Origin of the sequence: Rhodococcus sp. 05-2254-6 (genome assembly GCF_002258565.1) — a bacterium.
In the GTDB taxonomy this organism is placed as follows: domain Bacteria; phylum Actinomycetota; class Actinomycetes; order Mycobacteriales; family Mycobacteriaceae; genus Rhodococcoides.
Map to the genome: position 1 here is coordinate 1 of NZ_NOZF01000019.1, position 52,094 is coordinate 52,094.

The 52,094-nt window shown below is 65.2% G+C and carries 51 protein-coding genes; 28 read left to right on the forward strand and 23 right to left on the reverse strand.

Annotated features, from left to right (window positions below; all coding sequences use genetic code 11):
- Window positions 1-2,344: SbcC/MukB-like Walker B domain-containing protein (locus CH256_RS02505; RefSeq protein WP_143536504.1), on the forward strand; the 2,344-nt coding region annotated here is incomplete at its 5' end.
- Here the strand turns inward: CH256_RS02505 and CH256_RS02510 are convergent.
- The 6 genes from CH256_RS02510 to CH256_RS02535 form a co-directional block, all read right to left on the reverse strand.
- Complete coding sequence (locus tag CH256_RS02510; protein ID WP_094668784.1) at window positions 2,326-3,606, reverse strand: AI-2E family transporter; 1,281 nt, start codon at window positions 3,604-3,606, stop codon at window positions 2,326-2,328. The genes CH256_RS02505 and CH256_RS02510 overlap by 19 nt on opposite strands.
- 51 nt (window positions 3,607-3,657) lie before the next feature.
- Window positions 3,658-4,155, reverse strand: a complete 498-nt coding sequence (locus tag CH256_RS02515; protein WP_094668785.1) for a methylated-DNA--[protein]-cysteine S-methyltransferase — start codon at window positions 4,153-4,155, stop codon at window positions 3,658-3,660.
- Entirely contained in the window at window positions 4,152-5,618 is a 1,467-nt protein-coding gene (locus CH256_RS02520) for a DNA-3-methyladenine glycosylase 2 family protein (RefSeq protein ID WP_094668786.1), read from the reverse strand. Before CH256_RS02520 ends, CH256_RS02515 begins: the two co-directional genes overlap by 4 nt.
- A gap of 57 nt (window positions 5,619-5,675) precedes the next feature.
- Window positions 5,676-5,846, reverse strand: coding sequence for a YbdD/YjiX family protein (locus CH256_RS02525; protein ID WP_094641195.1), 171 nt, complete (start codon window positions 5,844-5,846; stop codon window positions 5,676-5,678).
- Complete coding sequence (locus CH256_RS02530; RefSeq protein WP_094668824.1) at window positions 5,847-8,120, reverse strand: carbon starvation CstA family protein; 2,274 nt, start codon at window positions 8,118-8,120, stop codon at window positions 5,847-5,849. It abuts the gene before it with no gap.
- A gap of 141 nt (window positions 8,121-8,261) precedes the next feature.
- The gene (locus CH256_RS02535; RefSeq protein WP_094641197.1) at window positions 8,262-9,443 is read right to left on the reverse strand and encodes an ROK family transcriptional regulator; all 1,182 of its coding nucleotides are present in this window, start codon (window positions 9,441-9,443) and stop codon (window positions 8,262-8,264) included.
- 142 nt (window positions 9,444-9,585) lie between these two features.
- On the opposite strand from CH256_RS02535, the gene edd reads away from it, so the two are divergent.
- Together edd and eda are read left to right on the forward strand one after the other, a co-directional pair.
- Window positions 9,586-11,409, forward strand: a complete 1,824-nt coding sequence (gene edd, locus CH256_RS02540; protein WP_094668787.1) for a phosphogluconate dehydratase — start codon at window positions 9,586-9,588, stop codon at window positions 11,407-11,409.
- A 29-nt stretch (window positions 11,410-11,438) separates the two neighbouring features.
- Window positions 11,439-12,068, forward strand: a complete 630-nt coding sequence (gene eda / locus CH256_RS02545; protein ID WP_094668788.1) for a bifunctional 4-hydroxy-2-oxoglutarate aldolase/2-dehydro-3-deoxy-phosphogluconate aldolase — start codon at window positions 11,439-11,441, stop codon at window positions 12,066-12,068.
- A 19-nt stretch (window positions 12,069-12,087) separates the two neighbouring features.
- Here the strand turns inward: eda and CH256_RS02550 are convergent, their stop codons facing one another.
- On the reverse strand, window positions 12,088-12,858 hold the full coding sequence (locus CH256_RS02550) for an SDR family NAD(P)-dependent oxidoreductase (protein ID WP_094668789.1): 771 nt from the start codon (window positions 12,856-12,858) through the stop codon (window positions 12,088-12,090).
- A 102-nt stretch (window positions 12,859-12,960) separates the two neighbouring features.
- Here CH256_RS02550 and CH256_RS02555 point away from each other — a divergent pair, with 102 nt between their 5' ends.
- The 5 genes from CH256_RS02555 to CH256_RS02575 all read left to right on the forward strand — a co-directional run bounded on the left by CH256_RS02555 (window position 12,961) and on the right by CH256_RS02575 (window position 16,824).
- Window positions 12,961-13,797: a helix-turn-helix domain-containing protein gene (locus tag CH256_RS02555; RefSeq protein ID WP_094668825.1), complete on the forward strand. Its 837-nt coding sequence runs from the start codon at window positions 12,961-12,963 to the stop codon at window positions 13,795-13,797.
- A gap of 88 nt (window positions 13,798-13,885) precedes the next feature.
- A complete protein-coding gene (locus tag CH256_RS02560) occupies window positions 13,886-14,206 on the forward strand; it encodes a CD225/dispanin family protein (protein WP_082898947.1) in 321 nt (106 codons plus the stop codon).
- A gap of 177 nt (window positions 14,207-14,383) precedes the next feature.
- A complete protein-coding gene (gene ychF / locus CH256_RS02565) occupies window positions 14,384-15,463 on the forward strand; it encodes a redox-regulated ATPase YchF (protein ID WP_032386277.1) in 1,080 nt (359 codons plus the stop codon).
- Between the two features lie 216 nt (window positions 15,464-15,679).
- Window positions 15,680-16,033 carry a DUF1801 domain-containing protein gene (locus tag CH256_RS02570; RefSeq protein ID WP_068052898.1) on the forward strand — a complete coding sequence of 118 codons (354 nt, stop codon included), beginning with the start codon at window positions 15,680-15,682 and terminating at the stop codon, window positions 16,031-16,033.
- A 173-nt stretch (window positions 16,034-16,206) separates the two neighbouring features.
- Window positions 16,207-16,824: a class I SAM-dependent methyltransferase gene (locus CH256_RS02575; RefSeq protein WP_094668790.1), complete on the forward strand. Its 618-nt coding sequence runs from the start codon at window positions 16,207-16,209 to the stop codon at window positions 16,822-16,824.
- A 24-nt stretch (window positions 16,825-16,848) separates the two neighbouring features.
- Here the strand turns inward: CH256_RS02575 and CH256_RS02580 are convergent, their stop codons facing one another.
- The 4 genes from CH256_RS02580 to CH256_RS02595 form a co-directional block, all read right to left on the reverse strand.
- Window positions 16,849-17,856, reverse strand: coding sequence for a polysaccharide pyruvyl transferase family protein (locus tag CH256_RS02580; RefSeq protein ID WP_094668791.1), 1,008 nt, complete (start codon window positions 17,854-17,856; stop codon window positions 16,849-16,851).
- A complete protein-coding gene (locus CH256_RS02585; RefSeq protein ID WP_094668792.1) occupies window positions 17,853-18,755 on the reverse strand; it encodes a glycosyltransferase family 2 protein in 903 nt (300 codons plus the stop codon). Before CH256_RS02585 ends, CH256_RS02580 begins: the two co-directional genes overlap by 4 nt.
- Window positions 18,756-18,821: 66 nt before the next feature.
- Entirely contained in the window at window positions 18,822-19,994 is a 1,173-nt protein-coding gene (locus CH256_RS02590; RefSeq protein ID WP_094668793.1) for a winged helix DNA-binding domain-containing protein, read from the reverse strand.
- Between the two features lie 4 nt (window positions 19,995-19,998).
- Window positions 19,999-20,766, reverse strand: coding sequence for a metallophosphoesterase family protein (locus CH256_RS02595; RefSeq protein ID WP_094668826.1), 768 nt, complete (start codon window positions 20,764-20,766; stop codon window positions 19,999-20,001).
- A gap of 147 nt (window positions 20,767-20,913) precedes the next feature.
- On the opposite strand from CH256_RS02595, the gene CH256_RS02600 reads away from it, so the two are divergent.
- Window positions 20,914-21,243 carry a hypothetical protein gene (locus tag CH256_RS02600; protein WP_068052945.1) on the forward strand — a complete coding sequence of 110 codons (330 nt, stop codon included), beginning with the start codon at window positions 20,914-20,916 and terminating at the stop codon, window positions 21,241-21,243.
- A 5-nt stretch (window positions 21,244-21,248) separates the two neighbouring features.
- Here CH256_RS02600 and CH256_RS02605 read toward each other — a convergent pair whose 3' ends face one another.
- On the reverse strand, window positions 21,249-22,622 hold the full coding sequence (locus CH256_RS02605; RefSeq protein ID WP_094668794.1) for an FAD-binding oxidoreductase: 1,374 nt from the start codon (window positions 22,620-22,622) through the stop codon (window positions 21,249-21,251).
- A gap of 40 nt (window positions 22,623-22,662) precedes the next feature.
- On the opposite strand from CH256_RS02605, the gene CH256_RS02610 reads away from it, so the two are divergent.
- A complete protein-coding gene (locus CH256_RS02610; protein ID WP_094668795.1) occupies window positions 22,663-23,202 on the forward strand; it encodes a hypothetical protein in 540 nt (179 codons plus the stop codon).
- Window positions 23,203-23,208: 6 nt separating this feature from the next.
- On the opposite strand, the gene CH256_RS02615 is transcribed toward CH256_RS02610, so the two are convergent.
- The gene (locus tag CH256_RS02615; RefSeq protein ID WP_094668796.1) at window positions 23,209-24,168 is read right to left on the reverse strand and encodes an SDR family NAD(P)-dependent oxidoreductase; all 960 of its coding nucleotides are present in this window, start codon (window positions 24,166-24,168) and stop codon (window positions 23,209-23,211) included.
- 71 nt (window positions 24,169-24,239) lie between these two features.
- Between CH256_RS02615 and CH256_RS02620 the strand changes: the two genes are divergently transcribed.
- The 4 genes from CH256_RS02620 (at window position 24,240) to CH256_RS02635 (ending at window position 28,045) form a co-directional block, all read left to right on the forward strand.
- On the forward strand, window positions 24,240-26,153 hold the full coding sequence (locus CH256_RS02620; protein WP_094668797.1) for an alpha-amylase family protein: 1,914 nt from the start codon (window positions 24,240-24,242) through the stop codon (window positions 26,151-26,153).
- Window positions 26,154-26,227: 74 nt separating this feature from the next.
- The gene (locus CH256_RS02625) at window positions 26,228-27,184 is read left to right on the forward strand and encodes an alpha/beta hydrolase (RefSeq protein ID WP_094668827.1); all 957 of its coding nucleotides are present in this window, start codon (window positions 26,228-26,230) and stop codon (window positions 27,182-27,184) included.
- Between the two features lie 17 nt (window positions 27,185-27,201).
- Window positions 27,202-27,561, forward strand: a complete 360-nt coding sequence (locus CH256_RS02630) for a VOC family protein (protein WP_068283804.1) — start codon at window positions 27,202-27,204, stop codon at window positions 27,559-27,561.
- A 10-nt stretch (window positions 27,562-27,571) separates the two neighbouring features.
- Window positions 27,572-28,045 (forward strand): SRPBCC family protein, encoded by a 474-nt coding sequence (locus CH256_RS02635; protein WP_094641229.1) that lies wholly within the window; start codon window positions 27,572-27,574, stop codon window positions 28,043-28,045.
- Here the strand turns inward: CH256_RS02635 and CH256_RS02640 are convergent.
- A complete protein-coding gene (locus tag CH256_RS02640) occupies window positions 28,011-28,892 on the reverse strand; it encodes a PE-PPE domain-containing protein (protein ID WP_094668798.1) in 882 nt (293 codons plus the stop codon). The genes CH256_RS02635 and CH256_RS02640 overlap by 35 nt on opposite strands.
- Before the next feature lie 75 nt (window positions 28,893-28,967).
- Window positions 28,968-30,335, reverse strand: coding sequence for a WS/DGAT domain-containing protein (locus CH256_RS02645; protein ID WP_094668799.1), 1,368 nt, complete (start codon window positions 30,333-30,335; stop codon window positions 28,968-28,970).
- Window positions 30,336-30,531: 196 nt separating this feature from the next.
- Here CH256_RS02645 and CH256_RS02650 point away from each other — a divergent pair, with 196 nt between their 5' ends.
- The gene (locus CH256_RS02650) at window positions 30,532-31,884 is read left to right on the forward strand and encodes a sialidase family protein (RefSeq protein ID WP_143536505.1); all 1,353 of its coding nucleotides are present in this window, start codon (window positions 30,532-30,534) and stop codon (window positions 31,882-31,884) included.
- Window positions 31,885-31,938: 54 nt separating this feature from the next.
- Here CH256_RS02650 and CH256_RS02655 read toward each other — a convergent pair whose 3' ends face one another.
- Window positions 31,939-32,760 (reverse strand): hypothetical protein, encoded by an 822-nt coding sequence (locus CH256_RS02655; protein ID WP_094668800.1) that lies wholly within the window; start codon window positions 32,758-32,760, stop codon window positions 31,939-31,941.
- Between the two features lie 134 nt (window positions 32,761-32,894).
- Window positions 32,895-33,473: a TerD family protein gene (locus CH256_RS02660; RefSeq protein ID WP_068052993.1), complete on the reverse strand. Its 579-nt coding sequence runs from the start codon at window positions 33,471-33,473 to the stop codon at window positions 32,895-32,897.
- 226 nt (window positions 33,474-33,699) lie between these two features.
- On the opposite strand from CH256_RS02660, the gene CH256_RS02665 reads away from it, so the two are divergent.
- On the forward strand, window positions 33,700-34,449 hold the full coding sequence (locus CH256_RS02665) for a DUF1906 domain-containing protein (protein ID WP_068052959.1): 750 nt from the start codon (window positions 33,700-33,702) through the stop codon (window positions 34,447-34,449).
- A gap of 155 nt (window positions 34,450-34,604) precedes the next feature.
- Here CH256_RS02665 and CH256_RS02670 read toward each other — a convergent pair whose 3' ends face one another.
- Window positions 34,605-35,465: an Rv1157c family protein gene (locus CH256_RS02670; RefSeq protein ID WP_068052996.1), complete on the reverse strand. Its 861-nt coding sequence runs from the start codon at window positions 35,463-35,465 to the stop codon at window positions 34,605-34,607.
- A 303-nt stretch (window positions 35,466-35,768) separates the two neighbouring features.
- Here CH256_RS02670 and CH256_RS02675 point away from each other — a divergent pair, with 303 nt between their 5' ends.
- Window positions 35,769-36,986 (forward strand): mannosyltransferase, encoded by a 1,218-nt coding sequence (locus CH256_RS02675; protein ID WP_094668801.1) that lies wholly within the window; start codon window positions 35,769-35,771, stop codon window positions 36,984-36,986.
- Here CH256_RS02675 and CH256_RS02680 read toward each other — a convergent pair.
- Complete coding sequence (locus CH256_RS02680; protein ID WP_068052965.1) at window positions 36,931-37,248, reverse strand: 4a-hydroxytetrahydrobiopterin dehydratase; 318 nt, start codon at window positions 37,246-37,248, stop codon at window positions 36,931-36,933. The two genes, CH256_RS02675 and CH256_RS02680, sit on opposite strands and share 56 nt — an antisense overlap.
- Before the next feature lie 14 nt (window positions 37,249-37,262).
- Here CH256_RS02680 and CH256_RS02685 point away from each other — a divergent pair, with 14 nt between their 5' ends.
- Entirely contained in the window at window positions 37,263-37,688 is a 426-nt protein-coding gene (locus tag CH256_RS02685; RefSeq protein WP_068052968.1) for a (deoxy)nucleoside triphosphate pyrophosphohydrolase, read from the forward strand.
- On the opposite strand, the gene CH256_RS27905 is transcribed toward CH256_RS02685, so the two are convergent.
- Window positions 37,654-37,830: a hypothetical protein gene (locus CH256_RS27905; RefSeq protein ID WP_094609726.1), complete on the reverse strand. Its 177-nt coding sequence runs from the start codon at window positions 37,828-37,830 to the stop codon at window positions 37,654-37,656. The genes CH256_RS02685 and CH256_RS27905 overlap by 35 nt on opposite strands.
- Window positions 37,831-38,005: 175 nt before the next feature.
- On the opposite strand from CH256_RS27905, the gene typA reads away from it, so the two are divergent.
- From typA to CH256_RS02715, 6 genes are all read left to right on the forward strand, one after another.
- Window positions 38,006-39,943, forward strand: a complete 1,938-nt coding sequence (typA, locus tag CH256_RS02695; protein ID WP_094668802.1) for a translational GTPase TypA — start codon at window positions 38,006-38,008, stop codon at window positions 39,941-39,943.
- Between the two features lie 106 nt (window positions 39,944-40,049).
- Window positions 40,050-41,831, forward strand: coding sequence for an ABC transporter family substrate-binding protein (locus tag CH256_RS02700; RefSeq protein ID WP_094668803.1), 1,782 nt, complete (start codon window positions 40,050-40,052; stop codon window positions 41,829-41,831).
- Window positions 41,828-42,508, forward strand: coding sequence for a haloacid dehalogenase type II (locus CH256_RS02705; RefSeq protein WP_068053003.1), 681 nt, complete (start codon window positions 41,828-41,830; stop codon window positions 42,506-42,508). Before CH256_RS02700 ends, CH256_RS02705 begins: the two co-directional genes overlap by 4 nt.
- 91 nt (window positions 42,509-42,599) lie before the next feature.
- Window positions 42,600-43,493: an N-acetyl-1-D-myo-inositol-2-amino-2-deoxy-alpha-D-glucopyranoside deacetylase gene (gene mshB, locus CH256_RS02710; protein ID WP_094641538.1), complete on the forward strand. Its 894-nt coding sequence runs from the start codon at window positions 42,600-42,602 to the stop codon at window positions 43,491-43,493.
- Between the two features lie 43 nt (window positions 43,494-43,536).
- The gene (locus CH256_RS27910; RefSeq protein ID WP_008714214.1) at window positions 43,537-43,695 is read left to right on the forward strand and encodes a hypothetical protein; all 159 of its coding nucleotides are present in this window, start codon (window positions 43,537-43,539) and stop codon (window positions 43,693-43,695) included.
- 45 nt (window positions 43,696-43,740) lie between these two features.
- Window positions 43,741-44,193, forward strand: a complete 453-nt coding sequence (locus tag CH256_RS02715) for a hypothetical protein (RefSeq protein WP_068052980.1) — start codon at window positions 43,741-43,743, stop codon at window positions 44,191-44,193.
- Here CH256_RS02715 and CH256_RS02720 read toward each other — a convergent pair.
- The 3 genes from CH256_RS02720 to CH256_RS02730 all read right to left on the reverse strand — a co-directional run bounded on the left by CH256_RS02720 (window position 44,120) and on the right by CH256_RS02730 (window position 46,822).
- Complete coding sequence (locus tag CH256_RS02720; protein ID WP_068052983.1) at window positions 44,120-44,815, reverse strand: uracil-DNA glycosylase; 696 nt, start codon at window positions 44,813-44,815, stop codon at window positions 44,120-44,122. The two genes, CH256_RS02715 and CH256_RS02720, sit on opposite strands and share 74 nt — an antisense overlap.
- Window position 44,816: 1 nt before the next feature.
- Complete coding sequence (locus CH256_RS02725) at window positions 44,817-46,265, reverse strand: PH domain-containing protein (RefSeq protein WP_256980878.1); 1,449 nt, start codon at window positions 46,263-46,265, stop codon at window positions 44,817-44,819.
- 77 nt (window positions 46,266-46,342) lie between these two features.
- Window positions 46,343-46,822: a PH domain-containing protein gene (locus tag CH256_RS02730; RefSeq protein WP_094668805.1), complete on the reverse strand. Its 480-nt coding sequence runs from the start codon at window positions 46,820-46,822 to the stop codon at window positions 46,343-46,345.
- A 220-nt stretch (window positions 46,823-47,042) separates the two neighbouring features.
- On the opposite strand from CH256_RS02730, the gene CH256_RS02735 reads away from it, so the two are divergent.
- The 4 genes from CH256_RS02735 (at window position 47,043) to dapC (ending at window position 51,923) form a co-directional block, all read left to right on the forward strand.
- Complete coding sequence (locus CH256_RS02735) at window positions 47,043-49,583, forward strand: bifunctional FO biosynthesis protein CofGH (RefSeq protein ID WP_256980871.1); 2,541 nt, start codon at window positions 47,043-47,045, stop codon at window positions 49,581-49,583.
- Between the two features lie 36 nt (window positions 49,584-49,619).
- Window positions 49,620-50,378: a hypothetical protein gene (locus tag CH256_RS02740; RefSeq protein WP_094668806.1), complete on the forward strand. Its 759-nt coding sequence runs from the start codon at window positions 49,620-49,622 to the stop codon at window positions 50,376-50,378.
- Window positions 50,379-50,491: 113 nt separating this feature from the next.
- Entirely contained in the window at window positions 50,492-50,815 is a 324-nt protein-coding gene (gene fdxA, locus CH256_RS02745; RefSeq protein ID WP_008714223.1) for a ferredoxin, read from the forward strand.
- Window positions 50,816-50,819: 4 nt separating this feature from the next.
- Window positions 50,820-51,923 carry a succinyldiaminopimelate transaminase gene (gene dapC / locus CH256_RS02750; RefSeq protein ID WP_094668807.1) on the forward strand — a complete coding sequence of 368 codons (1,104 nt, stop codon included), beginning with the start codon at window positions 50,820-50,822 and terminating at the stop codon, window positions 51,921-51,923.
- Window positions 51,924-52,094 lie beyond the last annotated feature (171 nt).

Below are 52,094 nucleotides of genomic sequence, written 5' to 3' on the forward strand. Positions count from 1 at the left end.
CGCGGGCGAGGACGGCGAGCAGCCGGACCCGCTCGAGTGGGCGGCCGACGTCCTGGCCGATGCCCGGCAGAATCGGACTCTCGCGCAAGGTCGGGCGGTGCTGATCGATGCGGCAGCTCGGCGTGCGTCGACAGCTCTGACGAAGGCCACCACCGTTCTCGATCTGCAGCGTCGTCGGGCTCTCGCCGAGGCGCAGCTCGTGCAGTATCGGGAGGGCGAGACGGAGGTCTGCGGCAGTGGCCGCGATCGGTCCGGCGGCCGCGGAATCGGCGAGCTCGGTTCTGCGCGCAGCTCGCGCCGTCTCGCCCTCCCGATACTGCACGAGCTGCGCCTCGGCGAGAGCCCGACGACGCTGCAGATCGAGAACGGTGGTGGCCTTCGTCAGAGCTGTCGACGCACGCCGAGCTGCCGCATCGATCAGCACCGCCCGACCTTGCGCGAGAGTCCGATTCTGCCGGGCATCGGCCAGGACGTCGGCCGCCCACTCGAGCGGGTCCGGCTGCTCGCCGTCCTCGCCCGCGAGGCCGACCGACTCGACGGCACCCTCGTCGAATATCGTGCGCAACAACGCACTACCGCAGCGGCAATCGAACGCACCGTGCAATCGCAGGCCTCGATGCCCGAGAAGATCGCAGCGGTCGAATCGCGGATGGCACGAGCCGCCTCGGCTGTGGCGGAGTTGCCGGGCCTCGAGGAGCGCTGCAGTCGGGCCCGCGCGGCAGCCGAGTCGGCTCTCGAACTGGTACGCACACGTGCGACTCTGGCCGAGGCCGAACGTGCCCGCGACAGCGCCCGGACAGCGCACAACACCGCCCGGGAGCACCTCCTCGATCTCCGTGAGCGACGCCTCGACGGGATGGCCGCCGAGCTGGCGGCTCGTCTCGAGGCGGGCGAGCCGTGCGTCGTGTGCGGATCGGAGGTGCACCCGTATCCCGCTGCAGCGTCGACGTCGACGGTGACCAAGGCACAGGAAGACAAGGCCGCTGCCGCAGAACGCAAGGCCGCTGCCGTGCTCGATCAGGCGGTGGCGGTTGTCGCTCGAGCTCAACGGGACGTGGATCTGCTGCACGACCGCACCGGTGGGGCATCCGCTGCGGAGTCGGCCCAGACGCTCGATGCCGCGACCACCGCAGTGCAGGACGCGCGTGCGCGTGCCGCCGATGTCGAACCGGCAACCGCTGAGCTCGATCGCCTGCGGAGCGAGTCGGACGCGCTGACGGTCACGCTCCACGACCTGGTTGCCTCGCGGAGTGCCGTGGACGAGCGCATCGCGGCCACCGAGGAATCGCTGACGCAGATGCGTGCGTCGGTGGCCGAGGAAGTGGACGAGGGCGCGTCGCTGGCAGACCGAATCGCGGAGCGAGAAGCGCTGATCGACGGTGCCCGGCGAATTCAGGAAGCGCGTATCGCCTGGCTCGACGCCACTGCGCGGGCCAATGCGCTGGCAGCAGAACTGGACCGTCGGGTGGAGGCGTCGAACTTCGAGTCCGTCGACGCCGCGGCCGGGGCAGTGCTGACCGCAGACCGCGTCGAGCAGATCGAGACCGAGCTGCGTACCGCCGAGGAGACGCGTGCGCATGCCGAGCACGTGCTGCGCGAGCCCACCATCGTGGACGTGGCCGGTCGGCCGCCGGTGGATCTGGCCCCGTTGGAGCAGGCGTGCGCCGAGCTGGACGACGAGGTCAGGGCCGCTGCTGCGTTGGTGGCCGAATGCCGAAGGCGCGCAGACGATCTGGAACGGTTGATCGCCGAATTGTTCACCGCGGCCCAGGCCATCGCGCCGCAACGTGCGGAATTCGACGAGCTCGCCAACCTGGCGGACGTGGTGGCAGGCCGGGGACAGAATGCACGCAAGATGTCGTTGCGCTCGTACGTCCTCGCGTCTCGACTCGAGGATGTCGCCGAGTCCGCATCCGCGCGGCTGCGTCGAATGTCCTCGGGACGATACGAATTCGTGCACTCCGACGAGGCAGGCGTCCGCGGCAAACGGGGCGGTCTCGGACTGGACATCAGGGACGACTACACCGGTGTGGTGCGCTCGGCCAAGACACTGTCGGGCGGTGAGGCATTTCTCGCGTCGCTCTCGCTCGCGTTGGGCCTCGCCGATGTCGTGGCTGCCGAATCCGGTGGTGTCGTCCTCGACACCATGTTCATCGACGAAGGATTCGGCACGCTCGACGCCGACACCCTCGAGTCGGTGATGGCGGTTCTCGACGAACTACGTGCGGGCGGACGCGTCGTCGGCGTCGTCAGTCACGTCGACGAGATGCGTCAGCGCATTCCCAGTCGCCTCTACGTCAAGCGGGAGCGCACCGGATCCACGCTTCAGGTAGTGGCTTCCTGACCCGAGTCCTTCTTGTCGGAGTTCTTCTCCTCGTCGAGGCCGGCCTGCTCCTCGGTCAACCCGTCGGGCGGCGGGATTTTGTCCTCGAGCTCGTCCTGGTCCGGTTCGTTCGAGCGCGCATCGATCTGCTCGGACAGGTACCGGATCATCACGGCCGCAACCGCCGCAGCCGGGACGGCCAGGAACGCGCCGATGATGCCGAACAGTGAGCTGCCTGCCGTCACGGCGAGCAGCACGATCGCCGGATGCAGGTTCATGCTGCGGCTCTGCAGGATCGGCTGCAGCACATTGCCTTCCAACTGCTGTACCGCGACGATGATGGCGAGCACGATCAGTGCAGTGGTCAGCCCGTTCGCAACCAGGGCCACCAGCACAGCGAGTGCGCCGGCAACGAACGCTCCGACGATCGGAATGAAGCCACCGATGAACGTCAGGGTCGCCAGCACCAGCGCCAGCGGAACGCCGAGAATGACCAGTCCGAGACCGATGAAGAATGCATCGATGAAACTGACGATGGCCTGAGTTCGGATGAATCCGCCGAGGGTCGCCCACATCCGTGAGAGCACCTCGCCCAGATGGGTTCCGGCGCGGCCACCGGAGAACCCGTGCAACCACGGCAGAAACTTCGGTCCGTCCTTGACGAAGAAGAACGTCAACACCAACACCAACGCCAGAGTGACCAACAGCGAGCCGGCGGCGGATACGCCGGTGAACACGCCGGTGGCGATGACCTCCCCGCTGTCCTGTAGCCGCGACACGATCGCCGACACGGCCGAGTCGATCTGGTCGTCGCCGATGTTCAGCGGCGGCCCCTTCAACCAGTCCTGTACCTGTGCGATACCGCCCGATGCCTGGTCTACCAGCTCCGGTGCCTGCTCGGCGACCGACGGAACGATCAGAGTGATGATGCCGCCGATGACGACGAAGAACACCACGAGCGATACCGACGCGGCGAGGGCGGGAGGAAATCCCAGACGCATCATCAGTTTGGCCGGCGGCCACAGCACCGTCGCGACGATGACGGCGAGCAGGACCGGCAGCAGGATCACCCAGAACTGCCCGATCAGCCAGCCCAACACCCACGCCCCGGCTGCGATCGCAATGAGGATCAGCGACCACTTGGCCAGCCACATACCGCCGACCCCGATGAGGTCACCACGATCACTGCCGGACGTCGTGGACTTCGACGGACTGCCGGGCACTGCCGATTCGGTCACTGTGGCTTCCTCACATTCGGCGGATGGCGGATCGTGAAGAACCATAACGTCTCGGTAGGCCCAGCTGTATGTCACCGCCGTCCAAGGCGAGGCCTTTCAGGCCGCCTCGTGTGCCAACAGCCATTCCTTGACGGGCAGGCCCCAGCGAAAACCGCCGAGGGCCCCGCCGATTCGAACCACCCGATGGCACGGCACGAACAGTGCAGCCGCATTGCGCGCGCATGCCGACGCAGCACCACGGATGGCTGCCGGTCTACCCGACAGTTCTGCGAACTCGGAGTAGGTCACCGGCGCACCGGGTTCGACAGTGCGCAGAACTCCCCAGGCGTGCATGAGAAATTCGCCGGATCGTTGCGCGACGGCAACGGAGTCGATGGCGGTCAGCTCTCCGCGGTGATAGTTCTCGACGGCGCGCGTCACATCGCCGAGATGGGCCGCCGTGCGCACGCTGTCGGGGCGCATCGTCGGGTGGATCAGGACGCGGAGTTCTTCGACATCGGCGGTCCACCCGGATGCCAGGACGCGCTGATCGGCGTCGACGATGGTGGTGAACGGGCCTATCGGGGTGTCCTGGGTGGCGGCGGTGGCAGTCATTGCTGTCTTCTTTCCAATGCGGTGATCCACAGGTGCATCGAGACGTACGAACGCCACGGTGCCCAGCGCTGCGAATTCTTCAACGAAACGTCCAAAGCCTCTGCGCCTTGGCGGACGACGAGATCGGTATCGAGCAGAACATCGGGATCGCCGAGCAGCCGCATCACGACGTATCGGGCGGTCCAGGGTCCGATTCCTTTGAGCGCGAGCAGTTCTCGCTCCAGTTCCGGCCCTTCTCGCGCAGGATGGAGCACGACGGTTCCCGACGCGATGGCGTCGGCGACGCGGATGACGGTCTGGACCCGGGCGGCAGGTCCGGTGAGTACCTCGTGGCCTCTTTCGGCGATGACGGCAGGTTCGGGAAACAGTCTTGTGACGGTGTCGTTGCCGAGATCGAGTGGTGCACCGAGAGCGTCGACGAGTCGGGCGGTGTGGGTGGCCGCGGCCTTCAATGAGATCTGTTGTCCGATCACTGTGCGCAGCAACATCTCTGCGCCGTCGACCACTCCCAGGGCGCGGATGCCCGGGTGGGCGTCGACGCTCGGTGCCAACTGAGGGTCTGCGCTCAGTGCGTCGTCGACGGCGAGTGGATCGGCATCGAGATCGAGGAGGTGTCGGATGCGGGCGACGGCAGGAGCCAGATCGCGCATGTCCTGCAATGTCACTGCGGCGCTGACGAATCCGTCCATCACCCGTAGTGCCACGAGCCCGGCGGCGTGCGGCAGGCTCAGAGATCGCACGTATTCGCCGTCCTCGGAGAACGATTCGATGCCCTCGACCACGTGGCCCCGCAGGAACCACTCGATCCAGCCGCGGTCGAGTGGCGGGCGGTACGGCAAGCGCAGGGTGACGGTTCCGCCCGCGGTCGGTACGACAGTGCGGTGCGCTTCTCGACGCAATGTCGACGGGTCGACGGCGAAGACTTCCTTGATGGTGTCGTTGAACTGCCGGACGCTGGAGAAGCCGGCCGCGAAGGCGATGTCGGCCATCGACATGTCGGTGGTTTGAATCAGTGTGCGGGCGGTGTGGGCGCGGTGCGCGCGGGCCAGCGCGAGCGGTCCTGCACCGACCTCGGCGGTGAGCACTCGGGTCAACTGCCGGGTCGAGTAGCCGAGGGTGCTGGCGAGGCCGTCGACGCCACCGCGTTCGACGGCTCCGTCGGAGATCAGCCGCATGGCACGAGAACTGAGGTCCGAGTGGATGTTCCAGCGTGGGGAACCGGGGGTGGCGTCGGGCTGGCAGCGGCGGCAGGCTCGGTAGCCGGATTGTTGCGCCGCCGCTGCGGTGGCGAGAAACGAGACGTTGCCCGGCTTGGGTGTGCGGGCCGGGCAGGAGGGTCGGCAGTAGATGCCGGTGGTGGAGACGGCGGTGAAGAACTGGCCGTCGAACCGTGCGTCACGCGAGGAGACCGCGCGATAACACCGATCGAAGTCCAGTTCTTGCACCTGCCGTTCACTGCTCATGCACCTACTGTGTCAGCGCGGACGCTTCGGTGCTAGCGGAAATCGGACATCACCGTGTCAGCAGCATCGAGCTCCTGGGTTCCGGTCCGCCTCCGCGTGCCTGTCCTTCCAGTACTGCCGCACGGTGGGCGGTTCCTGATCCGGATGGTGGCGGGCCAGATGGGCGACGTAGCGGTCGTAATCGTGATCGCCCATCACCGAGGTGATCCACCACCACAGCCCGCGCATCTAGTGCGCCGATCCGGGGCGACGGACGGTGCCCGCCTCGATCAGCTCGTCCCATTCGGCCTGGATCTTCTTCTCGGCCGGGGTGAGCACGAAGCCGGTGGGGCCGAAGATCTTCGACGGCACCTCGGGCTCCTCGTTGTCGGGCAGGTTGTCTCCTCGAACTGCCTTGATGCACACCCATACTCCGGCGAACACGACGACCAGGACCAGTACCGCGAAGATGATCGACAGCGTGCCCTGAATGAAGGTGTTGCGGATGACGGCGTCGATGGCCTCGGGGGTCTTGGCGCTGCCGAACTCGCTCAGGCCCTGCGCCTTGGCGTCGCGGAACTGGGAATGCTGCGTCCAGTAGCCGATGGCCGGGACGGAGGAGAAGATCTTCTGGTACGACGCGGTCATGGTGACGATCAGGTCCCACGCCAGCGGAACCCCGGGAATCCACGCCCACTTGTAGAGGCCGCGCTTGACGACGATGACCATCACCACCGTCAACGCGATGGCGGCAAGGAGCTGGTTGGCGATACCGAACAGCGGGAACAGGGTGTTGATGCCGCCCAGTGGATCGGTGACGCCCATGAGAAGGATTGCGCCCCAGGCTGCGACGACGATCAGCGAGCAGATCCAGGCGCCGGGGCGCCACGACGGATCCTTGAACTTCTTGGCCGAGGCTCCGGGGAGGTTGCCGATGCTGTCGGAGAGCATGAAGCGTGCGACGCGGGTGCCTGCGTCGACCGTGGTGAGGATGAACAGTGCCTCGAACATGATCGCGAAGTGATACCAGAACGACTTCAGCGATTCGCCGCCGAACACCTGGTGCAGTACCTCTGACATGCCGAACGCGAGTGTCGGTGCGCCGCCGGTGCGGGAGATGATCGTTTCCTCACCCACATCGGTTGCCGCCTGGCTCAATTCGGCCGGGGTGATGTCGCCGCCACTGAGGCCCAATCCGTTGACGTACGTCGCTGCAGTTTCCGGGGTGCCACCGGTCAGCGTGGAAGGAGCATTCAACGCGAAGTAGATGTGCTGATCGAGAACACAGGCGGTGATGAGCGCCATGATGGCGACGAACGACTCGGTGAGCATGCCGCCGTAGCCGATCATGCGCATCTGCTTTTCCTTCTCCAACAGCTTCGGCGTGGTGCCGGAGGAGATCAGAGCGTGGAAGCCCGACAGCGCGCCGCAGGCGATGGTGATGAACAGGAACGGGAACAGCGAGCCTGCGAACGCCGGGCCGTTGCCCTCGGTGGCGAAGCTCGTCATCGCGGGCATCTGGATCTCGGGACGCGCGATGAGGATGCCGACGGCCAGCAAGGCGATGGTGCCGACCTTCATGAACGTCGACAGGTAGTCGCGCGGGGCGAGCAGCAACCACACCGGCAGGATGCAGGCGAGCAGGCCGTAGCCGATCAGCAGCCAGGCGACGGTCACCTTGGAGAGGGTGAACCAGTCGGTGCCCCAGTCGGTCTCGGCAACCCAACCGCCGGCGACGATGGCGAGCAGCAGCAGGACGACGCCGATGAGTGAGACTTCGGTGACGTTGCCCGGCCGCAGGAAGCGCAGGTAGACGCCCATGAACAGTGCGATCGGAATGGTCAGTGCGATGGAGAAGACGCCCCACGGGCTTTCGGCGAGAGCGTTGACGACGACGAGTGCGAGGACCGCGATGAGGATGATCATGATGACGAACACTGCAATCAGCGCGGCGGTGCCGCCGACGACTCCGAGTTCGTCGCGGGCCATCTGGCCGAGGCTGCGGCCGTGGCGACGCGTCGAGATCCACAGCACCAGGAAATCCTGTACGGCACCGGCGAACACGACGCCGATGATGATCCACATGGTGCCGGGCAGGTAGCCCATCTGAGCGGCGAGGACGGGGCCGACGAGCGGGCCTGCTCCGGCGATCGCGGCGAAGTGGTGGCCGAACAGCACCCGACGGTCCGTCGGCATGTAGTCCTTGCCGTTTTCCAGAATCTCGGCAGGAGTGGCGCGGTCGTCGCGTGGGAAGACGATCTTTCGTTCGATCAGCCTGGCGTAGAAGCGAAAAGCGAAGATGTACGTACACACCGCGGCGATGACGAACCAGACGGCGTTGGGATTCTCTCCGCGGACGATCGCGATGATCGTCCACGCAACACCGCCGAGTAGGCCGATGGCGACGAGCATCAGGCGCTTGATCGGGGTCATCGGATGTGACTCGACGACGCCGACCGGCGGTAGGTCGGGATCTGTCTTCAGCAATTCGACGTGTGGTTCGTCGGCCGCTTTCAGTGACATGTGTGGGGTCTCCAGGATCGCAGGTGTGACTGCGATCACCCTATGTGGGCCGCCGGTGTGCGTCCTCGAATCGACGCATCGCGGTGCGCCCGGCGGTCGCTGGAGTGCGACGAGCGGCAATCGCGGCGACGATGCCCGCGGTCAGCCGCCCAGTGCGTCGTCGACGGCCCGGGCGCTGAGCACCTGATCCAGCACCAGCGCCGCACTGCCGATCACCCCGGAGAGGTCACCGTGGGTGGTGGCCTGGATGGTGAGGGCCTTGGTGGCCAGCGCGGTGGCGTTTCCGTAGACGGTCTCGCGGAGGCCGGCGACGAAGATGTCGTATGCGTTCGCCATGTCGCCACCGACGATGAGGACCTCGGGGTTGAGCAGGTTGACGGCACCGGCCAGAGTTTCACCGATATGGCGTCCGCTGTCGCGAATGAGCCTGCGCGCTTCGGGGTCACCGCTCACCGCGAGATCGACGACGCCGCGAACGTGGCCCACTTCGCGGCCCTGCTCGTTGAGTGCGCGCACCAGAGCCCAGCCGCCCGCGATGGCTTCGAGGCAGCCGCTGTCGCCGCACCTGCACGCGACGCCTGCCGCGGCTGCAGTTTTGGTGTGGCCGAATTCGCCTGCAGCGCCCAATGATCCGCGCTGCAATGCGCCGCCCGCGACGATTCCGGCACCGAGCCCGGTCGAGGCCTTGACGAGTAGGGCGTTCTGGAAGCGATCTCGATTGTCTCGACGTTCGGCCAGCACCATCGCGTTGGCGTCGTTGTCGAGGAAGACCGGAGCAGACGTGGTGTCGGCGAAGAACGGTGCCAGCGGCACTCCGTCCCAGCCGTGCATGATCGGCGAGTCCAGGCTGCACCCTCGGTCGGTGTCGGCGGTGCCGGGGATGGACAGTCCGACGCCGAGGATGCGGTGGTCGGTTCGGTGCGATTCGTCGAGCAATGCCTGCAAGCGCTTGGTGATCTGCGGCATCAGCTCGTCCGGGCCGACGCCGATTTCCTGATCGACGGTATCGCTCGCGAGCAACTCGCCGCCGAGGGTGAACACGCCCAGTTGGGAGCGGCTGCGTCCGATCGCGGCGGCGAGCACCACACCGGCGTCGATGTCGAAGGACAGTCTCGCCGGGGGTCTACCGCCGGTGGAGTGCGTGTCCTCGGTTTCGATGACCAGGCCGAGCTCGGTGAGCGCGGCGACGCGGGAGGCGACGGCCGACCGTGAGAGTCCGGTGATTCGGCCGAGTTCGGCACGAGTAGCTGCTTCTCCGTCGCGAATCAGAGCGAAAACCTCACCTGCCGTCGCAGGTGGAGCGCTCAGGCGCGGCATGGACATAAACGCCATTCAACCAACTGGCAACTTTTACGGCAACAGCCTAAGAAGTGCCACTTATAACTTTGAAAAGCATAAGTTGGGTTGTCGGTCGACCTAATTGGCCTTAGGGTGAGTGATGAGAGACTGAACATCGGAGATACTCATGGACACACTTCATCCGGTCCTGCGTCAGGTCACCGACCGCATCGCAGACCGCAGCCAGTCCGACCGCACCGCCTACCTCGCGCGAATCGCATCGGCCGGGGATCGAGGCCCGGCCCGTGGCCGCCTCGCCTGCGCCAACATCGCTCACGGCTTCGCAGCCTCCGGCAAGGCCGACAAGCAGGCCCTGCGCGGCATGGTCAAGCCCAACATTGCGATCGTCTCCGCCTACAACGACATGCTCTCGGCGCACAAGCCGTTCGAGACCTATCCGGCCGTGCTGAAGAAGTCGGTCATCGACGCCGGCGGCATCGCGCAGTTCGCCGGGGGAGTTCCCGCCATGTGCGACGGCATCACCCAGGGCCGTGACGGCATGCAGCTCTCGTTGTTCAGTCGCGACATCATCGCGATGTCGACCGCAATCGCGTTGTCCCACGACATGTTCGACGCCACCCTGATGCTCGGGGTGTGCGACAAGATCGTCCCCGGAATGCTCATCGGCGCACTGAGTTTCGGTCATCTGCCTGCGGTGTTCGTGCCCGCTGGGCCGATGACGTCCGGACTCCCCAACGGAGAGAAGGCAAAAGCGCGCCAGCTCTACGCCGAGGGCAAGGTGGGGCGCGAGGCTCTGCTCGACGCCGAGGCCGCGTCGTATCACGGCAGTGGCACCTGCACGTTCTTCGGAACGGCCAATTCCAATCAGTTGCTCATGGAGGTCATGGGCCTGCACCTGCCGGGATCGTCGTTCGTCAACCCCGGAACCGCGATGCGCGACGCGTTGACCCGCGAGGCGGCGCACGTCGTCACCGGTCTGACGTCGTTGGGCGACAACTACACTCCGGTGGGGGAGGTCGTCGACGTCAAGTCGATCGTCAACGGCTGCGTCGCGTTGCTCGCCACCGGTGGTTCGACCAACCACACGATGCACCTCGTCGCCATCGCCAAAGCCGCCGGAATCACGCTGACGTGGCAGGACCTGTCGGATCTGTCGGCCGTCGTGCCGCTGATGGCCCGGATCTACCCGAACGGCAAGGCCGACGTGAATCACTTCCACGCGGCCGGTGGACTCGGGTTCGTCATCGGGTCTCTGCTCGACGCCGGGTTGATGCACGAGGATGTGAAAACCGTTGCCGGGCAGGGTCTACGGCGCTACACGCAAGAGCCGAAGCTCGACGGCGACGGGGTGATGTGGCAGGACGGTACTCGGATGAGCCACGACGACACCGTGTTACGAGGCGCGAACGAGCCGTTCAGCGCCGACGGCGGACTGAAGATGCTGACCGGGGCGATCGGCAAGTGCGTCATCAAGACTTCTGCACTGGCACCCGAACATCGCGTGGTCACCGGACCGGCACGAGTGTTCGACGATCAAGCCGACTTCCTCGAGGCATTCGACGCAGGGCTACTCGACGGCGACTTCGTTGCCGTGCTGCGTTATCAGGGCCCGCAGGCCAACGGTATGCCCGAGTTGCACAAGCTCACCCCGGCTCTCGGAATTCTGCAGGACAAGGGACGGTCCGTCGCGCTGATCACCGACGGCCGAATGTCCGGTGCCTCCGGCAAAGTCGCTGCGGCAATTCACCTCACGCCCGAGGCCGCGAGTGGGGGACCGATCGCGAAAATTCTCGACGGTGACATCATCACTCTCGATTCCCTCGGTGGCACACTGTCGATCGACGTACCGCTCGACGAGTTCGAGGCACGGCCGGTCACCGGCCGAGCCTTGGACAAGGACGAGTGGTCCAGCACCGGTCGCGACTTGTTCTCGGGCATGCGTGCGCTCGTCGGCCCGGCCGACGAGGGTGCAATGTTCGTCATGCGCTGAGCCCCGTAACTCCAGAAGAAGGTAAGAACGTGACTGCATCTCTGCTCGACCGCGTCCCCGTCATCCCCGTCGTCGTCATCGAGAACCTCGATCATGCCGTTCCGATCGCCCGCGCCCTGGTGGCGGGCGGAGTGCCCGTCATCGAGCTGACCCTGCGGACACCGGTGGCCCTCGACGCCATCGAGCGCATCGCCGCCGAGGTCCCCGACATCCTCGTCGGTGCCGGCACCATCATCACTCCCGGCCAGGCCAAGCAGGCCGCAGATGCGGGCGCTCAGTTCCTGGTGTCGCCGGGCTGCACTTCGGGATTGACCAAAGCCATGCGAGACACCGGGCTACCCCACTTGCCCGGTGCTGCAACGGTGTCCGAGGTGCTCACCCTCCTCGAAGCCGGCTACACCGAGCTCAAGTTCTTCCCGGCCGAAGCATCCGGTGGTGCGAATTTCTTGAAGTCGATCCACTCGCCGATCCCGGCCGCACGCTTCTGCCCGACGGGTGGCATCTCGACCTCCAATGCATCGAGCTACCTGGCGCTGCCGAATGTCGGCTGCGTGGGCGGATCGTGGCTCACTCCGGCCGCGGCTGTCGCGCAGGAGGATTGGGACGCCGTCACTCGGTTGGCCGAGGCCACCTCGGTGCTGAAGACCCCAGCCCAGTAGCGGTCTTCGGTACGCGCGTTCATCCGCGGGTGACCGAGATGCCGCCGTCGACGTAGAGCGTTGTGCCGTGCACCATCGCGGCGTCGTCGGAGACCAAGAACAACACACCGTTCGCGATGTCCTGGGGCGAAAGGACAGTGCCTGCAGGCGTTCCGGCTGTCATGGCGTCCAACACCTCCCGCGCATCCTCGTTGCCCGGCGTCAGCGTCGCACCGGGTGCAAGGGCGTTCACCCGCACGCCGCGTGGACCGAACTCGGCGGCCCAACTTCGCGTGAGTTGTTCGTCGGCGGCCTTGGTTGCGGAGTACATCGCGGCGAACGGGCTCCCCATCGTGGCCATCCACGATCCGATGTTCACGATGACGCCGCTCCCACGCTCGGCCATGGCCGGTGCGAGTTCACCGACGAGGACGTGTGGGGCACGGACGTTGACGGCGAGCATTGCATCGAGTTGCTCGTCGGCGAGATCCGCGGTTGCGGTGGCGGGATAGATGCCGGCGTTGTTGACGAGAATGTCGACTCGGCCCCCGAGTGCAGCGGTAGCGACGCCCGCGAATCCGCGGATGTCCTGGTAGCTGCCGGAGAGGTCCACCGGCACGAAACTCGCGGTGCCGCCGGCCGCGGAGATTCGATCGACCACCGCCGAACCCTTCGCGGAGTCGCGGCCGCTGACGACGATCGATGCTCCGTGCGCGGCGAGAGTCGAGGCGATTGCGGCACCGATACCGCTGGTGGATCCGGTGATGACGGAGGTCCGTCCGGAAAGTCGCTGTGATGCAGAAGAAGTCATGACGTCATGTCTACGGGCGCTGAACACGGCGAACCAGGCGTCACTCGACCTAGGTCTGGCATGACCAGGCTGGCAACCATCGGTGTAGCTACTGTGGGATTCGTGAGCAACGACAGGTCCGCCCTCAGCGCGTTTCTGCGTGATCGGCGCGACCGCATCACCCCCACCGAGGCCGGACTGCGCACGTATCCCGGTACTCGACGAGTGCCTGGACTGCGGCGGGAAGAACTTGCTGCGATGGCCGGAGTGAGCCCGGACTACTACAGCAAGCTCGAACAGGGTCGGCAGGCGAACGTCTCGATCGAGGTGCTGCGAGCGATCGCTCGGGCATTGAAGTTGAACGAGGTGGAGTCGGCTCATCTGCTCGACCTTGCATCTCCCGCCGGATCCGTCGATGACGCCACCGAGCGACCGGATCCGGGATTGCTCCAGGTGATGAGGACGCTCGATCACGTTCCGGTGCTGTTACTGGGGCGTTCGGGCACCATCCTGGCCAGCAACGCATTGGTTCGATCGGTGCTGAGTTTGCCGTCGGCGGCTGGAGAATCGCTGTTCGACTATCTGTTTCGCAATCCCATCGCCCGCGAGCGAATCGTCAACTGGTCGCAGTTCGCGGCCGCCGCGGTCGCCAATCTGCGCCGCGACCTCGCCCGTCGACCCGGGGACGGTGTGCTCACTGCGTTGATCGACGAATTGCGTTCCAGTGAGCCGTGTTTCGAGCAATGGTGGAGCGACCACGAGGTTCGAGAATTCGAGCGTGCAACAAAGATCATCCAGCATCCGGCGGCGGGGACCCTCGAATTCGGTATCGAGTTTCTGATCGCGCCCAGCGAGCCGGGGCAGAGTCTCATCGTCTACACGGTCGAGGACGGGTCGAGCACCGCCAAGATCCTGCCGATCCTGGCGAGCTGGGACCCCAATTCGGCAATCACCACCTGAACTCGAGATCGACCGGATTCGTTTCGATGGAACCCGACGCGTCGGTGCGGCGTCCTACTAGCTGTCCGTCATCGAACAATCGGGGGAAATGATCATGTCGAATCCGTACGAGCAGTCAGAGTTCCAGCAGCCCTATCCGGCAGCGCAGTCCTATGTGCAGGCACCGACTCTGCCGTCGTCCAATGCGGGATGGGCCGTCGTCGCCATCATCTTCTTCTGGCCGTTGGCCATCCCGGCCTTCAATCACGCACTCAAAGTGCACCCGCTGTGGATGATGGGGGACGCTCAGGGCGCGCTCTATTCGTCGAATCGTGCCGGGTTCTTCGGCAAGCTGTCGCTGGGGATATTCGTCGTCCTCATAGTTCTGTACTTCGCCTTCATTGCACTGGTCGTCGCGAACTCGTACTAGGTCCCGACAGTTGACCTCGACGTAGCTCAGGTTTCTCGCATCGCGGGCGTGGGCAGAGAGTCCGATCCGGATCGTGCCCGCGCTGACGTGGTTGTGTCGCCGCCCAGGGTGCCCGGCCTCGTCGCTGGCCGGGCACTGTCCGAGCTGGTGGTGTCGTCAAAGTAGACTCCATAGACCGTGAGCCTCACCCTCGGAATCGTCGGACTGCCCAACGTCGGCAAGTCCACCCTCTTCAACGCACTGACCAACAACGATGTGCTGGCCGCGAACTATCCGTTCGCCACCATCGAGCCCAACGTCGGTGTGGTCGCGCTGCCGGATCCCCGGCTCGAGAAGCTGGCCGAGGTGTTCGGTTCGGAGAAGCTCGTGCCTGCGCTGGTGTCGTTCGTCGACATCGCCGGCATCGTCAAGGGTGCGTCCGAGGGCGCAGGTCTGGGCAACAAGTTCCTCGCCAACATTCGTGAAGCCGACGCCATCTGCCAGGTCGTTCGTGTCTTCGCCGACGACGACGTGGTGCACGTCGACGGTCGCGTCGACCCGACCGCCGATATCGAGGTCATCGAAACAGAACTGGCGATCGCAGATCTGCAGACCCTGGAGAAGGCCATCCCGCGCCTCGAGAAAGAGGTGCGGATCAAGAAGGATCGCAAGCCTGCACTCGACGCGGCGCTGGCAGCGCAGGCTGTGCTGAACGACGGCAAGACGCTGTTCTCTGCCAAGGCGAAGCTGGACTTCGAGCTGCTCGGTGAATTCCAGCTGCTCACCACCAAGCCGTTCCTCTACGTCTTCAACGCCGACGAGTCGGTGCTCACCGACGACGCGAAGATCGGTGAGCTCGCGCGTCTCGTTGCTCCCGCCGACGCCGTGTTCCTCGATGCCAAGATCGAATCCGAGTTGCTCGAACTCGACAAGGAATCGGCAGCGGAACTGCTCGAATCCGTCGGACAGACCGAGCCCGGTCTCGACGCTCTCGCGCGCGCCGGCTTCCACACACTCGGCCTGCAGACCTACCTCACCGCTGGCCCGAAAGAGGCTCGCGCGTGGACCATTCATCGTGGTGACACCGCACCGCAGGCAGCGGGCGTCATTCACACCGACTTCGAGCGCGGATTCATCAAGGCCGAAATCGTCTCCTTCGACGACCTCGTCGCCGCGGGTTCCATGGCCTCGGCCAAGGCTGCAGGCAAGGTACGCATCGAGGGCAAGGACTACGTCATGTCCGACGGCGATGTGGTGGAGTTCCGCTTCAACGTCTAGAGCGACGAATCCGCCGAATCGGTGGCGCAGTACGACCGCAGGTCGGATATTCTTACCGCGGTGGTACGCGCCACCGACTGCGCTTCCACGTGGCAACCACGTGAATCATCGAGGAGAGGCCTGACCAGCTCAGGACATGTCCGGATGGGGTGCGGCGCAGAAATGCGCCATCTTCATTCCGCCGATGCCCGACATCGGTTGACGAAAGGACATGACATGTCGTCGAAGGACGAGAAGAACCTGACTCAGGTGATCGAGAAGATCTCGAAGATGGAGGAACCGCGGCGTTCGGTCATGCAGCGTGTGCACGACATCATCGTGTCCGCGGCCCCCACGTTGAAGCCGCGGATCTGGTACGGAATGCCCGCCTACGCGAAGTCGGCGAGCACGCCTGCGCTCGTGACGCTGCGCAACGACGATCGATTGAATCTGGCCATCACCGAGAAGGCGGCATTTCACGCTGCCGGTGGTGCGGACGGGCAATTGATGCCGGCGGCGTGGTATTTCGAGACTGTGGACGACGCTACGGCGCAGCGTATCGCCGAGATCGTTCGTTCTGTCGTCGACTGAGCGAGCACGCTCGGTAGACCGAGGGTCCCGGGGAGACAACGAGGCTCACGGGACCCTCGCCGTGACGGAAGATCCAACAGGTCCGTGGTGGCGTGTTCTGCGAGTGGGGCGTCGTCGTCTGCGCCGCCCACCGATGCTGACTACGCTCCGAATCAGACGATAGGAGAACGTGAATGGGTCTGCAGGAACTCGAGGCATTGGTGCACCGAACCGCCACTGCTGGGGAACCTTTCGAGCGGGGAGCCGACGAGGCGGAGCAGGCATATTTGTCTTCGCTTGCGGCACGGCCGAGTACGAAGCTGATCTGTGAGGTCGGGTTCAATGCCGGCTTCTCGAGTTGGGCGTTCCTCGACGCATCGACCGACACGACCGTCGTGTCGTTCGACCTGGCCGCCTATGCCTACAGCGACGCCGCGAAAGTCCATATCGACGAACACTTTCCGGGCCGACACACGCTGATTCAGGGTGACTCGCACACCACCATTGCGGCCTACGCGAAGGAACACCCGTACATGCGGTTCGACGTCATCTTCATCGACGGAGACCACTCGGTGGAGGGCGCTCGCGCAGATCTCGACGATCTACGTGCGCTCGCTACCGCAGAATCGGTCGTGATCATGGACGACATCACCCCGTGGCTCTGGTTCGGCGAAGGCCCCACTCAGGCGTGGCAGGATGCGGTCGACGAGGGTCGGATTCTGCACACGCAGTACTTCCGCGACGGGGAACCTGTCGACGCGGTGGAACCTCCCGCCGCTCGCGCCTGGGCCGAGGGCCGCTACCCCTTCTGAACCTCCGTGCGGTGCAAGCAGCGTTCATCCACGACAGTCGGACACGGCCTGCCGAACCAACTCGGCAGCCTCGTCGGAGTTCGATGCGTAGTGGACATTGTCGAAGCGGTGCAGGTAGGCGTCGTAGATGCCGGAGACCTTCTTGTTCGCGTTGTCCATCGCCACGACACGTTTGCCCATCATTGCGGCCAGTACAGCTGCGTGCAGTCGATCGGTGAGCACGACAGGAGCTAGGTTCAGAATACGTTGCGCCACACGAAGGTTGAGCTTGGCTGTTTGCTCGTACGAGCGTAGAAGAGCGGGGTAGAGCAGCCGATTCGTTCTGGGGAAGCGTTGCGCAATCAGAGTCGGCAGCATCACAGCCGTCGAGATCGCCAGATCCGCTCCGCGCAGGCCCCAGTCGTAGTGCACGGACGAGGCGTCGATGGTCACCGCCGCGTGGCCGAGGCTTTCCGAATCGGCGCGCAGGAGTTTCACGACGTCCACTGCAGATCCTTCGGTGCTTCGAGCGATGTCGGCACCGAACGCCATGTCCGGACAGTATTCGACGCGGTTGTTCGGGAAATGGGCGAGCGCCAACTCGTACGAACGCTTTTCACGCAGCATGAGGGTCAGATCCGGGTGCTGTGCGTACAGGCCTGCGGTACTCGCAAGGGCGTCGGTGTCGGCAAAGTCGATGCTCTGGGGGAGGCAGACGATCTTGTTGCGAGGAAACCGCGCAACGATCGCTTCACGGAATTTCTGGTCGATCGGCCACCGGTCACCGAAATTTCCCCCGCCTTGCAGAAACAGGGTCCCGTCACCGATTCGTTCCTCGAGAAGAGCATCGTTGTGAGTGAACGGATCCGACACGTAGTCGACGTGCACGTCCAACCGCTTCAAATACTCGACCTCGCCGGCGTAGATGAGCGAGTCGCCGGCGTTGTAATGATTCGGAAAGTCCAGGTGAGCCACTCGATCTCCCGATGCCGCGTGAGGCCGCAGGACGGCGAGAGTCTCCTCGCGTATCGCGTCGATGGACCCGCGGGTCATCGGACGCTCGGCCGCTGTCGTCGGCCAAGCGTCGTCACTCGAATCCGCAGTGCGCCGTAGTGAATCCCGATGTAGTGAGCCCACAGACCGACGGGCATCGGTCTCAGCATCTTCGGTAACCACGGATTGCGAACTGTCGCAAGATAAAGAATCGATACTGCGTGAACGGGGATCCGCACGAACGACGACGGGTGCGGGCAGCCCGCCGCACGGTGCTTCGTCGACAGTTGGTAGGACGTGTGCCCGTAGGCGCGGCCTTGCACGAACGATCGACGGACAGTGGTTCTGATGCGGTAGGCGACCAACGCATCGGCGGCATGTCCGAGCGTCAATCCCGCTTGCTGAATCCTCCACGAGTAATCGACGTCCTCGGCACCGCCGATGAGGTCCTCGTCGAAGTCTCCGACCTTCTCGAAAACTCCTCGCCGCATTGCGAAGTTGCTGCCCGGCGCGTACGGCAGGTAGGCAGTGGGGAACAGAGCGCCGGGTGGCGGTACATTTCGCCACTCCGCCACGTCTGCCGAATTGAGGGATTCGATTTCGAGTGCGCCACCCACAGCGTCGAAGCTGTCGAGCGCACGCACCATCGCAGTCACCCACGTCGGATGAGCGACGTCGTCATGGTCGAGGAGGGCCACTACGTCACCGCGTGCGGCTTTCACGCCGACGTTTCTGGCGTACGAAGCTCCACGCTTGGCGGAGGCGTCGACCGTACGTATCGACAGCGGCAGAGACAGCTCTTCGAGGTGTGAGCGCAGGCCATCGCTCGAGCCGTTGTCGCTGATTATGAGCTCGACATCGCCCGCGTAGTCCTGTGCGGCGATGGCCTCGAGCTGCTCGTCCAGATCGGGCAAACCGTTGTACACGGGGAGGACGATGGAAACCAGACTGATCGGCACGGTCTGACCCTACCGCGAATTCGAGCGCTGATCGTTCGCGTGCACCGCTGACCAGGCGCAGGTCGGCTACTTCTTCCCACGAAGTTTCTTCTCCAGAGGTGTCGGGAAGGAGGGGACCACCGGGGTGCCGTCGAGCAGGGTGTTGAGTCGTGCGGCCTCGGCTGCGACTGCTTTCGACGCCGTCGATCCGACGTCCTCGAGCAATTCGGTGACCACCTCGCCGGAACCGGTCACCGCCCAGCCGCCGACGATGCGGCCCCCGGACCAGATGGTCGGGCCGATGTTGCCGAAGGTGTCGAACAGCGGTGCCTTGTGTTCGCCGAGATACCAGGCGCGGTGCTTCCATCCCATCGGCGTGGGATCGAGCGCAGGTAGCAGCATGACGCTCGTACCGGAAGGTTTCTCGAAAACAGTGCTGGACAACATGATTCCATCGCCCTCGGTCAGTTCGACGGCCACGGTGTCCAGGCCCGAGACCGCACCGCGAGTCTGCGTCTTGTTCCAGCCCGTCCACCACTGCAGGTCGTCGAGGGTTGCGGGTCCGAATACTTCGAGCCATCGTCGTGCCAGGACCGTCCTCGCCTCGGTCTCGTCGAGTTCGGGAATCCCGTCCGGCCACCAGTGATCGATCGGTGCCCATGCGTGCCGTCGGGAAGTCCACGCGCCCCGCGGTTCGACGCGCACCAATTTTCCCTCGGCAGCCATCATCACCAGCACCTCGGAGGTGACGTACCGCTTGACGTCGTACACCTTGTCGGTGGTCGGTAGCAGCGCTGTCTTGAGGCCTGCAACTGCAGAGGACAGTTCTGCACCGGTGGCAGTTCCCATCGATCGCAACGCCGATTCGGTCTCGGCTTCGGTTGCGGCGAGCCATGATTCGACGTCGTCGATCACCGGTTCGGTGGGCAAAGTGGAGACCTGCTTGATCAGCCGCGCTCGCATGGTGCGCGCAACCCCGAGGCTCGCCGCAGCGTGAATCATCGGAACGTCGTCATGAGCGACGACGAACATCGTGCGCCGCATCGCCATCAACCGCACCAGGCTCCGGCGCTCGTACATCGCATCACGAACATCCGAGAGTCCCAGTGTTCGAGCGCGGGCGAGCACCGACAGATACACCGTCGCCGGATCGGTCGCATGCAACGCGAGGAGTGACGACACCACACCTTCGGTGGTCGAGGCACGGGCGAAGTGCTGCGCGACGAGCCGGTGTCGGCGCTGAGCGTCGGTGATCTTCACGCGATCAGTGTGACTGCTCTTGTGGCGCAGGGCCGACGAATCCGGTGAGAAGAGCGTCGGCGATGTCGTTCATCCCGTGTGCGCGGGCGTCGTCTGCCGCACCGACGTGGTCGTATTCGACCAACTCGAACGACACTGTCCAGCTGCCACTGTCGTGGTCGTCGAGTACCGCGTAGCGGGCATGCGGAGACCCGGATTCCATGACGTGAGGGTAGGGGAGATCGTCGTCGTACGCGGGGGTGCCGACGCTTCCGGGATTGACCACGAGTGTGCCGCTGGGGAGAGTCCACTGTCGCTGCAGGTGGGTGTGTCCGCAGGCGATGACAGCTTTGTCGGTGAAACCTGCTGCCCGGTAGAGAATTTCGGCATCGGTTGCCTCGCGAGAGCCGTCGGGGTCGACCGAGTGCAGAAAGTACTGCTGATCATCGGTGGGCGTTCCGTGCACTGCGAGGATTCCGTGATCGAGGTCGAGTGAGAACGGCAGCGAGCCCAGCCACTGTCGATGCTCGTCGTCGAGTCGATCATGGGCGTGCCGATCCCAACTACCCATCGAATCGGGATGCTGTTCGAGCAGATAGCGATCGTGATTGCCCGCGATCGTGGGCATGTCCAAGGCCATGAGTCGATCCGCAGTTCGACGCGGATGCAGGCCACCGGAGAGCAGATCGCCGAGATTGATCACCGAGTCGACGCGATGACCTTCGATGTCTTCGAGGACGGCGTCGAGCGCCGCGATGTTGCCGTGAATGTCGGCTATGAGAGCTACTCGCACGACCACAGAATCGCAGCGTGGGCAGTCGACTGCAACACGGCAGCCCGTGGCGCGATCGTTGCGACCTAGAACTGCGTGGTGGCGCATTGCTATTCGACCTGCGAGACTGCGCTGACGGGAACCGATGGGGAAGAGGGTGACGGTCGCATGGTGGCTACGGTGTGTGCCATCACCTTCGCTGTGCTGCTGCACATCGTCGCCGCTCGAATTACCGCTCGTGAGAACTACGGCTCCAGGTTGCCGGCAGTGAATGGCTCGTATCCGGTCAGACCTGCCCAACGCGCTCGACGTGCTCAGACTGCCGGTTGGATACTGAGCCTTTTCGGTGCGCTACAGCTCGGCAATCATTTCTGGCTGACCCAGCCGTGGCTGGCCGTGAGCGTCATGGTTGCGGTTCTCGTGCTGGTCAACGGCCTGCCGAGTCTGCTGGTGACCGTGCTGCACAACGGCAATCTGCGATCACAACCACAGGGCTGAAACCGTTACGGCGCGAACACCTTGCCGGGGTTCAGGATTCCGTGGGGATCGAGCGCCTTTTTCACCGCTCGGTGCATGTCCAACACCACCGGATCGAGTTCTTGCACCAGACCGTCCATCTTGAGCAGTCCGACTCCATGCTCGCCGGTGACGGTGCCACCGAGTTCCAGTGCCGCGTCGATGATTTCGGCAAAGGCGGCCTGAGCGCGTTCCCGGGCCGGAAGGTCGTCGTGTGGCGTGATGAGCAATGGGTGCAGGTTTCCGTCGCCTGCGTGGGCGATGTTGGCGATCGTCGTCTCGTAGCGTAGGCCGATCTGCTCGATGCGCGAGAGCATCTCGGGCACATGCTTCTTCGGCACGCAGACATCCTCGGTCAATACCGGCCCCAGGCGCTCCATCGCCGGATACGCCAACCGTCGGGCAGTGAACAGCGCGTCGGCCTCCTCCTGATCCGTCGAGACCGCGGACCACGTGGCCCCGGCCTCCTCGAAGCAGGAGAGCATCTTCTCGGCTTGCTGATCGCCGATCAGTCCGGGATCGTCGATCCGCCCGAGCAGCACCACATTCGCCTCCACCGACAGCCCCATGTTCTTCCAGGCGTCGACGGCGATAAGGCACTGCTTGTCGATCAGCTCCAACGCGGAGGGCGTCAATCCGGCGGCGGCCACCGCGGCGACGGCACGCCCGGCGTCGACGATCGAATCGAAGTAGCCGGCGACGGTCCGCTGCGGATCCTGGAGCGGGCGCAGCTTGAGCGTCACCTCGGTGATGATGCCGAGCGTGCCTTCCGATCCGACCATCAGACCCGCAAGATCGTATCCGGCAACGCCTTTCGCGGTCTTTCGCCCGAGCCTCACCAATTCTCCGGTACCGGTGACCACCTGCATGCCCATGACGTAATCACGGGTGACGCCGTACTTCACGCAGCACAGTCCGCCGGCGTTGGTGGCGACGTTGCCGCCGATGGTCGACCACGGAGCGCTGGCCGGATCCGGCGGGTACCAGAGACCCTGTTCGGCGACCGCTGCCCGCAAGTGGTCGTTGACCACCCCCGGCTCGACGACGGCGTAGCGCTCGAGCGGGTCGATCTCCTTGATCGCGTCCATGCCGTCGAGGGCGAGCACGACGCATCCCTCGGTGGCATTCGCACCACCGGACAGTCCGGTGCCCGCTCCGCGAGTGATAATGGGCGCGCCGTGAGCGAGGCAGGCGCGAACGACGGCCTGCACTTCCTCAGCGGAGCGGGGCCGAACGACCGCGATCGGGACCGAATACGGTGCCCACTCTGCCTCGTCGTGCTGGTACGACGCGATGACGTCGGGATCGACAACGATCCGATCCGTGGGGAGCGAGTTCGACAACCGATCGACGAGCGACATGTCTCGACTGTAGCTATGCGATGTCCGATAGCGTCGGGTCATGGCAGTCGACTTTTCGTGGTCTCAGTTTCTGTGGATTGTCTTCGTTTTCGTCGGCGTGCCGTCGACGTTCTGGGCTCTCGTTCTGTGGGCCGTCTTCGCGAAGCGCCGAGAGATTGCGGGGACCGGCCCCCTTGGGCTGTGGGCCACCGGATCGACTGCTGCCGCATCGGGTTTCGTAGCGTGTGCAGGGTGGCTGAGCTGGTCTGCCGACTACCGAGGCGAAGTGCGTGGACCGGGTCTCCCGGCCCCGAACGAGTTCCCATCATGGCAAGTCGCAGCGTGCGGTGCGACGGTCGTGTTGCTGTGCCTGCTGGCCGCGCACCTGTCACGATGGCCGAAGACCGGGGGACACGTCGCTGCGTTGGGCCTGACGGTGGGCTTCTCGACGGCGTTCTGCGTCGACGCGAGTACCGATGTCACCGGGCAGTCGGGTGTGGGTGTCATTCTGTGCATGCTCGGCTGGGGATTCAGCTTGACCCTGCTGATCCTCATTCGAAACGCGGTCGTTGGGCGGAAACAGCCTGCACGCGAGCCGTGAACGACGTCAGATTTCGATACCCGTTGCCTCGACCACGCTGGCCCACAGGGCATCTCGCACGCGAGGTGAATCACCCCGCCACGACGGGTAGTGCGTCGGACGCGGGGCTCGGTCGTGCCAGAACGTGCCGGTACTGGTCAATGCCTGGTCGGATGCGACGAGCCAGACGATGGTATCGGCCCCGTCGTCGGCACTGCGCAGAATCGGCTTCATCACCGAACCGAACAGTGGCATCGATCCGGTGACGCCGGGTGTCGCCGCCCAGCCGGGATGCATGCTGTGCACCACCGGATCGTCTTCGAGCGAGAACCGCTCGGCCAGTTGCTCGGTCACCACCACCTGCATGCGCTTGGTCCTGGCGTACGCCGTCATACCGGAGTACTTGCCGTTCTCGTACTCGAAGTCGGCGGACTGCAGCGGCACCGGGTACATGCCGCCGCTGGAGACGAACACGACCCGCGATCCGGCGTCGAACAGTTCGCGCAGTCCCACCGTCAGCGCGACCGGCCCGAGAACGTGGGTGGCGAAAGCAGATTCGTGACCTTGTGCGGACAGCTGCCGCCCGTCCGGCATGACCCCGGCGCAGTGCACGAGCGCGTGCACCGCGGTGAGTTCCGACGCCAATGACGCGATCAACTCGGCAACGGAATCGAGATTGCTGATATCGCACTCGCGCACCACGAGCGAGGCGTCGGGCACGTCGTCTCGGATGGCGGCGGCCGCGGACTCCAGCCGATCGGCAGACCTACCGATCAGATGTACCCGTGCCCCCAACCTGGCCAGTTCCTTCGCCGTGGCTGCGCCCAAGCCGGACGACGCACCGGTCACCACCATGTCGATGGGGGAGGGGAACGGCGTCGGATCCGCGGCCCAGAATCGGCGACGCACCGTGGCACCGATGCGGGAGTATCCGGGAACGACTGCTCTGTCGAGGATCGTGTCCAGCGTGCGGGTCAGCAATGACATGCCGCTTTGATACCCCGCGGTAACCGGATGTATGCGCGCCCGCACGCTGGGGTCGATGCCAGAATGTGTCCATGGTTCACCCCGCCGTCTCCGACGTCACCCGCGAGATCCTCGCCGAACTTCCCGCCCACCGACGCGAGACGTTCGAGTTGCGTCTCGAGCAGTGGTTTCCCGATCTGCACGACGCGGTCACTGCCGTCTACCCCGATCCCGACGCCGTGGCGGCCACCCTCGTGGAGATCGCTGCGCGCGCCTATGCCGCCCGCCCGGAGGATCTGCACCGGCTCGATCAGCGTCGTTTGCTCGAACCGGACTGGTTTCAGCAGCCGGACATGTTCGGTTACGCCTGTTACGTCGACCGGTACGGCCGAACCCTGCGCGGGGTGGGGGACCGGCTCGACCATCTGACCGATCTGGGTGTCACCTACCTGCACCTGATGCCGCTGCTGCAACCGCGGCCCGGCGACAACGACGGCGGCTACGCGGTGATGGACTACCGAGCGGTGCGCGAGGATCTCGGTACCAACGAGGACTTACGGGCACTCGCGGAGACGTTACGCGGACGCGGCATCAGTCTCGTGGTCGATCTGGTGCTCAATCACGTTGCTCGCGAACATGAATGGGCCGAGAAGGCGCGCGCAGGCGATCCGAAGTATCGAGACTACTTTCTGATCTATCCCGATCGCACCACCCCGGACTCGTACGAGCGCACTCTCCCCGAGGTGTTTCCGGACTTCGCGCCCGGCAGCTTCACCTTCGACGACACCCTCGGCGAGTGGGTGTGGACGACGTTCAACGAATGGCAGTGGGATCTGAACTGGGCCAATCCCGCTGTGCTGCAGGAGTTCGCGAGTATCGTGCTGCACCTGGCAAACCTCGGGGTGGAAGTGCTGCGCCTCGATGCGATCGCATTCCTGTGGAAGCGGCTGGGAACCAACTGCCAGAACCAGCCCGAGGTGCACGCGGTCACCCAGGCCTTGCGCGCTACTGCTCGACTCGCTGCTCCGGCCACGTTGTTCAAGGCCGAGGCGATCGTCGGACCCCGGGATCTGCTGCCGTACTTGGGTCAGGGGCGGCACACCGGCCGAGTCTCGGACATCGCCTACCACAACTCGCTGATGGTGCAGGTGTGGTCGATGTTGGCAACGAGCAGTACAGCATTGGCGCGACACGCTTTGGCGTCTTTGCCCCCGACGCCGCCGAGTGGCACCTGGGTGACCTACGTTCGATGCCACGACGACATCGGCTGGGCCATCGACGACGGCGACGCGGCGTCTCTCGGGCTCTCGGGCGCAGGGCATCGCCATTTCCTGGCCGACTGGTACTCCGGGGAATTCGACGGCTCCTGGGCCGAAGGCCTTGTATTCCAGTACAACCCGGACACCGGCGACCGCCGGATCAGTGGAACCGCAGCAGCGCTGACCGGTCTGGGCCCGTCCCGCCTGGATCCCGACGGCGCGTTCGGGCGAATCTTCTTGGCGCACGCCGTCATTGCTGGATGGGGCGGAATTCCGGTTGTGTGGAGCGGCGACGAGCTCGGCTCCCCGGGCGATCCGAACTGGGCCGAGGAGCCAGCTCATGCCGAGGACAACCGGTGGGTGCATCGGCCGCGCGTGACCGACGCCGATCGCGCCGGCCGATTCCAGCAGGGGAGCGACGCGCAACGAGTGTTCGACGGGATCGCGCGGATCGCGAAGGTGCGCGCCGGACTACCGATGTTGCACGCCGAGGCACCGGTGGACGTACAGAGTGAGTCGGACGACGGTCTGCTCGTGGTGCGCAGGCGGCATCCCAGCGGCACCCTCGTCGCCCTCTACAACGTCACCGCCGAACACCGGCCGTTCCCGCACGCACAGCTGATCGAACTCGGTGTTCCGGCCCCGGTCGAGGTTCTCTCGCAGCACGATCTGCAGGTCGACGACGCCGGCTCGGTGTGGTTGCCACCGTATGCGGCGTGGTGGATCGTCGACAGCCCGCTGCGTTAGGAGAGGCGGAGCCGTGACCGGGCTGTTACCCTCCCCGAGACGGTCGGATGGATACGAACAAGGGGACAATGTTCATGCTGCATGGTCGGATACGAAGTCTGGTGCTCGCTGTAGTGGCGGTGTTGGTCGCCACGATGGCAACGGTGCTGATGGGGACCGGTGTGGCGAAGGCCGACTCCGAGCTCGTCTACGTCTACTCGCCGTCGATGGACAAGAACATTCCGGTCAAGGTGCTCAAAGCTGCAGGCGGCGGCCCCGCACCCACCCTGTATCTGCTCGACGGTCTGCGTGCGCCCGAGAACGACAACGGCTGGCTCATCGAGACCGACGTCGTGAGCTTCTTCGCCGACAAGCACGTCAACGTGGCCATCCCGTTCGGCGGCGGCGGCACCTTCTACTCCGACTGGCAGCGTGACGACCCCAAACTCGGACGCGTGAAGTGGGAAACCTTCCTCACCCAGGAGCTGCCTCCGTTCATGGCCGATCGCTTCGGCAGCGACAACGTCAACAACGCGGTGGCCGGACTGTCGATGAGCGGAACCTCGGCGCTCAACCTGGCCGCCCACCACCCCGACTTCTACAAGGCCGTCGCCTCGTTCAGCGGTTACCCGACCGCCAGCAGCCCCGGGTTCGCTCAAGGTATCGCCGTCGCCGTCGGCGAGATGGGCGGCAACGCTCGCAACATGTGGGGTACCTGGCCGTCCGCGGACTGGATCCGCAACGACCCGTCCCTCAACGTCGGTGCGCTGCGCAACACGGCAGTCTTCGTCTCCTCGGGAAGTGGCTCACCGGCCACGGACCCTGTGTTCAACCCGGCCAGCAGCAGCTTCGACCCGGTCAGGTTCGCGCAGATGGTGCCGCTCGAAACAGCCGCAGGCATGAGCAGCCGGGCATTCGTTCCGCTGCTGCAGGCTGTCGGTGGTCGACCCAACGTCAAGATCACCGGTACCGGCGTGCACTGGTGGAACCACTGGGAGCAGCACCTGCACGACGCATGGTTCGAGACAATCGCCCCTGCCGTCGGCGGCTGACAGCTACTCTTTCCGCCATGACGCCACCGCGGATCACCGTCGACTACACGGTGCTCGATTGCCCGGATCCAGCTGCGCTTGCCCGCTTCTACAGCACAATTCTCGGCTGGGAGCCTGCCGGCGACGACGGTGACTGGGTGGTGATTCACGGCCCGGGCGAGCTGCGGCTGGCGTTCCAGCGTGCGCCGGAGTTCACTCCGATCGACTGGCCGAACGACGGGATCAAGATCCACCTGGACCTCGTGGTCGACGACATGGAACAGGCCAGGGACTTCGTCGTCGACGCCGGGGCCGAACTCATCGACCACGCGCAGCCCTCGTTCTGGGTGTACCGCGATCCCGCGGGGCACATCTTCTGCCTGTGCAAAAGAGAATGAAGGAACCGTCATGGTCAGCGAAACCCACCCGGTACTCGTCGAGCGATCAGCCCTCGTCCGCGCCGACGCCGCGACCGTGCACGCTCTGATCGACAACTTTCACCATTGGCAACAGTGGTCGCCCTACGAGGGACTCGACCCTGGTTTGCAGCGAACCTACACCGGTCCCGACGCGGGAGTAGGGGCGTCGTACTCGTGGTCGGGTAACCGCAAGGCCGGCGCGGGGACGATGACCATCACCGAATCGATTCCCGAAGAACTGATCGTGCTCGACCTCGCGTTCACCAAGCCGTTCAAGAATCGGAACGTCACGGCGTTCCTGCTCGAGCCTGTCGCCGACGGGACCCGGGTGACCTGGCGTATGTCGGGAAAGCAGAGCAAGCTGTTCGCTCTGATCGGAAAAGTGTTCTCGATGGACAAGCTCGTCGGACCGGATTTCGAGAAGGGGCTCAGGCAGCTCGCCGTTGTGGCCGAGAAGGGCTGAGTCGGTTCTCCCGTAGATCCGCCTGCTCGCCGAGCCAGCGGGCGAGAACCTGGCAGCCGGTGAGGCCGTCTGCATAATCCTCGCGCGCATAAGCAATGTGTCGGCCACCGCCGGGGTTCGACCACTCGAATCGACGCCAGCGCATCGACTGCGGCAGATACCCGCCCAATTCTGCGGCCGCAGTGCGGAGGCGTCGAACATCTTTCGCCCACTGCGAGGGTCGAAGGCGCGTCCGGGTCGCGTTTTGGAAGCTGTTGCTGCGCAGTAATTTCAGTAGTTCACGCAGCCAGATTTTCGGAGTGCGAAACGACATCCATCGGGTCAGGTCGGCAACGTCGCGAATGAGACTGTCGTCGCTTGCGTTGCAGATCATGTCGGACTTCAGACCGATCCACTGAACCGGAATCGACTCGGGCAGAGCCGGACCCGCACCGGCGACGCCGCGCCCGGTGCAGCCGTCGACGGCACCCACCGGCTGCTGAGGATCCGACACCAGACCAGCGGCAACGATGCGGCTGCCGTCGATCGTCCCGTCGTGGACGAGACCGAGGACCTCGCGCACCACCGTCGCTCCCTGGGAGTATCCGATCAGCGCAATCGGCCCGGCAGTGCTCTCGAGTGTGCGGCGTAGACGCCGGACACCGATGTCTGCACTGTGCCGAAAGCACAGTCCACCGAGCGCGACCGGACCGTACGACGCCGGATAGCCGATCCAGCGGCCGACGAAGCGGTCGTCGAGCTCGCGGGTGACGCAGGCCAGCAGGCCCGTCACTCGTGTCCGGTGGTCGGACGGGTGTGATTCACCGGTACCCCCGACGGCGAGTACGGTGACCGTTTCCTGGCTCATGGCTGTCAGTCTGGTCGGGGAACCTGAGCCCGACGCCCGACAAATGCTGAGAACTGTCTGGCAGTTCGGTCCCGGTCAGGTCAGAGCAGTGCGTACCTCGTCGAGGGCGTCGCGAAGGAGTGCCTCGTACAGATCCGGGTCGGGTACGGCTGCGCTGTTCGACGTGATTCCGATGGTGACGGTATCGCCGATGCCGTGGACTCCGTGGGTCAGGCTCATGGCGGGGGACAGGGCCGGAAAACCTGCGGTGAATCGGACGCGGCCGCCGCCGAGCGTCAGGTCTGCAGCACCGCGCGAAACACTGGACACGACGGTGTTCCCGGTGACCATCGGAGGGGCTGCGGTCGGATCGAACTGCGCGACGCCCCATTCGGCCAGAAACGCCGGCACGTGTACTTCGACGTCGTCCTGTGAGGCGCGGGCTGCCCGCGACAGCGGATGATTCGCGCGAGCTCGGCGCGCAGCCAGATCGGCGGCGACGAGCTGACTGCGAGTACGAATGTCCGGTTCGGCGGGAAACAGTCCGACGCCGACGTTGCCGAAATTGTTTCGCGCGTCGGCTCGCTCATCCCTGGCGACGGTGACCTCGGCGGCCAGATCCGGACCGTCGCCGAGAAGCCGTTGCAGTGCAACGGATACTGCAGTCAGCACGAACGTGGTGACGGTGGTCCCGCCGGACTGCAGCTCGGTTTTCGGAAGCACGATGGTCCGCACCGACGTCCGGCCGGTGGGCGGCACGTCGAGGTCGGTCGGAGCGCGCGAAGGTGCGGGCGGGGGAATGTCGCCCGAATCGGTACCTCGCCCGAGGCTCAGCGCGTCGCGTCGGGCGCGGACACCGCCGCGAACCATCTGCGCCAGCCGAAGCGGAAGAGTTGCGGCGGCAACGATTGTGGATGCCGACTCAAACGCCGCACGAGGCTTTACTTGGACGCACGCCGGTGGGAGTGGATGCGTGCCGAACAGGTCGCGAGCAGCGCGCGCGGCCAGTGTTCCGTCGGCCGCCGCGTGCGAAAGCTGCAGCACGGCAACGAGGGCCGTGCCGCCTGGAGCGTCGACGATGTTCGGATACAGGTGCAGGTGCCACACGGACACTCGGGGGTCGACCTGACGTGCGAACGATGCAGCGATCGCCTCGAGGCACTCCGACCACGTGCTCGTTTTCCGATGGACGGAGATCGCGTCGGAGCGCGGGCCCGCCTCGGTCCAACGGGGATAATCGAGGCCGCACGCGACGTCACTGATGCGTCGACTCAGGACCTCGATGCGGCTGCCGCGCTCGTGCAATCGGGCCACCTCGGAATCGAGGTCTCCCGATCCGCTGGCGAAGCAGTACAGCAGAAACTGGTCGCTCGGAATCTTCGACGCCATCCAGTACGCACGCGCGTCGGTCGGATGCAGGCGGGTCGATCCGGGGCGGTTGTGGGCGGCTCGAACGCGGGGCACGCGTCGAGCCTATGCGTCCCTGTGTGAACCGGAAATCCACAGACTGGCTGGTCCCATTCTGTGAACTGTCACCAGGATGGGCCGAGGACTTCTTCGATTGCCTGGAGGTCCACCGGCGCCATGGGCGCTAGCCTGATCCAATGCATCGACCAGCACTGTGGCCGCGACGCCGCGGCGGCACCCAACGGCGGGTGTCGTGACGCCCAGAGTTGCCTCGGGCTATCGGGCTGGACTGCGTTCCTCGACCAACGCCGCCGCATCGGCCGACTTCGTCACCGACATCTCCTACACCGAGTACGGCTCCGCGGCCTGCACCCTCGGGGTCGCGGCGGACAACACCGTGTTCGTCGCACCCGCGTTCACCGTGGACGGCATCGGGGTACTGCGCTCGTCCGATTTCGGAAAGTCATGGCGTGCATCGGTTCCCGAGGGCCTGCGGCAGGGTCGGAATCGTCCGTATCTGTATTTCGACGACGTCGACGAGCGTCTGTTTCTGCACGCCGGACGATTCGACGCGGTGCCGCCCCATCAGATGCGAACGGGCTTCACCCTGGGGGTCAGTGACGATCGGGGCGAAACCTGGCGCACGCGCACAGTGGCATCGAAAGCCAGGATGGATGCCAAAGTGTTTGCCGGTCCGAGCAATTCACGGGCCGGAAGGGTTACGTATCTCTCCGCGCCCACGCCGTTCGCAGTACGTGTGCGGCCACTGATCAACGTCACCCGTCAGGTCATCTGGCGGTCCTTCGACGGCGGGGTGAAGTGGGAAGTAGCCGGTGGTTTCGACATCGATTCCAAGAACATCCCCGGATTGCCGAGTCGGGAGTACGTCTCGTTCGGTAAGGGTGTGGTCGGTCCGGACGGCACCGTCTACATCGGTGGCCGCTACGGTCGACGGTTCGCTGTGGCGGTCAGTCGCGACGAGGGTCTGACGTGGGACGTTCGGATGGTTCCGGGATCGGCGCTGGCGAAGTACCACAACGCAGTGCATTTTCTGCTGCTCGGTTCGCGCTATCTGCTGCCGGAGTCGATGGCCGTCGACGACGACGGAAACGTGTACGCGGTGTGGCCGGACCGCGACGGATTGCTGCATGCTTCCTGGTCCTCGGACGGCGCGGCGAATTGGTCGAGGCCGGTGGTGGTGTCGGCACCGGGAGTGCGCGACGCCCGCTTCGGCGCGATCACCGCCACCGGGTCCGGGCGGGTGGGCATCGCATACTACGGACGCGAGAAGGGGCGTGCCTTCCACGGCTTCATCGCGCAGTGCCGCGACTTCCGTACCGGCAGCCCGGTGTTCGTCGGCGGTAAGTACAACGAACCCGATGCACCGCTGTTTCCCTACGGATTCTGCAGTGGCGTTGCGGGTTTCGGTTTGGGTCGCTCACTCAACGAGATAGTCCGCGTGCATTTCGCCCCCAACGGTGACCTCGTGACCGGGGCCGCGATGCAGATGCGGGGACGAAACAGGCAACGCCCCTGGGCGGCGCGCTCGCAACACACCGAGATGCAGGCGGTCCTGGGACGGCTGGGTCGCATCGTCAGGGCATAGACGAAAGGCCCTGCAGCGCTGTGCTGCAGGGCCTTTCGTGGTCTTGCTTACCTACTAGGCGACGTTGATCATGCCGACTGTGGGGAAGAAGAAGCAGCTCTTGTCCGAACCGTCGAGGGCCTTGTGGTTCACCGTGCCGAACACCGCGGCCAGAACGGTTCCCGATCCGGTTTCGACGGGTACGGCGCGGGCACCGGCGGCAGGCAGCGAGTCGATCGCTCCGATGACGAACGGCCGAACGATGTCCTTCGCGGCGTCGGGCACACCGGAATTGGTGAGGATCGAATCGGCGAGAGTGGTTGCCAGGCCGCCGAAGTCGGCGAATCCGCCCTGCAGGGTGTTGACGTTGAACCAGGCGACCTGCATCCCGGTCTTGTTCTCGGAATCGTTCACGATTCCGGCCGGGACGAACGCGAACATCGTCTCGCCCTTGTCGACTGCATTGAGCTCGGGAATCTGGATGGACGGCAGGAACGGCAACGTGGGGATGGCAGGCGCGGTCAGCTGCGGCCACGGTCCTGCCGCTCCGCCTGCGACACCGGGAACGATGCCGAGGGGCGAGCCCGCCGTTGCGGAGCAGTTGATCGCTGCGGTGGGGTAGAAGAACGGCGTGATGCCGAAGTCGGTGAGGGCTTTGTTGGCTGCGTTCAGTGCGGCGAACGGATCGACGTTCGCATCCTCGGCGACCGGGGTACGTGAGTCGGCGATCGCGGTCGCGGCGTCGAGCGAGGCACCACCCTGTCCCTGCAGTGCGGCGATCGCCTGCGCCGGCGGATCGGCCGGTGCCGGATCCGCTGCGGCAGTGGCGGGAACAGCGAGCAATGCCGCGCAGGAGAGCGCGAGCGCGCCCGCCAGACGGCTGAGGCGACGAGACATGTGTGACTCCTGTGACTGATGTGGCTTATGTTGCGGTTGCGCTGATATCACCACACATCATCTCGACGTCACAAGCTCAGAAAGATTCCGTTGTTCAATCGAGACGGTCCCAACAAGCCGGGCTGTGACTGCCGTCACCCCACGTCGATGCCGAAGTCGCGCACGATTCCCTCCAGCCCCGAGGCATAGCCCTGGCCGATGGCGCGGAACTTCCATTCGGCCCCGCGTCGGTACAGCTCGCCGAACACCATCGCGGTTTCGGTGGAGGCGTCCTCGCTGAGGTCGAAACGGGCGAGTTCGCGCCCATCGGACTTGTCGACCACGCGAATGAAGGCGTTGACGACCTGACCGAAGTTCTGGCCAAGGGCGTCGGCGTTGTGAATGGACACCGGGAAGACGATGGAGTCCACTTCCGGGGTCAGGGCAGCCAGGTCGACATCGATGCTCTCGTCGTCACCTTCGCCCTCGCCGGTCCGGTTGTCGCCGGTGTGCTCGATGGCACCGTCGGGGGAGCGCAGGTTGTTGTAGAAGACGAAGTAGCTGTCGCTCAGTGCTTTCTTCGTGGTGCGAAGTCCGATGGCGCTTGCGTCGAGATCGAAGTCTCCGCCGGTGGTGGCGCGGACATCCCAGCCGAGTCCCACGCTCACCGCCGTCAGATTCGGTGCTTCTTTGGTCAGCGAGACATTTCCACCCTTGGCAAGCGTTACGCCCATGTCCATCCACTCCTCAGCGCGTTCGTCCGTGCGTCGTCCTCCCCACCATATTCATGTTCGTGACGTGGGTGCGCGAGGTGCTCGTGTGAAGCCGGAGGGGAACGGGGTGGGTGTGAGCAGTGGGGCTGGCGGTACCGATGGGATTGTGGTGGGATACGACAAACGATGGAAGATAGCAGTGGTTGTGCGATTTATCGGGTAGGCGCGCCGCCGCGATCGAACGACGATGGAGATTTTTGTGCAGGTTTCGCGACGTGAACTGTTCAAGTACGCCGCCGCGGGGTCCGCGGCCGCCGTCGGATTGGTTGCGTTGGGTTCGACGACCGCGCACGCCGACGCCGGGCTCGGCACACTCGTCGACTACTCGGGTGGGGTGCCATCGGCATCCGCGATCAAGAATGCCGGTCACCTCGGAGCTGTCCGCTACGTGTCCGATCGGCGACCGGATGCGAACTGGATGATCGGGAAGCCGATGCGCAAGTCCGAGGCCGATGCCTTGACATCCGCGGGCCTGGAAGTGGTCTCGAACTACCAGTTCGGTAAGGGGGCCACTTCCGATTGGCGTGGCGGGTACGCAGCGGGCGTGAAGCACGCAGAGCGAGGCCTCGAGCTCCACCTCGCCGCCGGTGGTCCGGCAGACCGCCCGATCTACGCGTCGATCGACGACAACCCCACCGCTGTGGAGTTCGCAACCCTGATCGCGCCGTACATCCTGGGCTGGCAGTCGGTGATCGGAGCCGAGAACACGGGAATCTACGCCAATTCACCGACCATCGAATTGGCCTCGGTCGCAGGCCTCGGCCGGTGGTATTGGCAGCACAATTGGGGAACGCCGAAGGGCTTCGTTCATCCCGACGCGCACATTCATCAGATCCGAATCGACAAGGATTTCGTGGGCGGAGTCAAAGTCGACATCAACAATATTCTGAAGGCTGATTACGGGCAGTGGTCGAAATCTGCCGCTGACATTCTCTGAAACAACATCGATGTAATTCTTTTCCGACAATCTACGAATGCAGCACGGCATTCGGAGAACCCGTGCATATTCTTTCCGAATTCACCCCACGAACAGTTCGCCCCCGGCTTCTCGCGGAAGCCGGGGGCGAAGTGCGTCAGTAGTGCAGATACGAGCTACGGGACGTAGACCGTACCGATGGTGGGCAGGAAGGTGCAGCTGCGCGGTGCTGCCGCCGGGTCTTCCTTCGACTGCGTGGTGATCGAACCGGAGACGACCGAGAGAACGCGTCCGGGGCCGGTGTCGGCGATCGCGGACAACGTCGCCGGACCGTCGGTGTTGATCATGGATGCGCCGGTGAGATCCTGGGTGCCCGAGCGACGGTTGTCGATGTTGAGCCAGGTCACCGTCAGAGGAGCTGCCTGCTCGGCGGCAATCGGGGCGGTGCCGAGAGCGGTGAAGACGAAGCCGGCCTGACCTGCGCCGGGTCCGGGAGGCGGCAGGGTGGCTGGGCCGGGTACGGCCAAGGCGGTTCCGACGGAATCGGCGGTGTCGGAGATGCATCCCACGCCGAGCGTCGGGTACAAGAACTGGGCGATGACGGGTCCGTCGGACGGCAGTTCAGGTCCGCCGCCGCCGGAGCCGTCCAGGAACGTGATGACCCGTTCGAGCAGGGACTTGACCTGGTCCGGCAGCTGCGCCGTCTCGAGCAGCGCGCGGGCCTGACCGAGCAGGTCGGCGGCCGGGGCGGCTCCCACGTCGGCAGGTCCGGCTGCGGCACCGACGATGGCCGGTGCGAACGAGGCGAGTGCTTCCACCTCGGCCAGGTTGGGCATCGGCTCACCGGGGGCGGGAAGGAACTGAGCGATCAGAGCAGCGGGATCGGCCGGTGCTGCGGGCAGATCTGCCGGTGCCATCGGCACCAACGGCTGTGCGGATGCGCTGGTCGGCACGACTAGTGCGGCGGCTGCGGCTACGGCGAAAGCTGTAACTACGCGACGCGTTCCGCGGGTACGAAGCACGGTGATATTCCCCATTCTGATCATGACGCGGGCCCACGGCGACAGCCGGTGCTCGAGGGGTCACTCTATGTAGCGCAATCCCCGATGTACAGCTGTTGTCGATCGAGCCCTCCCCCGTCGCATCTATGCCAGGGCAGTCTATTGGTCACACGCTGCGAATTCTCCGCAGACGCACACGATAACCTGTTACTGAAGTTGTCAGTGTGAAAGGTGATGCAAATGTTACCCGGGTGCATCGGTGGTTGGGGCGCGTGAGCTGAGCCCTATAAGCTCGACGATCGATACACGGCATCGATACCGAACGGAACCGCACGCACAGTGAACCGACTTGTTCGGCTGGCCCCCGTTCTGCTCGCGGTCTCGGTGATCAGCCGATTCGTCTGGGCCTTCGCGACGCCCAACGGTATGAACCTCGTTGACCTGCACGTCTACGTCGACGGCTCCGCGACACTTATCGGCGGAAATCTGTACGACTACACGTACTCGGTGCAGACCCCGGACTTCCCGCTCCCGTTCACGTACCCGCCTTTCGCCGCGCTCGTGTTCTTTCCGCTGCACTATCTGCCGTTCACGCTGGTCGGAGTGCTCTGGCAGGCCGCGACCATGATCGCGCTGTTCGCCGTGGTGAAGCTGACGCTGTCGATGGTTCTGGGCGACGAGCGTGCCGCCGAGCCGCGCTGGGTGCGTATCGCGATGCTGTGGACCGCGCTTGGTCTGTGGTCCGAACCCGTTCGAACGACCCTGGACTACGGCCAGGTCAACGTGTTCCTGGTGCTGCTGGCGATTGTCGCGGTACGCAGCAGCAGATGGTGGGTGGCAGGCGGGCTGGTCGGGTTCGCTGCCGGAATCAAGCTGACCCCGGCCATCACCGGCCTGTACTTCCTGGCCACTCGGCGGTGGAAGGCAGCGGCGTTCTCGGCAGTGGCCTTCGCCCTCACCGTCGCGGTCAGCTACGCGGCGCTCGGACACCAGGCGGCCACCTACTTCACCACGCTGCTCGGCGATGCCGACCGAATCGGCCCCGTCGGCTCGGTCTGGAATCAGTCCCTGCGGGGCGCGCTCAGCCGGATCGCGGGGGAGGACGTCGGGCAGGGGCCGGTGTGGCTCGCCGCCGCCGTACTCGCGACAGGACTTGCGATCGCGGCATGGCGGGCGATCGGGCGCGAGGACCATCTGGGCACGCTGGTGATCGTGCAGCTCCTCGGCCTGCTGATCTCGCCCATCTCGTGGTCGCATCACTGGATCTGGGTGATCCCGATGGTGATCTGGCTGGTGCACGGGCCGCTACGCGACGTCGCCGGGTCGAAGATCGTCGCGGGCTACTGGTTGGTGACGGTCACCGTGGGTGTGCCGTGGCTGCTCAGCTTTTTCCAGGAATCGATCTGGACCATTCCCCGTCCCGGCCTCGAGGCGTGGGCCGGTGCGGTCGATGTCGTCGGAGCGGCCCTGTTCCTGGGCTGGGTCGTCTATGCCGGACGCATCAAGTCGCAATCAGGGCATCGATCCGACGCGCCAGATCCACATCCTTCTGTGTGAGCCCGCTGACCTTCTTCTGGGTCGTTCCTGCAGGCTCCACTCCCGCGCTGTGCGTCGAGAGCGTGAACGTGAGCGTCCGCCATCTGATGTCGATGTCGGGGTGATGATCCGCCTCTTCCGCGGCCTCGGCCACGCGGTTCACCGCCTGGATCGCCGCTGGAAACGACGCCAGTTCGACGGTGCGCGTCAGCGATTTCCCGTCCACGGTCCATTCGGCGAGTCGGGCGTCCTCGATGTCTCGGTCGGTCAGCAGTTCGGTCATAGAAAGATGGTGGCATGTCCGGTACCCCCGCCGCTGTGGTTGTCGCAGCCGCATTGACGCACCAGGGCAGGCTGCTGCTCGCCCAACGAACTCGTCCGCCCGAGCTGGCCGGCCGGTGGGAACTGCCCGGCGGCAAGGTGGAGCCGGGGGAGTCGGAGGACGCGGCCCTGGTGCGCGAGCTGCGTGAGGAACTGGGAGTGGAGTGCTCGATCGGCGCGGCGCTCACCGGCGACGTCGACCTGCCCGGCGGTCTCGTGCTCCGCGCGTACCGGGCCTGCCTCATCTCGGGAGTTCCTGCAGCACTTGAACATTCGGCTCTACGGTGGGTGGACGCAGAAACCCTGCCGACGATGGATCTGGTCGATGCCGACCGACTCTGGATGCCCGAGTTGCAGGAAATTCTGCTCACTTCGCCCGAGCGGTCTTCAGGCCTTTCTTGAGGTCTTTCTTGGTCGCGCCCGCGGATTCCAGCTTCTTCATTCGCATGATCACGACGGGGCATTTGATGCAACGAACCTTCTTGCGGCAGCATTTTTTCTTGGGCTTCATCCCCGAGACATCTGCGGCCTTTATCTTGCCCATGAGCACCAAGACTAATGGGTGGCGCAGGTCACAGACCTGAGGGTGGCGCGGGGCACTGCCGAACTACGGGTAAACTCGATCAGTCGCGAGAACCTCGCGGTGCAGCGCGCTTCTCTAGCGACATAAGCCCGCTAGCGAACAAGAGCCCGCATTCGACTCCAGGAGAATTTTTCGCGTGAGCGCCCCAAGCAGTGCAGACAACATCGACAGCACCACCACTTTCCGCAACGTCGCCATCGTTGCACACGTCGACCACGGCAAGACCACCCTGGTCGACGCCATGCTTCGACAGTCCGGCGCGTTCGAGGAACGTGCCGAAGCGATCGACCGCGTCATGGACTCGGGTGACCTCGAAAAAGAAAAAGGCATCACGATCCTGGCCAAGAACACGGCCGTCCACAAGCGCAATGCCGACGGCACCATCACCGTCATCAACGTGATCGACACCCCCGGCCACGCCGACTTCGGCGGAGAGGTCGAGCGCGGCCTGTCCATGGTCGACGGTGTCGTCCTCCTCGTCGACGCATCCGAGGGCCCGCTTCCGCAGACCCGCTTCGTGCTCCGCAAGGCGCTCGCCGCCTCGCTGCCGGTGATTCTGGTCGTGAACAAGACCGACCGTCCCGACGCGCGTATCGAAGAGGTCGTCTCGGAGAGCCACGATCTGCTCCTCGACCTCGCGTCCGACCTGGACGACGAGGCATCCGAAGCCGCCGAGCTGGCGCTGGACCTTCCGGTTCTCTACGCCTCCGGCCGTGAAGGCAAGGCCTCGAAGGTTCAGCCCGAGAACGGCCACGCCCCCGACGCCGAGAACCTCGACGAGCTCTTCGAGGTCCTGCTCAGCTACGTCCCCGCGCCCAAGGGCAACGTCGACGCTCCGCTGCAGGCGCACGTCACCAACCTCGACGCGTCGGCCTTCCTCGGCCGTCTCGCCCTGGTCCGTATCCACAACGGACAGCTCTCCAAGGGCCAGACCGTGTGCTGGATGCGTGAGGTCGACGGCGAGCCCGTCGTCCAGAAGGCCAAGATCACCGAGCTGCTCAACACCATCGGCGTCGAGCGCGTGCCCGGCGAGAAGGGTGTTGCAGGAGACATCGTCGCCGTCGCAGGCTTCCCGGACATCATGATCGGCGACACCCTCGCCGACCTCGAGAACCCGGTTGCCCTGCCGCGCATCACCGTCGACCAGCCGGCCATCTCGGTCACCATCGGCACCAACACGAGCCCGCTCGTCGGACGCGTCAGCGGCCACAAGCTGACCTCGCGCATGGTCAAGAGCCGTCTGGACCAGGAGCTCATCGGTAACGTCTCGCTCAAGGTCCTCGACATCGGTCGCCCCGATGCCTGGGAGGTCCAGGGTCGTGGCGAGCTCGCTCTCGCCATCCTCGTCGAGCAGATGCGTCGTGAGGGCTTCGAGCTCACCGTCGGCAAGCCCCAGGTGGTCACCCAGACGGTCGACGGCAAACTGCACGAGCCCTTCGAAGAGCTCATGGTCGACACACCGGAGGAGTACCTCGGCGCGGTCACTCAGCTGCTCGCCGCACGCAAGGGCAAGATGGTCCAGATGACGAACCACGGCGCAGGCTGGGTTCGCATGGAATTCATCGTTCCGTCGCGTGGCCTGATCGGTTTCCGCACCGAGTTCCTCACGGACACTCGCGGTACCGGCATCGCCAACGCCGTCTTTCACGGCTACGCGCCGTGGGCCGGCGAGATCCGCGCCCGCCACACCGGTTCGCTCGTGTCGGACCGTCACGGCACCGTCACTCCGTTCGCGATGATCCAGCTGGCCGATCGCGGCACGTTCTTCGTCGAGCCGGGCGCAGACACCTACGAGGGCATGGTCGTGGGCATCAACCCGCGTCAGGAAGACCTCGACATCAACGTCACCCGCGAGAAGAAGCTGACCAACATGCGTCAGTCCTCCGCAGACGTCATGGAGACCCTGGCCAAGCCCAAGAAGCTGGACCTGGAAATGGCCATGGAGTTCTGTGCTGGCGACGAGTGCGTCGAGGTGACCCCCGAGGTCGTCCGCGTCCGCAAGGTGCACCTCGATTCCAACGAGCGCGCTCGTGAGCGTTCGCGGAGCAAGACTCGCGACAAGGCTGCTCTCTAAGACTCACTTCGTGCGGCAGAAGCGACGTGTCACCCTTGTGGGGCGCGTCGCTTCTGTCGCACAAGGTAGCCGACTACGAAGGAGATCCTCGTTGCGCAAGGTGCTGATGCCGACGGTTCTGGTTTCTGCCATCGCTCTGGTACTCACCGCGTGCACTGCGGATCCCCCGCCCCCGATCGAGAGCATCGAGACCACGGTCAGCACCACGATGGTGCCGGCGAAGACCGGTGACCCGGTCGTCGTCGCCATCGACGATGTCGGCATCGGCTTCAACCCCCATCTTCTGGCAGATCAGTCGCCTGCCACTGCCGCGGTCGGTTCGCTGGTACTGCCCAGCCCGTTCCGTCCCTCGCGCGACCCGGACACCGGGGTGACGACCTGGGAACCGGACCTGTCGCTGTTGATCTCGGCCGAGGTGACGTCGCAATCGCCGTTCACCATTCGCTATCAGCTGCGCAACGAGGCCCAGTGGTCCGACAGCGCGCCGATCGCCGCCGAGGATTTCCGCTACCTGTGGCAGCAGATGACCACTCAGCCCGGCGTCGTCGATCCGGCCGGGTACGCCTTGATCGACGACGTCGCATCCTCGGGCGGTGGCAAGACGGTCGACGTGACACTCTCGGCACCGTACCCGGCCTGGCAGCGACTGTTCGCCGATCTGGTGCCCTCGCATCTGCTCAAGGACTCACCCGGCGGTTTTCAGGGCGGCCTGACGGACAATGTGCCGGTCTCCGGTTCTCGGTTCAACATCAAGACCGTCGACCGGGGTCGGGACGAGATTCTGCTCGAACGCAACGACCGATTCTGGGGCGAGCCCGCATCACCCGACCAGATCCTCATCCGCCGCGGGGGCACCTCCGCGCAGCTGGCCGATTCACTGCGGTCCAGTGACGCTCAGATCGCCCAGGTTCGTGGCGACTCGGCCCTGCGAGCCCAACTCTCGGCAATTCCCGGCGTGCGGACCGACACCATCCGGCAATCCCGAGTGCTGTCGATGACGGTCAACGGGCGAGCGCCGAACATGTCGAATTCGATTGTGCGACAGGGGATACTGGGTCTACTCGACCCCGATCTGCTGGCGACGGTCGGAGCCGGCGGTGGCGCGACGGATCGCCGGGCTGCAGCGCAGCTGTCCTCGCCGTCCGACCCCGGATACACCGCGACGGCACCGGCCCCCATCGGCAGAACAGCTGCCCTCCAACTGCTCGAACGGGCCGGGTTCGTACCGACACCCGATGCCGTGGTGACATCGACCCCGAACCCGAGCGCGCCGACCACCGCCGCTCCGACGACAAGTCCTGACCCGACGGCCACCAGCGCTCCGGGCCCGAGTGTCACCAGGCTTGCGGACGCGACCGGCACCGCGTTGCGGTTCGTGATCGGTGCCGTCGAGAACGACGACATCGCGCTCGCGGTCGCCGGAACGGCCGCAGACGAACTCGTCGGCGCAGGCATCGATGCGACCGTGACCCCACTTCCCGCCGACGAGCTGTACTCGACGGCGTTGACCGACGGAACCGTCGACGCGGTGGTCGGATGGACCAGCGCGGGAGTCGACCCCGCCACGGCCCTCGCCTCCCGGTTCGGCTGCGTCGACGAGCCCGCCGACAGCAGCGGCGACGGCGTCGAGATACCGCGAAATCTGTCCGGTCTGTGTGTTCCGGAACTGCAACCGACGATCGACAGGGCACTGGTGAGCGGTCTCGAGTCCTCCGTGGCCAGAAACGACGTCGAGCCGAGGCTGTGGTCGCTGGCGTCGACGCTGCCGATCATGCAGGACGCGTCCGTGGTGGCCGCCGTACCCGGCATCACCGGCGTCTCGCTGACCGGCCCGGTCGAGGTCGGGATCTTCGCCGACGCTCCGCAGTGGATGCGGACGCCCCGGTGACTCGCATCGATCGCCCCGCCGTCATCGTGTTCGACGTGAACGAGACGTTGTCCGACATGTCCACGATGCCGGCACGGTTCGCCGACGTGGGCGCTCCGCCGCACTTGTTCGCGACGTGGTTCGCGGGCCTGCTCCGTGACGGCTTCGCGTTGGCAGCAGCGGATGCTGCCCAGCCCTTCGCCGTCATCGGTTCCGGTTCGCTTCGTACGCTGCTGTTCGACACCGCCTCGAACTCGGATCTGGACGCCGCGGTGGACCACATCATGGGTGGTTTCGCGGAGCTCGACGTTCATTCCGATGTGGTCGAGGGAGTGACTGCTCTGGCAGCACTCGGCATCCGGCTGATCACTCTGAGCAACGGTTCGGTCCAGGTGGCACAGACTCTGCTGGACAAGGCCGGAGTGCGCGAGACTTTCGAGTCGTTGCTGTCGGTGGAGGCCGCCGGTCGATGGAAGCCGCACGCGGACTCCTACCGCTACGCACTCGAACAGTGCGGCGCGAAGCCCGAGGACGCCATGCTCGTCGCGGTTCATCCCTGGGACATCGACGGCGCGCATCGTGCAGGCCTGGCGACCGCCTGGATCCATCGCGACGGCGGGCCGTACCCGGATTACCTTGCTGCACCCGATGTGACGGCACTATCGCTGCCGCATCTGGCGCAGCTGCTCGGCCGATGACAGCAGTGATGCCGATGCCGGCAGTGACACGGACGACAGAACGAACGGCGAGTAACCAGCGATGACAGGGCAGGCAATGACGGATCAGGCGATGACGGAGCCACAGCGGTTGCTCCTGGTACACGCGCATCCGGACGACGAAACCATCACCACCGGCGGCACCATCGCGCATTACGTCCGCGCCGGGGCCGAGGTCACGGTGCTCACCTGCTCGCTCGGCGAGGAGGGAGAAGTGATCGGTGAGACATGGGCCGATCTGGTGGTCGATCGCGCTGATCAGCTCGGCGGCTACCGGATCCTGGAATTGCACCGCGCGCTCGCTGCCCTGGGCTGCAACCCGCCGCGCTTTCTCGGCGGTGCCGGACGCTGGCGGGATTCCGGGATGGCAGGGACGTCGGCGGCTCGCAAACCGCGCGCATTCGTCAACGCGGACCGTGACGAGGCCCTCGGAGCGCTCGTGGCGGTCATGCGGGAGCTCCGGCCGCAGGTCGTCGTCGGTTACGACCCCGAGGGCGGGTACGGCCACCCCGATCACCAGCAGGTGCACTCGCTGGTGACCGAGGCCGTCGAGATCTGCGGAACCGAGGTCTACCCCGTTGCCGGAGCGCCGTGGGAGGTGTCGAAGTTCTACTGGACCGTCACCGGACACGATCAACTGCAGTCGGGTCTCGCCGCGATCGACGAGCTTCCGGCCGGATGGCGACTGCCGGTCGACGGTGAGCTGCCCAGCGTCCCGGAAAGCACGATCACCACCAGTATCGACATTCGGGGCGTGCTCGACGCCAAGCGGGAAGCACTGCGCGCACATGCGACTCAGGTGACCGTCGCGCCGTCGGGCAACGAGTACGCACTGTCCAACGACATCGCCCAGCCGATATTGCTCGACGAGCAGTACGTGCTCGTGCGGGGCGAATCCGGCAGCGATGCGACGGGCAGGGAGACGGACCTTTTCGCAGGCGTACTAGGCTGTGCTTCGCATCACTGAATGACCACGGCATCGATCTCACCACAGCAGGGGCGGAACACACATGTACAACTGGGTAGTGCAGGACGCCATCGTCGCGTTCGTCGATTCTCTCAAGCCGCAGTTCGGCGCACAGGCAGATCTGTACCAGTACGTTCTGGGTCAGATCGCCATGGGCGCGAGCAATCTGCTCACCTCGCTCGGGTACCCGCCGGTTTCCTGAGTGCCGGCGCACTGAAACAACCAGGGTCAAGGCAGTATTGGGCGCATGATCTCGAAAGCTGCATCCAATACTGTCGCCCTGGTGTCCTGGGCGACGGTCGCAGTGCTGGTGTTCGACGGCTTTCTGTCCGGAATTCTGTCGGTCTTCTTTCTCCCGACCTACCTCGGTTCGGTGCAATTCCCCGTCAGCGCACTGCTCGGCGGAGTTGCCAACGTCGCGTTGATCCTGGCGGCGCGCAAGGTCGCCGAGCGGCCGCTCTGGGTGGCGTCACCCTTGATCGGATGGTTCGCCGCGGTTCTGCTGTGCATGTTCGGCGGGCCTGGCGGCGACGTTCTCCTGCTCGCCGATTGGCGCACCATGCTGCTGATCGTTGCCGGAGCGGGCCCCGCGGGAGTGCTGCTGTTCATGTTCCGGATGAAGGCGATCACAGCAAGCGTGCATGCCGACCCGCATCCCGCAGTACGTCCTCGATCATCGTCGGAGTCAACAGTCCGGTGAAGGTGTTTCGCTGGCTGACGTGATAGCTGGCGAACACGGTGATCGAGCCCAGATCGAGCTTGGCTCCATGCCCGAACTTCGGTGCAGGCCTTGGTATCTCCCATCCATTGGCCGCCAGTATGGGCAACAGGGACTGCCAGCCGAAGGCACCGAGAACGAGCACCGACCGTAGCGTCGGGCGCAGCAACCGCAACTCGTCGTCCAGCCAGGGCCTGCATGCATCTCGCTCGGCGGGAGTCGGCTTGTTCTGCGGTGGAGCGCAGTGCACCGGCGCGGCAATGCGAACTCCGTTGAGCGCCAACCCGTCTCCGATATGTGTGGCGGTGGGTTGGTTGGCCAAACCGACCGCATGCATCGCGCGATAGAGAACGTCCCCGCTTCGGTCTCCGGTGAACATCCGGCCGGTGCGGTTGCCGCCGTGCGCTGCCGGGGCCAGCCCGACGATCAGCATGGCCGCGTCGGCGGGTCCGAAACTGGGAACCGCTCTGCCCCAATATGTTTCGTTCGCAAAAGCGGCTCGCTTCTCGAGCGCGACCTGCTCGCGCCATTGCACCAGACGCGGGCAGGCGCGGCATTCCGACACTGCGAGGTCGAGTTCCTCGATGCTCTGCGGCCGCGTCATGTCAGGTTCGGTGCAGCCAGATGTCCCCGGCACCAGGGGTGACGGCGTCGATCATCGCCCACGCGTTCTCGATGGGGATGTCGATCACCTCGTAGTGGCCGACGCCGGCCGGAGTAGCCGCGACGATGGTGGCCACCCCGGCGCGACGCTGGAAGAACGTCTGCCGCACCGTCCAGCCGATGATGCCTGCGGCCTCGAGGCTGTGCCGACTCCTGTCGAGCGAGCCGTGTCGGGTGATGAGCCAACCGGGCAGTACCGCGTGGCCGAGTCCACGGAAGCGATCGTGCGCGAGCCCGAAGGCGGCGAGGAACAACACCCCGAGCGTGATCCAGGCGAGTATCGGGATGGGCGCGCCGACGTACTGCGCGATTGAAAGGCCGGCCGCGATGACCACCACCGGCAGCACCGCCCGGGTGTAGCGGCGACGCCGCGCCGCAGGTCCGTGCTGCAGCAGGGGGCGGTCGGCACCGCCGTGCAACCCGGCGTCGCCGAGGACCGTGGTCATCATGCGGAGTGCCTCGGCGCGCGGGGCCTGGGGGAGCAGCAGCGACGATTCCTTCTTCTCGGCGCTGACGCCGGTCATGATGGCGTCGAGCCTGGCACCTTTCACCGCGCGCAGCAGCAGTGGCTCGGACAGTGACGTGCCGCGCAGCCGCTTGCGATCGAGTGTCGACTGACGGGTCCGCAGCAGTCCGTGACTGACGTGCAGCGTGCGCCCCTGATCGGTGACCGTCAGGTTGGCGTAGGTCAACAGGTAGCGAACGCACGCGAAGATGCTCGACACGACCAGCAGCGCAATCAGGGCCACGACCACGAACAATGCGATTCCCAGTTGCTCTGCGGAATCGATACTGTTGGAGACCACCGAGGACTCCGCCAATGTTCGCCCGAGTCCGTACTGGAACAGCACACCGACGGCCGCGGCGATGGTGACGATGCCGGTGATGGAGAACGGTGCGAACCGCACCCACGAGAACTGCCAGTGAGCGATCTCCACTTCGGGCCCCGATGCCGCCGTCGGCATCCCGTCGGACGTCGGTATCTGTCCAGAGACCCGCTGCAGCAGATCTCCACGAAGCGCAGGCACCAGTGACGTGTCGAGAGCGTTGAGCTCGAAGGCCTCGCCGTTGCCTGCTTGTCGGCCGGTGCCGATACGCAGGATGGACAGCCCCAGCACCCGGTGCAGAACGTTGGCCTCCACATCGACCGACCGAATCCTGTTGCGCGGAATGGACAGAACTTTCTTCTGCAGCACCCCGCTGCGCAGCTGCACGTGCACCGGACCGATCCGGTAACTGGTGGTGAACCACCGCAGGATCGCGAACACCACGACGACCACGAGAATGCCGAGACTCCAGTAGTGGTTACCGCTCTGGCTGCCGACGAAGAACGAGATCAGCAATACGGGCAGGAGCTTGATGCCCTCGTTCACCGGATGTACCAACAACATTCGCTTGTCCAGGCGCAGCCACGGTTGCTCCTCCTCGACGGCCAGCAGTTCTGCCTGATCCTGAGGGTCACCGACGGTCACGTTGCGTCTCCGACGGTACGGCCGGCGATGTCGGTGAGTCGCGCGACCGTCTTGTCCGCGACTTCCTGGTCGAGCGCCGTGATCTTCACCGCGCCGGCAGAGGACGCCGTCGTGACCGTGACCGTGGCCAACCCCAGCAGGCGATCGAGAGGTCCGCGCTCGGTGTCGACTGTCTGTACCCGCGAGATCGGTGCGATGCGTCGCTCCTGGCTCAGCCAGCCGGTGCGGGTGTAGACCGCGGTGTCACTGATCTCCCAGCGATGCACGCGATACCGCCACTGGGGCACGATCGCGATGTGCAGCACAGCGAGCACGACCGAGGCGACGAAGACGGCCACATGCGGCCAGGTCGTCCAATTCGAGTCGACGATTGCCCACACGATCTGGGCGACGAAGATCGGTACCCACAGCAGACCGGCACTCAGAGCCCAGAGCAGACGTGCGCGCGGAGACGGTTGCCACTGTGGATCGGTCATCGTTGTCACGGGTACAAACCTATGGGTGTCGTTTGGTATCCACCACCCCGGAGCCTGCGGAGCGACCCGAGTAGCCGGGAGTGGAGCCTGCGGAATGACCTAGCAAGCCGGGAGTGGAGCCTGCGGAATGACCTAGCAAGCCGGGAGTGGAGTCTGCGGAACGACCCGAGTAGGGGAGGGGCGGGTGGCACGTGCGTACCAGGAAGCGCATGATCGACTGGTGACTTCGTTGCCTGACACCGCTCCAGCTGCTTCTGCCATGCGCCGCGTTCTGCGTCGTGCCCGGGACGGAGTCTCGTTGAACGTCGACGAGGCGACGGTTCTGCTGTACGCGCGTGGGGACGATCTGGTGGATCTGATGGCGTCGGCTGCGCGGGTTCGTGATGCGGGGCTCGAGTCGGCGGGGCGTCCGAAGACGGTGTCGTACTCGCGAAAGGTGTTCGTACCCATCACCCGGTTGTGCCGCGACAAGTGCCACTACTGCACGTTCGTCACGGTCCCGGGCAAGCTCAACGCTTCCGGGCACGGGATGTTCATGGACCCCGACGAGATCATCGACGTCGCCCGCAAGGGTGCCGCGCTGGGCTGCAAGGAAGCGCTGTTCACTCTCGGCGACCGGCCGGAGGAGCGGTGGCCCGAGGCCAAGGCGTGGCTCGACTCGCGCGGCTACGACTCCACGCTCGACTACGTGCGCGCCATGTCGATCAGGGTGCTCGAGGAGACCGGTTTGCTGCCGCACCTCAATCCCGGAGTGATGTCGTGGCAGGAACTCTCGCGCCTCAAGCCGGTCGCCCCGTCGATGGGGATGATGCTCGAGACCACCTCGCGTCGGTTGTTCGAGGAGAAGGGGCAGGCGCACTACGGCAGTCCGGACAAGGATCCCGAGGTTCGCCTGCGCACGCTGACCGACGCGGGACGGCTCAACATTCCGTTCACGACCGGCATTCTGGTCGGTATCGGCGAGACGCTGCGTGACCGCGCCGAGTCGATCATGGCAATTCGCAAGGTGCACAAATCTTTCGGGCACGTGCAAGAAATCATCGTGCAGAACTTCCTGGCCAAGTCCGATACCGCGATGCGGTCCGTTCCCGACGCCGGTCTCGAGGAATTCCTGGCGACGATCGCGGTGACGCGGATGGTGGTCGGCCCGTCGATGCGGATTCAGGCTCCGCCGAACCTGGTGGCAGCGGAGGAGACCGCAGCGTTGCTGGGCGCAGGCGTCGACGATTGGGGCGGGGTCTCGCCTCTGACCCCCGATCACGTCAATCCCGAGCGGCCGTGGCCGAACCTCGACACCCTGGCGGAACTGTCCGACAAGGCGGGCTACCGCTTGGTGGAACGTGTTGCAGCGCAGCCGCAGTACGTCCTCGCCGGTGCTCCGTGGATCGATCCGCGGATATCGGCGCACGTGCGGGCGCTGGCCGATCCCGAAACGGGCATGGCGCGCGAGAACGTGAACCCGACGGGGCTGCCGTGGCAGGAGCCGGACGAGGAGTGGGAGTCCTCGGGCCGCGTCGACCTGAACACCGAGATCGACACCCAGGGGCGTAACACCGAGACGCGTTCGGATTTGGCGAATGCGTTCGGCGACTGGGATTCGATCCGCGAGCAGGTGCGTGATCTCGCGGGCCTCGAACGGGTGGACCGGGACCTGGTCTCGGCGTTGACGGCTGCGGAGAAGGACCCGGCCGGGTTGTCCGACGAGCAGTACCTCGCGCTCGCGACCGCCGAGGGCCCGGGAATGGACGCTGTCGCTGCCCTCGCCGACGATCTGCGCAAGCAGGTCAACGGAGACACCGTCACCTACGTGGTGAACCGGAACATCAACTTCACCAACATCTGCTACACCGGCTGCCGTTTCTGCGCGTTCGCTCAGCGCAAGGGTGACGCCGACGCATTCACGTTGTCCACCACCGAGGTCGCCGATCGGGCGTGGGAAGCGCACGTCGTCGGGGCCACCGAGGTGTGCATGCAGGGCGGGATCGACCCCGAACTGCCGGTGACGGGTTACGCCGATCTGGTTCGCGCGGTCAAGGCCAAGGTGCCGTCGATGCACGTGCACGCCTTCTCTCCGATGGAGATCGTCAACGGGGCATCGCGGGGCGGTCAGTCGATCCGTGAGTGGCTCACCGAACTCCGGGCCGCCGGGCTGGACTCGATCCCGGGAACGGCCGCGGAGATTCTCGACGACGAGGTCCGCTGGGTACTCACCAAGGGCAAGCTGCCCGCGGCCGAGTGGATCGAAGTGATCACCACCGCGCACGAGGTCGGTCTGCGGTCGAGTTCGACGATGATGTACGGCCACGTCGACAATCCGTCGCACTGGGTCGGCCATCTGAACGTGCTCAAGAAGATCCAGGACAAGACCGGTGGGTTCACCGAGTTCGTGCCGCTGCCGTTCGTGCACCAGTCCTCGCCGCTGTATCTGGCCGGGGCCTCGCGACCCGGCCCGACCAACCGGGACAACCGCGCCGTGCATGCTTTGGCCCGGATCATGCTGCACGGCCGAATCGACAATATTCAGACCTCATGGGTGAAATTGGGAATCACGGGTACACAGGCGATGCTGAACGGGGGCGCGAACGATCTGGGCGGGACCCTGATGGAGGAGACGATCTCACGCATGGCGGGTTCGCAGAACGGTTCGGAGAAGACCGTTGCGGAACTGCACGAGATCGCCGACGGCATCGGACGACCGGTTCGTCAGCGCACCACCACGTACGGCCCGGCTCCGGCGGTGTCCGTTGCCGGCCTGATCTGACCCTCGGGGTCACTCTCGAAATGGAGCTTGTCTGACATGGACGACCGTCGCGTCGCCGCGGTGCTGAGCAGTGCCGTCGCCATCATCCATCCCGTGCTCGACATCCTCGCGACACGCGACCCGATAGGGCTCAAGGGCAGGACGTTCCGCGAGTCCTCTGCGGATGATTCGACCCTCGACAACGTCATCGATTTCCTCGCGAAGGCCTTCGACACCACCGACTTCCCGGGCACCGCAGGCTGGGAGAAGCTCAGCAGTGACGCTCGGTCGCAGTGGTGGGTCAATCGCATCGGAGCTCTCAACACCGTTGCCGTCGCGTTTCCCGGTGTGTTCGGCATCCTGGTCAACCGCCTGCCGATCCAGGATCTGCTCGGGTTCGCCAACCAGGCGATGGTGCTCGTCGCCGTGGCCCGTGAATCAGGGGTGACCGACCGCGAGACGCATGTGGCGCTACTCGGTTCGGTGCTGTGCAAGCGCGACCTGACGTCCCTGGCCGACAGTGCTCCGGCGAAGAAGGAAGAGTCCCCCAAGTCGGGTCCGTTCGCGCTGCTGCGAGGCATGTGGCAGATCGCCAACGTGCTGCGCGACGTCGCGGGTGAGCTGGAGAAGCGTCCGCATCCTCGTGGCATCTACCGCGTGCTCGGTGCCATCCCGGTCGTCGGTGGTGTCGCCGGATACTTCGGCGAGCGAGGCGCGCTCTCTCGTGCCGCCAAGCAGGGCCGCAAGTGGCTTGCGGCCCACAAGAAGGCCTCGAACCTCGGGGCCGACTCGCCCGCGAAGCAGCTGCGGCGATAGCCGATCGAGCCAGGTGAGGTCACCCTGGTCGGTTTGCTCCAGGTTCGGACCGCGATACTAGGATGCTCAGGGCGCGCGAGCGCCCACGATCGATACAGGAGGGGAGAGCAGCAGTGACCTACTCGATTGCAGAACCGTGCGTAGATGTACTGGACAAAGCGTGCATCGAAGAGTGCCCGGTGGATTGCATCTACGAGGGTAACCGAATGCTGTACATCCACCCCGACGAATGCGTCGACTGCGGAGCCTGCGAGCCCGTGTGCCCCGTCGAGGCCATTTTCTACGAGGACGACGTGCCCGAGCAGTGGAGCGCATACGTCGGTGCCAACGTCGACTTCTTCGACGACCTGGGATCTCCCGGCGGCGCTGCGAAGCTCGGCAAGACCGACTACGACCCGCCGTTCATCAAGGCTCTGCCTCCCATGGGCGAGAACTGACGCCTTGGCACGCAGAGCGGTGGCAGCGGCGCTGCCCGATTTTCCATGGGACTCGTTGACCGCTGCCAAGGAGAAGGCGTCGGCGCACCCGGGCGGCATCGTCAACCTGTCGGTGGGTACACCGGTGGATCCGGTTGCGCAGGTGATCCGTACGGCCTTGAATTCCGTTGCGGGCGAGCCCGGTTACCCCACCACGGTCGGTACCGTCGCGTTGCGCGAGGCCGCGGTGGCCGCGCTCGAGCGTCGGTACTCGATCACCGGTCTCTCGCCCGACGCGGTGCTCCCGGCCATCGGCACCAAGGAAATGATCGCCTGGCTGCCGACGCTGCTCGGCCTGGGAGCCGACGACCTGGTTGTCATCCCCGAATTGGCCTACCCCACTTACGAAGTGGGGGCACTGCTGGCGGGCGCGCGAATTATGCGAGCCGACGGGTTGTCGCGTCTGGGCCCCGAGCGGGCGTCGCTGATCTTCGTCAATTCACCGTCCAACCCGTCCGGCAAGGTGCTCGGAGTCGAGCATCTCCGCAAAGTCGTCGAGTGGGCCCGCGAGCGTGACGCCATCGTCGTCTCGGACGAGTGCTACCTGGGACTGACCTGGGACGCCGAAGCGGTCTCCGTGTTGGATCCGCGCGTGTGCGACGGCGATCACACCAATCTGCTTGCGGTGCACTCGCTTTCGAAGACCTCGAATCTGGCCAGCTACCGCGCCGGCTTCGTCACCGGCGACGCATCCCTGGTTGCCGAGTTGCTCGAGGTACGCAAGCACGCGGGCATGATGGTGCCGTTGCCGATCCAGGCCGCCATGACCGCCGCACTGGCCGACGACGAACACGAGAACATCCAGCGCGAGCGTTACCGATCACGCAGGACTGTATTGAAGGAAGCCGTCGAAGCAGCCGGATTCACCGTCGACCACTCCGAGGCCGGGCTGTACCTGTGGGCGACGCGGGGCGAAGCGTGCCGCGACACCGTCGACTGGCTCGCCGAACGCGGCATCCTCGCTGCACCGGGAGAGTTCTACGGTCCGAACGGTGGACAGCACGTGCGCATCGCACTCACGGCCACGGACGAACGCATCGAGGCTGCGGCGGATCGCCTGCGCGGGTAGTCGGGTTTCTCTGGTGCGCTGAGTGTCCACTATTCGGTTCGGCGAACGGGATTCCGCTTCTCGATGAGAATTGTGGACACTCACGTCAGTTGGACCCAACTCGAACCGGGTGTTCTCATGTACCCATGACCCTCAGCCTGCTGCTCAGCTTCGCCGGTGTGTGCTTTCTGC

Coding starts and splice junctions, on each gene's coding strand:
- CH256_RS02510 (WP_094668784.1), bottom strand. CDS start 3,606: ATGGTTCTTCACGATCCGCCATCCGCCGAATGTGAGGAAGCCACAGTG.
- CH256_RS02515 (WP_094668785.1), bottom strand. CDS start 4,155: ATGACTGCCACCGCCGCCACCCAGGACACCCCGATAGGCCCGTTCACC.
- CH256_RS02520 (WP_094668786.1), bottom strand. CDS start 5,618: ATGAGCAGTGAACGGCAGGTGCAAGAACTGGACTTCGATCGGTGTTAT.
- CH256_RS02525 (WP_094641195.1), bottom strand. CDS start 5,846: ATGCGCGGGCTGTGGTGGTGGATCACCTCGGTGATGGGCGATCACGAT.
- CH256_RS02530 (WP_094668824.1), bottom strand. CDS start 8,120: ATGTCACTGAAAGCGGCCGACGAACCACACGTCGAATTGCTGAAGACA.
- CH256_RS02535 (WP_094641197.1), bottom strand. CDS start 9,443: ATGTCCATGCCGCGCCTGAGCGCTCCACCTGCGACGGCAGGTGAGGTT.
- edd (WP_094668787.1), top strand. CDS start 9,586: ATGGACACACTTCATCCGGTCCTGCGTCAGGTCACCGACCGCATCGCA.
- CH256_RS02550 (WP_094668789.1), bottom strand. CDS start 12,858: ATGACTTCTTCTGCATCACAGCGACTTTCCGGACGGACCTCCGTCATC.
- CH256_RS02560 (WP_082898947.1), top strand. CDS start 13,886: ATGATCATGTCGAATCCGTACGAGCAGTCAGAGTTCCAGCAGCCCTAT.
- CH256_RS02570 (WP_068052898.1), top strand. CDS start 15,680: ATGTCGTCGAAGGACGAGAAGAACCTGACTCAGGTGATCGAGAAGATC.
- CH256_RS02575 (WP_094668790.1), top strand. CDS start 16,207: ATGGGTCTGCAGGAACTCGAGGCATTGGTGCACCGAACCGCCACTGCT.
- CH256_RS02580 (WP_094668791.1), bottom strand. CDS start 17,856: ATGACCCGCGGGTCCATCGACGCGATACGCGAGGAGACTCTCGCCGTC.
- CH256_RS02600 (WP_068052945.1), top strand. CDS start 20,914: ATGGTGGCTACGGTGTGTGCCATCACCTTCGCTGTGCTGCTGCACATC.
- CH256_RS02605 (WP_094668794.1), bottom strand. CDS start 22,622: ATGTCGCTCGTCGATCGGTTGTCGAACTCGCTCCCCACGGATCGGATC.
- CH256_RS02610 (WP_094668795.1), top strand. CDS start 22,663: ATGGCAGTCGACTTTTCGTGGTCTCAGTTTCTGTGGATTGTCTTCGTT.
- CH256_RS02615 (WP_094668796.1), bottom strand. CDS start 24,168: ATGTCATTGCTGACCCGCACGCTGGACACGATCCTCGACAGAGCAGTC.
- CH256_RS02620 (WP_094668797.1), top strand. CDS start 24,240: ATGGTTCACCCCGCCGTCTCCGACGTCACCCGCGAGATCCTCGCCGAA.
- CH256_RS02625 (WP_094668827.1), top strand. CDS start 26,228: ATGCTGCATGGTCGGATACGAAGTCTGGTGCTCGCTGTAGTGGCGGTG.
- CH256_RS02630 (WP_068283804.1), top strand. CDS start 27,202: ATGACGCCACCGCGGATCACCGTCGACTACACGGTGCTCGATTGCCCG.
- CH256_RS02635 (WP_094641229.1), top strand. CDS start 27,572: ATGGTCAGCGAAACCCACCCGGTACTCGTCGAGCGATCAGCCCTCGTC.
- CH256_RS02640 (WP_094668798.1), bottom strand. CDS start 28,892: ATGAGCCAGGAAACGGTCACCGTACTCGCCGTCGGGGGTACCGGTGAA.
- CH256_RS02655 (WP_094668800.1), bottom strand. CDS start 32,760: ATGTCTCGTCGCCTCAGCCGTCTGGCGGGCGCGCTCGCGCTCTCCTGC.
- CH256_RS02660 (WP_068052993.1), bottom strand. CDS start 33,473: ATGGGCGTAACGCTTGCCAAGGGTGGAAATGTCTCGCTGACCAAAGAA.
- CH256_RS02665 (WP_068052959.1), top strand. CDS start 33,700: ATGGAGATTTTTGTGCAGGTTTCGCGACGTGAACTGTTCAAGTACGCC.
- CH256_RS02670 (WP_068052996.1), bottom strand. CDS start 35,465: ATGGGGAATATCACCGTGCTTCGTACCCGCGGAACGCGTCGCGTAGTT.
- CH256_RS02680 (WP_068052965.1), bottom strand. CDS start 37,248: ATGACCGAACTGCTGACCGACCGAGACATCGAGGACGCCCGACTCGCC.
- CH256_RS02685 (WP_068052968.1), top strand. CDS start 37,263: ATGTCCGGTACCCCCGCCGCTGTGGTTGTCGCAGCCGCATTGACGCAC.
- CH256_RS27905 (WP_094609726.1), bottom strand. CDS start 37,830: ATGGGCAAGATAAAGGCCGCAGATGTCTCGGGGATGAAGCCCAAGAAA.
- CH256_RS02700 (WP_094668803.1), top strand. CDS start 40,050: ATGCCGACGGTTCTGGTTTCTGCCATCGCTCTGGTACTCACCGCGTGC.
- mshB (WP_094641538.1), top strand. CDS start 42,600: ATGACGGAGCCACAGCGGTTGCTCCTGGTACACGCGCATCCGGACGAC.
- CH256_RS27910 (WP_008714214.1), top strand. CDS start 43,537: ATGTACAACTGGGTAGTGCAGGACGCCATCGTCGCGTTCGTCGATTCT.
- CH256_RS02715 (WP_068052980.1), top strand. CDS start 43,741: ATGATCTCGAAAGCTGCATCCAATACTGTCGCCCTGGTGTCCTGGGCG.
- CH256_RS02720 (WP_068052983.1), bottom strand. CDS start 44,815: ATGACGCGGCCGCAGAGCATCGAGGAACTCGACCTCGCAGTGTCGGAA.
- CH256_RS02725 (WP_256980878.1), bottom strand. CDS start 46,265: ATGTTGTTGGTACATCCGGTGAACGAGGGCATCAAGCTCCTGCCCGTA.
- CH256_RS02730 (WP_094668805.1), bottom strand. CDS start 46,822: ATGACCGATCCACAGTGGCAACCGTCTCCGCGCGCACGTCTGCTCTGG.
- CH256_RS02740 (WP_094668806.1), top strand. CDS start 49,620: ATGGACGACCGTCGCGTCGCCGCGGTGCTGAGCAGTGCCGTCGCCATC.